This is a genomic window from Actinokineospora sp. NPDC004072, from assembly GCF_053604195.1.
Genome location: NZ_JBSGHB010000002.1, coordinates 1 through 57,523, shown reverse-complemented (window position 1 = coordinate 57,523; position 57,523 = coordinate 1). Strand labels below are relative to the sequence as shown.

The window sequence follows — 57,523 nt, the reverse complement described above, 5'->3', positions numbered from 1 at the left end:
AGCTTGCGGCCGAGCCACTGCACGTTGACCTTCACGCCGGTCTTGTCCTGGAAGCAGCGGATCGCCTTGCTCAGGACCTTGCCCTGCGGCTCGTCCTCGGTCCACATCGACCAGTAGGTGAACTCCTTGCCGGTGGGCTTGGTGCCGACCTCGGGGCACGGCGCGTTGAGGTAGTCGTCGACGCCCGGGAGGGTGAGCGCGGCATCCCCGCCCCCGCCACCCGCCCCGGTGCCCCCGCCGCATCCGGCGAGCGCCAGCACGGCTGCCGCCGCCATGACCGTCAACCTGGTCGAACGCATGATCACCACCTGATCGAGGCGCCGACGGGACGACCGGGGGCCGCCCATCGGCTGCGTATTTGTGCGCAGTTCGTCGTACTCAGAGCATCTTGTCGGCGTACTTCATCCGGCACCCGAGGAGGCGGGCGACGAATTGGTTTATACCACTTCGGATCGGCCGGACCCAGCCTTCCGAATCGGTCGAGAAAGCGGCCGGTAGTGGAAAGTTACAGATGAGCGATCACCCACCTGGCGCTATCCCATGATCGAATCATGGGCATTGATCGCCAGGCAACCGGACAAAGGGGGCGATCCGACGATTCGGCTCGGCAGCAGCCCACGCGCGCGAGGCCCGCACGCGCATTCCACCGGCCGAATCGCCTTGATCGATTCCGCCTGCTATCCGATGGACTCGCCGACGTGGCGCAGCACCTCGGGCATCACCGAGGTCCAGTACTGCGCGGTGTGGCCCTGCCCCGGCGCGAAGAACGACTTCGCCCCGGTGTGGGTGGCCAGCTTCCTGGCCGCGGGGGCCAGCGCGTCGTCCTCGCCGCACCAGATCGCCAGCGGGACGCTCGACGTGCCGGTGAGCGGGTTGGTCTCGGCCCAGCGCTGCTCGTCGATGAGGCCGAACTCGGCCGCGTCGGCCCACTCGGTGAACACCGCGGGGCTCACCATCGCCACCACGGTCGGGCCGGGCTCCTGGGCGTAGGTGTAGGCGGCGACGGCGCCGGTCGACAGGCCCATCACCGCGAACGGCGTCGGCGCGAGGCTGGCCGCCACCAGCCACTCCGGCAGCTCCTCGACCAGCATCTTCTGCGCGTCGGCGGTCCAGCGGCCGCCGTCGACGGCGACCACGGCGAACGGCGGCACCCCGGCGCGGGCGGTCGCGGTGAGCAGCGACGGCAGCCCCAGGTCGATGAACTGCCGCGCGTCCTCGCCCTGGCCGTGCAGGGCCAGGCACACCGGCAGCTCCCCGGCGACGTCGCGCGGGCGCATGATGATCACCTGGACGTCGCCGATGCTCGACCGGTAGACCAGCTCGCTCAGCGACGGCGTGGCCAGGGTCGGCGGGGTGACGGTGAGCTGCGCGGCCGGGGTGATCTCCTGGGCGGGCGCCGGGCGCTTGCCGCAGGCGCCCAGCAGCAGCAACGCCCCGAACCCGAGCGCTCTTCGTCTCGTCAAGTCCACAGTGGTCCTCTCGGCCAACCGACGGGCGGCCGAGTATAGGTCTGCACCATTACGGAGCGGCAGCGCGCAGGTCACGCTCGCCGCAGCCGCAGGAAGTCCGTCACCGCGAACAGCCGGTGCGCCCGCTGGTCCCCGGCCGCGAACAGGCTCCCGACCTGGGCTTCTGCCACGAACTCGGGGTGGGTGACCGGAAAGGACTTCCCGTCGTGCTCGACGACCGCGCCGCCCGCGGCGATCACGTTGCGTACCCAATCGGTCCGGGGGCCGTAAGGGAGCGCGATGACGAGCGCCCCATCGCCGTCGGCCACCATCACCACCGGGGTGCGGTACTCCGCGCCGCTGACCCGGCCCCGGTGGCGCACGACCGAGGCGTAGGCGCCCCGCTGCCCGGCCGTGCGGAGCTGGCGCGGGTTGACCACCCGCCGGTTCATCCGGCGCACGGCGGACTGCACCGGCCGGAACTTGACCCGCATCGCCACCAGGAACAGCACGCCGAGCACCGCGACGGCCCCGACGACCCACCCGAGCACGATCCACATCGGGCTCACGCCTCCTCGACCGCGACGACGACCTTGCCCCGGGCGTGACCTGCCGCGAGATGGGCCACGCCCGCCGCGGTGTCGGCCATCGGCACCACGCGGTCGATCAGCGGCCGCAGCTTGCCCGCCTCGACCAATTCAGACAGCTCGGCGAGGTCGGCGCCGCGCCACTTCGCCACCAGCGGCACCATGCGCTGGCCGACCACCAGGTCCAGCGCCCGCAGCCGCAGCAGCGCGCCCAACGGGCCGAGCCAGGCGTTCTGCCTGCGCCCGTAGGAGGCCAGGTAGGTCGCCCGGGGCAGGAGGACCCGCCGCCACGCCGTGGCCGGGCGGTCGCCGACGTTGTCGAGCACCAGGTCGAAGCTCGGCGACCGCCGGGTCACGTCCTCGGCGGTGTAGTCCACGACGTCATCGGCCCCGAGCGAGCGGACCCGCTCGACGCTGCCCCCGCTGCACACGCCGGTCACGTGCGCGCCCCGCGCCTTGGCGATCTGGACGGCGAAGCTACCGACGCCGCCACCCGCGCCGTGCACGAGGACGCGCTGGCCCTCCTGCACCCCGCGCATGGCCTGCAACGCGGTGATCCCGGCCAGCGGGATGGCGGCGGCCTCTACCGCCTTTAGCCCGGCGGGCCGCGGGCGGATGGCGTCGGGGGTGACGCGCACGTACTCGGCCACCGAGCCCATCACCGGCAGCATCGAGCGCTCGTCGACGCGGCCGTAGACCTCGTCGCCAGGCGCGATCCCGACCACCCCCGCGCCCACCGACTCCACCTGCCCCGCGAAGTCCCCACCGACCCCGCCGACCCGCGGCCGCATGCCGAACTGGACCGGGCGCATCACGTACGGGATGCCGGTCATGATGTGCACGTCGGCGGGGTTGAGCGCCGCCGCGCGCACCCGCACGACCACCTCACCCGCCCGCTCCCCCGGCTTCGGCACGTCCGCCAGCCCCAGCACGTCGGCCCCGCCGTAGCGGTCGAACCTGATCGCCTTCATCCCGCCCCCTCGCGTTGATTCTTACAACGTAAGGCTAGACTTACGCTGTAAGGGCGTCAATGGGCGGGCGGAATCCGGGGTGAGAGTGCGGAGGGGGTCAGCGTTGGGCGCGCGGAACCCGGTCGAGGTCGGGAAGCGGTCAGCCCTGGGGGCGCGGAACCCGGTCGAGAGCGGGGAAGAGGTCAGCGCCGGGCGCGCGGAATGCCGGCCGAGGTCGAGAGGGAACCAACCCTGGGACCACGGAATCCCGGCCGAGATCGGGAAGGGGGCAGCCCTGGGCACGCGGAAACCTGGCCGAGAGCGGGAAGCGGTCAGCCCTGGGCACACGCAATCCCGGCCGAGAGCGGGAAGCGGTCAGCCCTGGGCGCGCGGAACCCGGTCGAGAGCGGGGAAGAGGTCAGCGCCGGGCGCGCGGAATCCCGGCCGAAGTCGAGAAGGAACCAACCCTGGGCACGCGGAATCCCGGCCGAGATTGAGAAGGGGTCAGCCTGGATGCACGGAACCCGGCCCGAGGTTTAGAAGGGGTCAGCTCTGGGTGCGCGGAATCCGGGTCTAGGTCGGGATGGGTCAGCCTTGGGCGCGCAGGCGTTCCAGGCCGTCGAGGATTAGGTCGAGGCCGAACTCGAACTCGGCCTGGTGGTCGCACCAGCCCATGGCCTTGGCCGGGTCGCCGTGGGTGATCTCGGCGACCATTGCGGCCAGGTGGGGGTAGTGGCCTGCCAGTTCCTCCAGGTCGGCCTCGGCCTCGTCGGCGGCGGCTGGGTCGAGGTCGAAGGGCTCCTGGGCGAAACCCAAGGCCCGGCTGCCCAGGGCGTGCAGCGCGCGGTGGGCCAGGTCGTAGGTGAACCCGCCGGCGCGGAAGATCGCCAGGATGCCGTCGTAGTAGCCGATCACGGCCGGGCTGATCGACTGGCGCGTCTCCAGCACGCGCGCCGCCCACGGGTGCCGCAGCAGCACCTCGCGGGCGGTCATGATGCGGGCGCGCATCGCCACCTGCCAGCCGCCCGACGCCCGCTCACCGCCCGCCGCTGGCTCGCTGCCCGCCGTCCTGTCGCCACCCGCCGCCGGTTCGCTGCTCGCCGACCGCTCGCCACCCGCCGCTGGCTCGCTGCTCGCCGCCCGCTCGCCGACCGCCGCTGGCTCGCTGCTCGCCGCCCGCTCGCCGACCGCCGCTGGTTCGCTGTTCGCCGTCCGCTCGCCGACCGCGGCCGGTTCGCTGCTCGCCGCTGGCTCGCCGACCGACGCCCGCTCGCCGCCTGCCGCCCGCTCGCCGACCGGCGCGGGCTCGGCGAGTGCGTCGGCGATTTCGGCCATGATGACCTCGACTAGGCCGTCGAGCAGGGCTTCCTTGTTCGCCACGTGGTGGTACAGCGACATCGCCTCGACGCCGAGGTCGGCGGCGAGGCGGCGCATGGTGAGGGCGGGGATGCCCTCGGCGTCGGCGATCGCCAGCGCGGCGTGCAGCACGCGGTCCCGGCTCAGCGGGACGCGCTCAGCTGTCACTGTCGTCGGACTCGGGCTCCCGCGGCGCCTTGTACGGGTCCGGGTCGCCCGCGGGGGTCGCCCCGGAGGCCAGGGCGGCCACCTCGGCGTCGGCGGCCCTGGCCTGGGCGAGCAGGTCATCGATGCGGCGGGAGTCCTCGGGGATGGTGTCCGCGACGAACTGCAGCGTCGGGGTGAACCGCACCCCGGTCTGCTGGCCCACCTTGCTGCGCAGCACACCGCGGGCGCTGTCGAGCGCCGCCGCCGCGCCCGCCATGTCCGGCTCGGTGTCGATGCGGTCGCCGAGGACGGTGTAGTAGACCGTCGCCTCGCGCAGGTCCGCGGTCACCCGCGCGTCGGTGATGGTCACCCGCGCCAGGCGCGGGTCCTTGACCTCGTGCTCCAGGGCCGAGGCCACGATCTGGGTGATGCGCTTCGCCAACTTGCGCGCGCGGGGTGCGTCGGCCACGACTGCGATCCTTCTCAATCGTCGTCCGGGCCCAGCAGCCGGTGCCGGGCGGACAGGAGTTCGAGTTCGGGGCGGCCCGCGACCAGGCGCTCGCACGCCTCCAGCACCGAGCGGACGTGCCCGGCGTCGGCGGCGGCCACGGCCACCCCGATGACGGCGCGCCGGTGCAGGTCGAGGTGGCCCGCCTCGGCGGCGGAGACCTCGAACCGGCGGCGCAGCTCGGCGATCACGGGCCGCACGGCGGACCGCTTCTGCTTCAACGAGTGGACGTCGCCGAGCAGCACGTCCAGCTCCAGAGCGCCTACATACATGGGTGGGGGGTGGGTCGGACCGGGGGCGTCCTGGCCGGACGCCCCCGGTCGGCTGGCTACGACCGCGGCTTCTCGCGCATCTCGTAGGTCTCGATCACGTCGTCGACCCGCAGGTCGCCGTACGAGCCGAGGGTGAGACCGCACTCGAAGCCCTCGCGGACCTCGGTCACGTCGTCCTTGAACCGCCGCAGCGTGCCGACGGTCAGGTTCTCCTGGATGACGACGTTGTCGCGCAGCAGGCGGGCCTTGGAGTTGCGCCGGATCTCCCCGGACATCACCAGGCAGCCCGCGATCGTGCCGACCTTCGAGGACTTGAAGACCTCGCGGATCTCGGCGCGGCCGAGCGCGACCTCCTCGTAGATCGGCTTGAGCATGCCCTTGAGCGCCTGCTCGATCTCCTCGATCGCCTGGTAGATGACCGAGTAGTACCGCACGTCGATGCCCTCGCGGTTGGCCAGCTCGGTGGCCTTCCCCTCGGCGCGGACGTTGAAGCCGATCACGATGACGTTGTCGGCGATGGCGAGGTTGATGTCGCCCTCGGTGATGCCGCCGACGCCGCGGTGGATGACCCGCAGCTCGACCTCGTCGCCCACGTCGATCTTGGTGAGGGCGTCCTCAAGGGCTTCGACGGTACCGGAGTTGTCGCCCTTGATGATCAGGTTGAGCTGGCTGGTCTCCTTCAGCGCGGAGTCGAGGTCCTCCAGGCTGATGCGCTTGCGCTTCTGCGCGTTCTGCGCCGCCCGGGTGCGGGCCGCGCGCCGCTCGGCGATCTGCCGGGCGATGCGGTCCTCCTCGACCACGAGGAACGTGTCGCCCGCGCCGGGCACCGACGTGAAGCCGATGACCTGGACCGGACGCGACGGGTACGCCTCGGTGACGTCCTCGTTGTGCTCGTCCACCATGCGCCGGACGCGGCCGTAGGCGTCGCCCGCCACGATCGAGTCGCCGACGCGCAGCGTGCCGCGCTGGACCAGCACGGTCGCCACCGGGCCGCGGCCGCGGTCGAGGTGGGCCTCGATCGCCACGCCCTGGGCCTCCATCTCCGGGTTGGCCCGCAGGTCGAGGGTGGCGTCGGCGGTCAGCAGGATCGCCTCCAGCAGGCCGTCGATGTTGATCGCCTGCTTGGCGGAGATGTCGACGAACATGGTGTCGCCGCCGTACTCCTCGGCGATCAGGTTGTAGTCGGTCAGCTGCTGGCGGATCTTCTGCGGGCTCGCGCCCTCCTTGTCGATCTTGTTGACCGCGACCACGATCGGCACGTTCGCCGCCTGGGCGTGGTTGATCGCCTCCACCGTCTGCGGCATGACGCCGTCGTCGGCGGCGACCACGATGACCGCGATGTCGGTCGCCTTCGCGCCGCGGGCACGCATGGCGGTGAACGCCTCGTGACCCGGGGTGTCGATGAAGGTGATCGCCCGCTCGTTGCCGTCGAGCTCGGTGACGACCTGGTAGGCGCCGATGTGCTGGGTGATGCCGCCCGCCTCGCGCTCGTGCACGTTGGAGGAGCGGATCGTGTCCAGCAGCCGGGTCTTGCCGTGGTCGACGTGGCCCATGACGGTCACGACCGGCGGACGCGCCTGCAGGTCCTCCTCGTCACCGGCGTCCTCGCCGTAGGTGATGTCGAAGGAGTCGAGCAGCTCGCGGTCCTCCTCCTCGGGGGAGACGACCTGCACGTTGTAGTTCATCTCCGAGCCGAGCAGCTCCAGGATCTCGTCGGAGACGGACTGCGTCGCGGTGACCATCTCGCCGAGGTGGAACAGCACCTGCACCAGCGAAGCCGGGTTGGCGTTGATCTTGTCGGCGAAGTCGGTCAGCGAGGCGCCGCGGGCCAGCCGGATCGTCTCGCCGCTGCCCTTGGGCAGGCGGACGCCGCCGACGCTGGGCGCCTGCATGTTCTCCATGTACTCCTGGCGCTTCTGCCGCTTCGACTTGCGGCCGCGCTTGGAGGGACCACCGGGGCGGCCGAACGCGCCTGCCGCGCCGCCGCGGCCACCGGGACCACCGCCGCCGGGACGGCCGCGGAACCCGCCGCCGCCACCACCGGCCGGGGCGCCAGCGCCGCCGCCGCCACCACCGGGGCGGAAGCCGCCGCCACCGCCCCCACCGGGACGGAAGCCGCCACCGCCGCCACCGCCGCCGCGGAAGCCGCCGCCACCGCCGCCGGGGCCGCCACGGCCACCCGGGCCGCCACGACCGCCGCCGGGGCCACCGGGACCACCGCGGCCAGCGCCAGCCGGGCGCGGGGGCCGCGGCGGCATCATGCCGGGGTTGGGCCGCGGGGGCATCATGCCCGGGTTCGGGCCACCGGGACGCGGGCCAGCGGGCCGGTCACCGCGCGCGGCGGCCGGACGCTCGCCACCGGGGCGCGGGCCGCGCTCCTGGCGCTCGCCGCCACCGGGACCGGCCGGGCCGGGCCGGGGGCCGGACGGGCGCGGCGCGGGCGCACCGGCGCCGACGCCGAAGGGGTTGTTGCCGGGCCGCGGGGCGCGCGGACCGGGCTTGGGCGACTGCGGACGCGGCGGGACCACGGCCCCACCGGCGCCCGGCTGCTGCGCCGGGGGCTGCTGCTTCGGACCCGGCCGGGGGCCGGGGGCCGGAGCGGGCTTGGCCGGGGCGGCCGGAGCCGACGCCGAGGACGCCGCCGCCGCGGGCCGCTGCTCGCGGGCCGGAGCGGGCTGCTGCTGCTCCGGGCGCGGGCCGGGCTTCACCCCGGGCTTGGGACCGGCGCCCGGCTTCGGGCCGGGGGCGGCCGCGGCCGGGCGCGGGCCCGGTGCGGGTGCCTGCTTGCCCGCAGCCTGCGCGGGAGCCGCCGCGGCGGCCTGCTGCGGCTGCGGGGCCGGGGGCCGGGGGCCGGGCTTGACGCCCGGGCCCGGGCGCGGACCCGGCTTCGCGGCGGGCTTGGCCTCGCCGCCGGAACCGCCCTTGTCGCCCTTGCCCTGGTAGCTGTCGCGCAACCTGCGCGCCACGGGCGCCTCCACGGTGGAGGACGCCGACTTCACGAATTCGCCCATGTCCTTCAGACGGGCGAGAAGATCCTTGCTCGTTACACCGAACTCCTTGGCGAGTTCGTGCACGCGGGCCTTGCCTGCCACTGCTCTCCTCATCTGGTGAGGTCGGCGGGCATAGGTCCCGTCGACCTCGTCCTATCGTCGCGCGTTCATGTCTTCAGCTTCACGGCTGACTCATGACGGGTCGACCTGCTTCCTGTCTTTCCCAGCGGCGCGGGAAGCTCCCGCGCCTGCACGGCCTGCGATCCGGTCGATCGCCGACCGGAGGCCGTCGACGCAGACGGCCCCCTGGACCCGGAAGGCCCTGGGGAACGCGCGCCGCTTCTCGGCCGTGGCCAGACACTCGGGACGGGGGTGTATCCACGCCCCCCTACCGGGCATCCGACGCCGCGGGTCGGGGATGGCCTCCCCGTCCGCGAGCACCACACGCAGCAGTTCCGCGTCCACCGCCCGGACACGGCAACCGACGCAGGTCCGCACCCGCTGGGCTGGACCGGGACGCGCGGAAGCCGGTTCCTGACGATGAACCACGGGAAGTCTATCTCGTTTCGCTCAGTCAGCCGAACCGGATACCGGCCCCGCCTGCGCACCGGCCGCCGCGTCGCTGCGGATGTCGATGCGCCAGCCGGTCAGCCGGGCGGCCAGCCGGGCGTTCTGACCTTCCTTTCCGATGGCCAGCGACAGCTGGTAGTCCGGGACTACCACACGCGCGGTCTTCGCGCGCTCGTCGACCACCGTGACGGATACAACTTTCGCGGGCGACAGGGCATTCCCGACGAAGGTCGCCGGGTCGTCCGACCAGTCGATGATGTCGATCTTCTCGCCCGCCAGCTCGCTCATCACGTTGCGCACCCGCGCGCCCATCGGGCCGATGCAGGCGCCTTTGGCGTTGACCCCGGGCACGGTCGAGCGCACGGCGATCTTGGAGCGGTGCCCGGCCTCGCGGGCCACCGCCGGGATCTCCACGGTGCCGTCGGCGATCTCGGGCACCTCCAGCGCGAAGAGCCTGCGCACCAGGTTCGGGTGGGTGCGGGAGAGGGTGATCTGCGGGCCGCGCGCGGTGCGCGAGACCCCCACGACGTAGCACTTGAGCCGGGCGCCGTGGGCGTAGGACTCCCCCGGCACCTGCTCGACGGCGGGCAGCACGCCCTCGGTGTCGCCCACCTGGACCACGACCATGCCCCGGGAGTTGGCCCGGGTGTCGCGCTGCACCACGCCCGCGACGATCTCGCCCTCCTTGGCGGCGAACTCGCCGTAGGTGCGCTCGTGCTCGGCGTCGCGCAGCCGCTGCAGGATGACCTGGCGGGCGGTGGTCGCCGCGATGCGGCCGAAGCCCTCGGGGGTGTCGTCCCACTCCTCGGCGACCTCGCCGTCGGGGCCGGGGGTGTAGGCCAGCACCCGGACCACGCCGGTGCGCCGATCGATGTCGATGCGGGCGTGCGGCTGGTGGCCGTCGGTGTGCTTGTAGGCGGTGAGCAGGGCGGTCTCGATCGCCTCGATCACCGTCTCGAAGGGGATGTCCTTGTCGCGCTCGATTGCCCGCAGCGCCGCGATGTCGACGTTCACCGCGCGTCCTCCTCCGTCCCGGACGCCCGACCTTCGAGCATCGCCATCTCCGCCACCGGCGGCTGTTTGAACTCCACCTCGACGACCGCCTTGGCCACCTCGGCGTAGCGCACGGTGCGCAGCTCGCCGTCGACCAGCATCTCGACCTCGTCGTCGCCGGACGCGCCGACCCGGCCGGTGAAGGCCGGGCCGTCGTGCGGGGTGACCTTGACCAGCCGCAGCCGGGCCCGCCGCCAGTGCCGGGGGCGGGTCAGCGGGCGGTCGATGCCCGGGGAGGTGACCTCCAGGGTGTAGGGCCCGCCGAGCACCGCGTCGTGCTCGTCGAGCACCGCGGAGACCGCGCGGCTGATCTCGGCGACCTCGTCGAGGCCGACGCCGTCGTCGCCGTCGACCACGACCTTGACCAGCCGCCTGCGGCCCGCCTGCTGCACGTCGAGCTGCTCCAGCTCGAACCCGGCGGCGGCGACGGCCCCTGCGACGACGGGTTCGAGCGACTCGGCAGTGCCGCGTTCTCGCTGGTTGGCCACGTGGACGGCGCCCCCTTGTTCTGGTCGGTGTCGCGGTTGTCGGCCGGTCGGCGGTACCGCGCGCCGACGGTGGTCACATAGCGTATCTCGACCGCGGGATCGAGGCCGCCGCAGGCGATCAACTCGACTCCGCCGTGGGCCGACCCGGCGACCTGGCAGGATGACCCTCCGTGAGGATCACACCCGGCGTCCCCCGGCGGACCGTGCTGGCGGGCCTGGTGCTGGGCGCGGCCGCGGGCTGCACCGACCCCGGCCCCCCGCCCCCGCCCGACCCGCTGGCCGCCCTGGCCGAGCGCGCCCGCGCCGACGCCGCCCTCGCCGCGGCCATCGCCGCGGCCGTGCCGCCGCTGGCCGCCAAGGCGGGCGAGGTGGCCCGGGTGCGCGGCGAGCACGCGAGCGCCCTCAAGGCCGAGGTGGAGCGGGAGCGGCCCCCGGTGTCGACCAGCGCGTCCGCGCCGCCCGCCCCGCCTGCGCCGCCCAAGGACGCCAAGGCAGCGGCGAAGGCGCTGGCCGACGGCGTGGCGGCGGCGCAGCGCCAGGCGGCGGAGCTGGTGCCCGGGCTGCCGCGGTACCGGGCCGGGCTGGTGGGGTCGGTTGCGGCGGCGTGCGCGAGCCTGCGGGAGGTGCTGTGAGCCAGCCGGGGATGCCCCAGGAGTCGGTGGCCGCCGTGCAGGCGGCGCTGGGGGCCGAGCACGCGGCGCTGTGGGTGTACGGGCTGGTCAGCGCGTTCCTGCCCGCGGCCTACGACAAGGCGCTGGCCGATGGTGTCGCTGATCACCGGGATCGGCGGGACGCGGTGGCCGAGCTGCTGGTGGCGGCGGGGGTGACGCCCGCCGCGGCGGAGCCCGCGTACGTGCCGCCGGAGCCGGTGAAGGACGAGAAGTCGGCGGCCAAGCTGGTCGCCACCGCCGAGACGGACGCCACAGTGGCGTGGCGCGCGGTCTTGGAGCGCACCGACGACCGCGCCCTCCGGGAGATCGCCCTGGCCGCCCTGACCGGCTCCTCGGTCCGCGCGACCCGCTGGCGCAAGGCGGCCGGGACCACCCCGGTGGTGACGCCGTTCCCCGGGCAGCCCTGAGTCAGGTCCGGGGCCACTCGATCACGGGGCAGCGGTCCATGACCATGGGCACGCCTGCCGCGGTGACCCGCTCGAAGGCGGCGTGGTCGAGGACGCCGAGCTGGAACCAGACCGCCTTGGCGCCGATGGCCACGGCCTGGTCGGCGACCTCGCCCGCGGCGTCGGAGCGGCGGAAGACGTCCACGCAGTCGACGGGGAAGGGGATGTCGGCGAGGTCGCGGTAGCCGGGCTCGCCGAACACCTCCTCCGCCCGCGGGTGGACGGGCACGATCCGCTTGCCCTGCTGCTGGAGGAACCGGGCGACGCCGTAGGCGGCGCGGCCGGGATTGGCGCCGAGCCCGACGACCGCCCAGGTCCGGCAGTCGCGCAGGATGGCGGCGATGGTGGTCGGGTCGGCCCAGGGGTCGGTCATGGCTGCCACAGTAGGCGCACGGCCGCGCGGCTACGCGGTGAAGAGGCGGCCGTAGCCGGTGACGTCCGCCGTCGTCGTGCCCGCCATGCGGAGGCACTCCCACAGGCACGCCTGGTTGGAGGTGACCACCGGGAGGCCGGTGTCGGCCTCCAGCGGGGCGATCGCGTCCACGCACCGCAGGCCGTTGCCCGCGACGAGCACCCCGTCGGCGTCGGCCGGGACCGCGGTGCGCACCTGGCGGTACACCTCGTCCGGGCGCACCTCCCACTGCGCGCCCGCGTCCCAGGTCGCCCACGGAGGCAGGTCCCGCCAGCCGCGGCCGAGGTCGTAGCGGCGCAGCCCGGCCGGGGGGAAGCCCGCCGCGGCCAGGTAGGCCGCGCCCGCCTCGGCGATCTCGTCCTTGAACCAGGGCGGCAGGAGCACGAACGGGCGGGTGATCCCGACCGCGGCCAGCGCCCGCACGGTCGCGGTGGCCGCGGTGAGCACCGGGATGCCGCCGGTCAGCTCCCCCGCCTCGACGGCGAACCGCCGGTCGAAGTCGACGCCGCCGAGGAAGCTGCTGGTGGTGAAGCACACGCACACCGCGTCCAGCCGCATGCCGCCCAGCACCGCCAGCCCCCGGCGCACGTCGGCGGACTCGGCCACCCGCCGCGCCGGGTCGGTCCCGTAGTCGGCGGTGCCGGGCTTGCGCGGGCTCTCGAAACGGGCGGCGTTGACCGACACCCCGACCGGCGCCATCGCGGCGAACTCGGACTCGGCCACCGGGTCGTGGTCGATGACCAGGATGCCCAGCGCGGCCCGCCAGCCCCAGCTGCGGTTCAGCACGGGCTACTCTCCCGACGCCGCCGGGGCGGGCTGCGGCCGCCGCGGCGCGATCCGGTTCTCGGCCAGCGCCAGCGCGCCGAGGACGACCAGCGTGCCGACCACCATGTTCCAGGTCACGCCCTCGCCCAGGGTCAGCACGCCGATCAGCACGGCGGTGACCGGGACCAGGTAGTTGACCGCGGAGGCGTTGGCCGCGCCGAGATCGCCGATGAGCCGGAAGTAGATGAGGTACGCCAGGCCGGTGCCCACCGCGCCGAGGAGCACGACGCTGAGCACGACGCCCCACCGCAGGTCCGGGGTCTGCCACGGGAAGAACGGGGTGATGACCGCCTGCAGGACGCACGCGCTGACCACCTGCGTGGTCGCCGAGACCAGCGGCGGGATCCCGCGCTGGGCCAGCATCAGCCGCACGTACACCGTCTGGGCGGCGTAGCAGGCGGCCGCGCCGAGCACGGCGAGCTGGCCTGCCAGGGTGCCGCCGCCGTCGTGCCACGGCCCGATCACCAGGACCACGCCGCCGAACCCGACGACGAAGCCCACCGCCTTGCGCCAGGTCGCCCGCTCGGTGCTCAGCGCGACGGTGGCCGCGGCCAGGGTGAGCAGCGGCGTCGCCGCGATGAGCACGCCCGCCATCGCCGCGGTGGTGCGCTGCTCGCCCCAGGCCAGCAGCAGGAACGGGGCGACCATGCCGAGCGTGGCGGTCACCGCGGTGTGCCCCCAGACCGCGGCGCTGCGCGGCAGCCTGGCCCCGGTGACGCGCAGGACGACCACGAGCACGGCGGCGCCGAACAGCACCCGCAGCAGCACCAGCTGCGCCGGGCTCAGACCGCTCACCGCGACCTTGATGAAGGTGTAGCTGGCGCCCCAGATCAGGGCGAGCAGCGCGAACAGCGCGAGGTTGGTGCGGGTCATCGCCGGTCCTCAGACGTGGGTGGGTTCGGGGATGCTGGCCAGGCCCGCGGCGAGCACGTCGTCGGCGAGCGCGTCGTCGGGCAGGGTGCCCGCCAGGTACTTCTGGTAGGCGACGAGGTCGAAGTCGCCGTGCCCGGACAGCCCGAGCAGGATCGCCCGGCTGACGCCCTGCTCGCGGCAGCGCAGCGCCTCGTCGACGGCGCCGCGGATGGCGTGGGTGGACTCCGGGGCGGGCAGGATCCCCTCGGCCCTGGCGAACTGGATGCCCGCCTCGAAGCAGGCGTTCTGGCGCACCGCGACGGCCTCCATCAGCCCGTCCTCCACGGCGCGGCTGACCAGCGGGGAGATGTTGTGGGCGCGCAGCCCGCCCGCGTGGAAGGCCGGGGGCACGAACTTGTGGCCGAGGGTGTGCATGCGCCACAGCGGGGTCAGGCCCTGGGAGTCGGCGTGGTCGTAGGCGATGCGGCCGCGGGTCAGCGTCGGGCAGGCCGCGGGCTCCACGGCGATCAGCCGCACCCGCCTGCCGCCGCGGCGGGCGCGGCGCAGGAACGGGAAGGCCAGCCCGGCCAGGTTGCTGCCGCCGCCCGCCGCGCCGACGACGATGTCGGGGTAGTCGCCCGCCAGCTCCATCTGCAGCAGCGCCTCCTGCCCGATGACGGACTGGTGGGCGCAGACGTGGTTGAGCGCGCTGCCGCGCGCGTAGCCGTAGTCGGGGTTGGCTGCGGCGAACTGCAACGCCTCGGACTTGGCGGTGCCGAGGCTGCCGGGGTGGTCGGGGCGCTCGGCGACGACCGCGCGCCCGGCCGCGGTCTCGGTGCTCGGGCTGGCGGTGCACTCGGCCCCGTAGGTCTCCATGAGCGTGCGCCGGTAGGGCTTCTGCTCGAAGCTCACCTTGACCATGTACACCTTGGCGCGCATGTCGAACAAGGCCGCCGCGAGGGCGATCGCGCTGCCCCACTGCCCGGCCCCGGTCTCCCCGACCAGGCCGTCGCGGCCCGCGAGCTTGTTGTAGTACGCCTGCGGGATCGCGGTGTTGGGCTTGAAGCTGCCGGTTGGCGCGGTGCCCTCGAACTTGTAGTAGATGCGGGCGGGCGTGCCCAGGGCCGCCTCCAGCCTGCGCGCCCGGTACAGCGGGGTGCAGCGCCACTGGGCGTAGAGCCTGCGCACCGGGTCGGGGATCTCGAACTCGTCGGCGGTGCTCAGCTCCTGCTCGGCCAGCGCCGGGGCCATCGACGCGGACAGCGCGGCCGCGGAGAGCGGCTCGCGGGTCACCGGGTCGATGACCGGGGCCAGCTCGCCGATGTCGGCGGCGGGGTTGAGCCAGGTGCGGGGGAGGTCGGACTCGCCCAGCTCGTACTTGATCAGCTCGGTCACGGGAGGGCTCCTCGGTTCACGGGTGCTCGTCGGCCAGCGAGCCCGCGGCCAGCGCGCCGCCGCCGGTGACGAGCCGGGGGTGCGCCGCGCGGATTCCGCCGACCACGGTGCGGTAGGGGAAGTCGCGGTACTCGCCGCGCATCCGCAGGAATTCCATGTGCCTGCGCCCCTCGGTGTCGTAGGGGTGGTACAGGCTGTCCGCGCGCCCGTCGAAGTCCAGCGGGGCGATGCGGTAGAGGGTGCACAGCAGCTTGGGGAAGACCGGGGTGGCCTTGACCCACCGGCCGTCGAGGTGCACCGAGACCAGGCTGTGGAAGCAGAACACGTCCCCGCCGACCAGCTCGCGCAGCCGGGCGGAGGACAGGTGGTTGCGCACGTCGCCGTAGACCAGCCTGCTCGGCACGCCGACCGCGCGCGCGGCGGCGGCGTAGACGATCGACTTGTGGACGCAGAAACCCTTGCCGTGCTTGATGATGCTGCTGGCGCGGAAGGACTCGCGGTCCATGGTCGAGCCGTAGACCTCGTAGTGGATGCCGTCGCGCACGGCGTAGTAGAGGGCGACGGCCCGCTCGGTCGGGGTGGTCGCGCCCGCGGGCAGCGCCTTGGCCACCAGCTCGCGGACCGGTTCGGAGGTGTAGTCGAGGAATTCGGTCTCGGCCAGGTGCTCGGCGGTGGGCGGGGCGGCGAGGTCGGCGTCGAGCAGGTCGGCGCTCATGAGCCCAGCCCCATCATCGCCGCGACGCGCTGCCGCTGGATCTCGGAGGTGCCGGAGTAGATCGTCCCGGCCGCGGCGTCGCGCAGCTGCTTCTCCACGCCGTGCTCGGCGAGGTAGCCGTACCCGCCGAACACCTGGACCGCGGCCAGCGCGGAGGCGACGTTGGCCTCGCTGACCACCAGCTTGGTGATGGCGATGTCGGTGGTGACGTCGGCGTTGGCCGCCAACTTCGCGCCGGTGTCGTAGAGCCACTTGCGGGCGGTCTCCAGCCCGATCCGCATGTCCACGAGCTTGTTGGACACCGACTGGTAGGACCCGATGGGCTTGCCGAACTGCTCGCGCCCGCGGGCGTAGTCCACGCAGGACCGCAGGCGGTGGGCCATCTCGCCCGCGTTGATGACGAAGGAGAGCAGGATCTCCCACTTCATCACGTGGTCGAGCACGAGGAACCCGGCGCCGACCCCGCCGATGGCGTTGGCCCTGGGCACGCGGCAGCCGTCGAAGAACAGCTCGGCCAGCGGGGAGGTGCGCAGCCCCATCTTGGCCACGGGACTGCCCACGTGCAGGCCCGGCGTGCCGCGCTCGACCAGGAACGCGGTGATCGCCCCGGGGCTGCCCGGCTTGCCCGTCCTGGCGTACACCACGTACATCCCGGCCACCGAGCCGTTGCTGACGAACGCCTTGCTGCCGTTGAGCTCGAAGTGGTCGCCGCGGTCGACGGCGGTGGTGCGCATCGCCATCATGTCCGACCCGGCGTCGGGCTCGGTGATGGCGTGCGCGCCAATGGAACTGCCGTCGCACACCGCGGGCAGGTACCTGGCCTTGAGCTCGGCCGAGCCGTAGCGGTGCAGCGCGACGCCGGTGCTGACCAGGTGGGTGGCCACCGAGAAGCTGAACCCGCTGTCGCGGCAGCTCTCCCCCAGGCCCTCCAGCACGTGCATCGTGGTCAGCAGGTCGGCGCCCAGGCCGCCGTGCGCCGGGTCGAACGGCAGGCCGAGCAGCCCGCTGCCCGCCGCCAGCGCCCAGCCCGACCGGGAGAACTCCCCGTCGCGGTCGCGGTCGAGGTGCCCCACCCCGACCTCGGCGCCGATCTCGGCCATGGCCGCGCGCAGCGAGCGCTGCTCGTCGGTCCACTCGATCACCACTGCCCCCGTCAGTACTCGGAGAACTCGTCGGAGTCCAGCTTGTGCCGCTCGTCCCCGCGCAGCGGCGGGGAGAACACCGAGACCAGCTCCAGGTCGCGGCCTTCGTCGGCGATGAGGAAATGGGCGTCGTTGCGGTCCAGGGCGTACAGCACGCCCGGTTCCAGCCGGTACACCAGCCCGTCGGGGGTCTGCACCTCCCCGGAGCCCGCGATGCAGTAGCACGCCTCCAGGTGCCTGCGGTACTGCAACCGCGACTTGCTGCCCGCCCGGACCACGGTGTGGCAGACGGTGAAGCCCATCCGGTCGTCGGCGACCAGGAACCGGTAGCTGAGGCCGTTGCCCCAGTCGACGCGCTTGACCTGGGAACGCGCGCGCACGATCATCCGGCACGCTCCCCCACGACCGCGGCGGACTCGACGAAGGCGGCGACGGCGGCCACCGAGCGGAACTGGTCGGGGGTCAGCGGCAGCTCGGCCACCGGGATGGCGAAGCGCTCGCCGACCCAGGCGATCAGCCGCAGCAGCCCCAGGCTGTCCACGACGCCGCTGTCGAGCAGGTCGAAGTCGTCGGCGATGTCCCCCGGTCGGACGTCCGGGGCGAACTCGGCGACCACGAAGCCCGCCACCAGGCCCTTGATCTCAGCCAGACGCGACACGGGCACGCCCTCCTTCCCTCGTTCCGGCGAGCAGGCAGGCGCGGTCGACCTTCCCGGTCGCGGTGCGCGGCAGCGGCTCGGCGGTGATGGCCACGGTGGACGGAACGGCCGTGCGGGGCAGCCGTTCCGCGCAGTGCGAACGCAGGTGCAAGCTGTTGGCGGTGCGGTCGGGGCGCAGCCGGACGACCGCGTGCAGGCGGTGGCCTGCGACCTCGTCGGGCAGGCCGAGCACCACGGCCTCGGCCACGGCGGGGTGGGCGGCCAGGACGTGCTCGACCGCGGCGAGATCGGTGCGCACGCCCCGCACCTTGACCTGGTGGTCGGCGCGGCCCGCCAGGCGCAGCAGGCCGTCGGCGCCGCGCTCGACGAGGTCGCCGGTGCGGAACAGCGGCGGGTCGCCGTCGGTCCAGGCGCGGGCGGTCAGCTCGGGGTCGAGGTAGCGGCCGGACTGGAACGGGGTGGCGACCCACAGCTCGCCGCGGCCGGGTCCGGTGAGGACGGTCCCGTCGGCGACGACCACCGCCCGCACGCCCGGGATGGGCCTGCCGATGGGCGTCGGCGCGTCCGCGGCCGGGTCGATGTCGTGGACGAAGCTGTCGTTGGTCTCGGTGCAGCCGTAGACGTTGCGCAGCCGGGCGGCGGGGAACAGCGCGGGCAGGCGCGCGGCCAGGCCGGGCGGCATGGCCTCCCCGGTGACCAGCACCTCCCGCACGTGCGGGAAGGGCCGGTCGGCGGCGTCGGCGACGAGCCGGAAGAACAGCGGCACCGCCTGGACGACCTCGACGCGGGCGCCTGCCAGGCATTCGACCAGGTGGCGGCCGTCGAGCGCGCGGTCGGGGTCGACCAGCACGACGCAGCCGCCCGCGGCGAGGGTCGTCCACACGTCGAGCAGGCTCAGGTCGAAGTGCAGCGGGGCGTAGGACAGCACGGGCGTGCCCGGCCGGATGCCGAACTCCGCCGCGGCCCACGCGGTGAACGCGGCCACCGCGGCCTTCGGCAGCGGCACGGCCTTGGGCACGCCGGTCGAGCCCGAGGTGGTCAGGATCGGCCCGACGCCCGCCAGGTCTGGGCAGGCGGCGGGATCGAGGCGCTCGACGCCCGTCCCGGGGCGCAGGAGCGCGTGGCAGCCCGCGCGTTCCAGCAGCGCGGACGTGGCGCGTGCGCCGAGTTCGGTCGAGGGCAGCAGGAATGGTCGGCCGTCGGCCATGCACGCGGCGATCGCGGCGATGGTCGCCGGTGCTTTGCGCCCCACCACCGCGACCGGCGCGCCCGGGGGCAGGCGCAGCGCCACGAGCTCGGCCCGGGCTCGCCCGGCCAGCTCGGCCAGGGCGCGGCGGGTGGTGGTCCGGCCATTCCCGGATAAGGCGGGGTCGTCGGATTCGTCCACCAGCGGAAGACCAGCTGAAATTGCCGGCATGGGTCCCCTCAGAAATGTCCACGAGTGTGCGCCGGAAAAGCTGGCAACGGTGTTTCGGCCGAATTACAGCGGCATGAACAACCGGTTGCTTGATGAGACGTTAGCCACGGCATTTAGCGGTGGCAAACCCCCATTCGAGTGAGCGGAGTCGACGACCCGGCGGGGGCGGTGGCGCGGTTACCAGCCGGTATCTCGCCCTGCGCCTGCCCTGGCGCTACGACATCCGGGTATCGATATGGGCCATCCGAGAACGCCGTGACCGCAATTTAATAAACCGCCGCCCGCGGGGGCCGTTAACTGTTTTGAACCTTTCGCAGCAAGGCCCGGTGATCCGCTCTTTCAGTCCTTCGTGAACGCCAAACCGAGGCGCACGGCGTCGGCGCTGACCTCGGTGAGGAACTTGTCCTGCTGGGCGGTGCGGTCGCCGGACGGGGCCCAGTCGGATTCCACGATGATCACGTGGGCCTTGTTGCGCTGGGAGTAGTAGCCGCCCTTGCCGAGGGACCGCAGGCCCTCGATGCTGACGAAATCGGCGCGCAGCGGGTCGTTGACGTTGCCGGTGTTGTCGGTCTTGGCGAGGTCGTAGAGCTGCTGGGCCTGGTCCTCGCTGGGCAGCTCCACGACGGCGACCCAGGTGTAGACGGTCTCGTCCTGGCCGGGCGGCTTGCTGGTGTAGAGCGCGCGGGTCAGGTCGACGCAGGGGTGCTCGCGCAGGAACCGCTGCACCTGGCCGTAGGCGTTCTCGCCGCAGTCGGTGTCGACCTTCGGCTCGGGCATGTCCGGGTGCGCGGCGAACTCGAAGCGGCCTGCAGGGGCCTCGGTGCTGGGGCCGGGGTCGGTCACCGGGCCCGGCTCCGGCGAGTCGCCCTGCAGGTAGGCCCAGACGACACCGGAGATCACCGCGATGGCGACCAACCCGGCGATCCGCATCGCCCACACCGCCGCCGGGTTGGCGGGGCGCTGCGGGGGCGGCGGCTCCTCGAAGCGGAACGGCTCGTCGCGCCGGGGCTCCTGCACGCGCGGGATCCACTCCGTGGCCCCGGCGTTGCCGTGCGGGGGCCGCTGCGGCGGCCAGGGGGGCGGGGGGCCGGGGCGCTGGGGAGCGGACACGGGCAACCACGGTAATCGGTGTTGACCACCGGTGTCAGACCGACTCGGAAATTTGTCCGTTTCCCCTGGTCAGCGCCTCGACCGCGAGGTCGAGGTCGTTCTGGTCGGAGTAGAGGTGGAAGGCCAGCCGGGCCCGGCCCGCCCGGGTCGCGCAGCGGATGCCCGCCGCCGCGAGGCGCTCGGCGACGCCCTCGCCCGCGATGGAGACGAACGCCGAGCCGCGCGGGGGCAGGCCGATGGCGGCGAGCAGCGCGTCGGCCAGGCCCACGGCGTGGTCGCGGACGGCGGTCAGGTCCAGGCCCGCCAGCCAGGGCAGCGCGGCGGCGGCGCCGACCTGGGCCAGCCAGCCGGGCGAGAGGTCGTAGGCGCGGGCGTCGGGGGCCAGGCGCAGCGGCAGGTCGTAGACGGTGCGCCACGGGTCGTCCCCGGCGTACCAGCCCGCGGCGACGGGCAGCGTCCAGTCGGCGGCCTCCGGGCGCACGGCCAGCCACGCCGAGCCGCGCGGGGCCAGCAGCCACTTGTAGCCCGCGCCGACCACCCAGTCCGCCCAGTCCAGGGCGTGCGGGAACCAGCCGAGGGACTGGGAGACGTCCAGCAGCACGCGGGTGCCGCTGGCCCGCAGGCCGTCGAGGTCGACCAGGGCGCCGGTGGCCGACTGGACCACGGAGACGGCCACCAGGTCGAAGTCCGCGGCGCGCTCGGGCAGCCGCGCCAGCGGGGCCGCGGTGACGGTCACCCCGCGCCCGGCCTGGGCGGCGAACGGGAAGGTCACGCTGGTGAACTCGCCCTCGGCGACCAGCACCCGCGTGCCGTCGGGCACGCCCGCGGCGACCTGGGCGACCAGCGGCGAGACCCCCGACCCGCTGGCCACCCGCGCGACCGGCACGCCGACCAGCTCGGCGAAGGCCGCCCTGGCCTGGCGCACGGCGGCGTCGTAGTCGGGGGCGTCGGCCTGCCCGGCCGCCCACGCGGCCAGCGCCGAGCCGACCGCGGCGACCGTGGTCGCGGTCGGGATGCCGAGGGACGCGGTGTTGAGGTAACCGACCGGGACGTCGAACTGCTCTCCGAAAGCGCTGCGCACCCCATCCACCCTAGGCTGGGCGGGTGCGTAGCGAGGAAATCGAGATCCGCACCGGCGGGTCCGAGGTGGTGCGCGACCTGACCGCCGAGTGCGCCCGGTTCGTCGACGGCGAGGGCGACGGCCTGCTGCACGTCTGGGTCCCGCACGCCACCGCGGGCCTGGCGGTGATCGAGACCGGCGCGGGCAGCGACGACGACCTGCTGGCCGCCCTGCGCGACCTGCTGCCCGCCGACGGCCGGTGGCGGCACCGGCACGGCTCGCCCGGCCACGGCCGCGACCACGTGCTGCCCGCGCTGCTGCCGCCCTACGCCACGGTCCCGGTGCTCGGCGGGCGGCTGGCGCTGGGCACCTGGCAGTCGATCTGCCTGGTCGACACCAACGTCGACAACCCGGTGCGCAAGGTCCGGCTGAGCTACTTGGCGGGCTGACGCCGCGGCAGGGCCAGCGCGACCAGCCCGACGACGGCGATCGAGCCCAGGACGACCACGCCCTGGAGCACGTCCGGGGCGTCCGGGGTGCCCTGCAGGAGGCTGCGCAGCCCCTCGGCGGCGAAGCGGAACGGCGTCCACGACCAGAGCAGCGCGCGGTAAACCGGGTCGAGCAGCTCCGGGACGGTGCCCGCGACGGCCGGGGCGATCAGGTAGAGCGGGCCGAGGACGGCCATCGCGCGGATGCCCAGCAGCCGCAGCAGCGCGCCCTGCGCGGCGGCGAAGGCGACGCCGATCAGCAGCAGGTACCCCAGGACGTCCCAGCCCAGCGGCAACGCGGAATCCCAGAGCGAGACCAGGCCGACGACCGCGCCGCCCGCGACCACCGCGACACCGCCGACGAGGGCCAGCCGGTGCCCCGCGGTCGGCTCGACGCCGCGGCGGCGGGCCAGCAGGACCAGCGCGGCGGCCGCGGCCAGGCCGCCGACCCAGATCAGCGCGCTGGCCGCGAGCGGCACGGTCCGCGCTGCCGGGCCTGCGGGGTGGAGCGACTCGACGGTGAAGGGCACGCCCATCGCCTGGGCCGCACCCGTCAGCACCTGCTGGGCGGCCTGGGCACCCGCGGGGTTGATCGCGCCCGAGACGACGACTTTGGCGGGCTGGCCGAGTTCGAGGACGCCGTAGACCTCCTTGTCGTGGAGCAGGGTGCGGGCTTGCTGCGGGTCGGCGACCGTCCAGCGGACGGCCTCGCCCCCGTGCTGGGCGACCTGCTGGGCGCCGGGGCCGGTGACGGCCAGCGGCAGGGCGTCGGGCTGGCTGGTGGCTTGGACGCCGAAGGTGAGCAGGCCCAGCACGGCGGCGACGACCCCGCTGAGCAGGGCCAGCAGGGCTACCAGGCGGTGCGCGGTCATGGTTCCCCCTCGTTGTTTCATCAAGTGTTGAATTACGGTAGCGCGCGGTCACCGGATAAATCAACACCCGTTGAATCCCGGTCGTGCCACGATGGGTGCCGTGACCGACCCCCGACACCCCGGCCCCGACCTGCTCGTGCTCTGGGACATCGACCTGACGCTGGTGGACTACAGCGGCATCGGCCGCGACTGGTACGGCCAGGCGATGAGCGCCGCCCACGGCCAGCCCATCCGGCACGTGCCGACCTTCCCCGGCCGCACCGAGCGCGCGATCGCCACGGAGCTGCTGGAGGCGCACGGGATCGAGGTGACCGAGGACGCCCTCCAAGCCCTCTTCACCCAGCTCATCGCCATCGCCGACGCCGCCCGCCCCGACCTGCCCACCCTCGGCCGCGCCCTGCCCGGCGCCGCCGCCCTGCTCGCCGCCCTCGCCGAGCAGCCGGGCGTCGTGCAGTCCCTCGTGACCGGCAACCTGCCGGAGCTGGCCGCCTGCAAGCTGGAGGCCTTCGACCTCCACCACCACCTCGACTTCGAGATCGGCGGCTACGGCGCCCACTCCCCCGACCGCCACGACCTGGTGGCCGCCGCGATGAAGGCCGCCGCCGAGAAGTACGCCACCTCCTTCGAACCCGGCCGCGTCGTCGTCATCGGCGACACCCCGCACGACATCGCCGCCGCCCTCCACCACGGCGCCATCGGCGTCGGCGTGGCGACTGGGCGGTCGACGGTCGAGGAGCTGAAGGACAGCGGCGCCCACCTGGTCTTGGAGGACCTCTCCGACACCCCGGTCGTCCTGGCCGCCTTGGTCAACGCCGCCCGCTGATCACCTGGCTGACGGGGTTCCCCGGATCGCTGGCACGGCAGTGCCAGGGGTCGAACCCTTGTCAAGGGAGGGCCGGGGCTGTGGACAACCCGGGGCTAGGCAGGAAGGCGAACGGGTGGGCCTGCGCGACGGCTGGCCCACCCGTTGCGAGGGGTCAGGGGCGGGCGAGGGCCACCAAGGTCGGCACGACCTCGGCCACCGGGACGTCCTCGCGGGTGCCGGTGGCGCGGTCCTTGACCTCGATGACGCCGTTGGCCAAGCCTCGGCCGACGACGACGATCGTGGGGACGCCGATCAGCTCCGCGTCGGCGAACTTCACGCCGGGAGAGGCCGGGCGGTCGTCGAAGAGGACGTCCAGGCCTGCCGCGGACAGGTCGGCGGCGAGCTGCTCGGCGGCGGCGCGCTGGGTCTCGTCCTTGCCCGCCACCGCGAGGTGGACGTCGAAGGGCGAGACGTTGCGGGGCCAGATCAGGCCGCGGTCGTCGTGGCTCTGCTCGGCGATGACCGCGACCAGGCGGGAGACGCCGATGCCGTAGGAGCCCATCGTGATGCGGATGGGCTTGCCGTCCTTGCCGAGGGCGTCGAGGCCGAAGGCGTCGGCGTACTTGCGGCCGAGCTGGAAGATGTGGCCGATCTCGATGCCGCGCGCCGCCTCCAGCGTGCCCACGCCGTCGGGGGCCGGGTCACCCGCGCGGACCTCGGCGGCCTCGATCGTGCCGTCGGGGGTGAAGTCGCGGCCCGCGACCAGGTCCACGACGTGGTGGTCGACCTTGTCCGCGCCGCTGACCCACGCCGTGCCGGTGACCACGCGGGGGTCGACCAGGTAGCGGACGCCGTTGTCCAGCAGGGCGCGCGGGCCGATGTAGCCCTTGACCAGGAACGGGTGCTTGGCGAAGTCGGCGTCGTCGAGCATGGCGAACTCCGCGGGGGACAGCGCCGCCTCCAGCCGCTTGGGGTCGACCTCGCGGTCGCCGGGCACGCCGATGGCCAGCAGCTCCCACTCGGCCGCGCCCGGCTGCCTGGTCTTGACCAGCACGTTCTTGAGCGTGTCGGCCGCGGTGAAGGTCCGGCCGAGGTCGGCGGCGTTGAGGAAGTCGACCAGCGTCTCGATGGTCGGCGTGTCGGGGGTGTGGTGCACCTGCGCCTCGGGCAGGCCCGCCAGCGGAATCGCCGGAGGCGCGGGGGTGACCACGGCCTCGACGTTGGCCGCGTAGTCCGACGCGGTGCTGCGGACGAAGGTGTCCTCGCCGGTCGGCGCCTCGGCCAGGAACTCCTCCGACGCCGAGCCGCCCATCGCCCCCGAGGTGGCCTTGACGATCACGTAGTCGAGGCCGAGCCGGTCGAAGATCTTGATGTAGGCGGCGCGGTGGGCCTGGTAGCTGGCCGCCAGGCCCTCGTCGTCGAGGTCGAAGGAGTAGGAGTCCTTCATCAGGAACTCGCGGCCGCGCAGGATGCCCGCGCGGGGGCGCGCCTCGTCGCGGTACTTCGTCTGGATCTGGTAGAGCGTGACCGGGAAGTCCTTGTACGAGGTGTACTCGCCCTTCACCGTGAGGGTGAACAGCTCCTCGTGCGTCGGGCCGAGCAGGTAGTCCGCGCCCTTGCGGTCCTTGAGCCGGAAGAGGTTCGGGCCGTACTCGGTCCAGCGGTTGGTCGCCTCGTAGGGCTCGCGGGGCAGCAGCGCCGGGAACTGGATCTCCTGGGCGCCCATCGCGTCCATCTCCTCGCGGACGATGGCCTCGACCTTGCGCAGCACGCGCATGCCCAGCGGCAGCCAGGAGTAGCCGCCCGGGGCGACCCTGCGGACGTACCCGGCGCGGACCAGCAGCTTGTGGCTGGGCACCTCGGCGTCCGCCGGGTCCTCGCGCAGGGTGCGCAGGAACAGCGACGACATCCTGGTGATCACGGCAATGGCTCCTCGGCGAATCGCGTTGTGCCTGGCAGCGTAGTGAGGCCGCCACCGGGTGCGCATTCGGGTTAGAGCACGCGCTCCTCGGTGATGATCGCGCTGACCAGGTCGCGCGGGGTCACGTCGAAGGCGTAGTTCAGCGCCCGGGTGCCCGCGGGCGCGACGGCGACCCCCGCGAAGGCGGTCACCTCGGCGTCGGCGCGGACCTCGATCGGCACGTCCGCCCCGGTGGCCGTGGCCATGTCCACAGTGGATTCCGGGGCGGCGACGACGAACGGCACGCCCGCCCGGTGCGCGGCCAGGGCCAGCGGGTACGTGCCCACCTTGTTCACCACGTCGCCGTTGGCCGCGATCCGGTCGGCCCCGACGACCACGGCGTGCACCAGGCCGTTGGCGATCACCGACGGCCCGGCGGAGTCGGCGACCAGGGTGTGCTCGGCGCCCATCTCGGCCAGCTCCCAGACCGTCAGCCGCGCGCCCTGCAGCAGCGGCCGGGTCTCGTCGGCGTAGACGTGCCCCAGCGCGCCGCGCTCGCGCAGCGCCCGGACCACCCCGAGGGCGGTCCCCCACTCGACGCAGGCCAGCGCGCCCGCGTTGCAGTGGGTGTGGATGTTGAGCGGGCCGGGCAGGCGGCTGAGCAGCCAGTCCGCGCCCCTGGCCCCCAGCGCGCGGGCGGCGGCGATGTCGTCGTCGCGGATCTTGAGCGCGGCGGCGAGCACGGCCTGCGGGCCGGCGTCGACGTGCCGCATCACCTGGTCGACGCCCCAGGCGAGGTTGACCGCCGTCGGCCGGGCCGCCCGCAGGCGGGCCGCGGCGGCGGGCACGTCGTCGGCGGTGACCGCGGCCAGCGCCACGCCGAGGGCGCCCGCCACGCCGAGGGCGGGGGCGCCGCGCACCGCCAGGACGCGGATGGCGTCGACCAGCTCGTCGACGGTCCGCAGGTCGAGGTGGACGACGTCGTGCGGGAGCCGGGTCTGGTCGAGCGCCACGATCCGGTCACCGGCCCAATCCAAGGTGCGCACGGCTCCATAGTGTCGGCCCGGTTGGCTACGGTCGAGCGCATGAGCATGGAGATTGGCGGCGTGACGATCGACTGCGCCGACCCGCGCAAGCTGGCCGAGTTCTGGACCGAGGCGCTCGGCTACGAGATCGGCATGGACCACGAGGGCGAGTTCGTCTTCCTCAAGCCGCGCGGGGCCGCGGAGGGCGAGGCCGCCTACCTGGGCCTGCAGCGCGTCGCCGAGCCGAAGCCGGGCAAGAACCGGGTCCACCTGGACTTCCACGCCGACGACCGCAGGGCCGAGGTCGAACGGCTGGTCGCCCTGGGCGCGACCGAGCTGGGCGAGCACACCGTGCCCGGTCTGACGTGGACGGTGCTGGCCGACCCGGAGGGCAACGAGTTCTGCGTGGCCACCCACGACAGCTGATTTACCCTGTCCGGGTGCTCGTGCTGCTCCCCCCGTCGGAGACCAAGGCCGACGGCGGCTCCGGCGCGCCCCTGGACCTGGCCGCCCTGTCCTTCCCCGAGCTGAACCCGGTCCGCGACCGCCTGGTGACCGCCCTGGCCGGGCTGGACCCGGCGGTGGCGATGGGCGCGCTCGGGCTCTCCGAGCGCCAGGCCGACGAGGTCGAGCGCAACGCCCGGTTGCGCTCGGCCCCGACCATGCCCGCGATCCGGCGCTACACCGGCGTGCTCTACGACGCGCTGGACTACGGGTCCTTCACGCGCGGCCAGCGCGCCCGGGCAGGCCGTCGGCTGGCGGTGGCCTCGGCGCTGTTCGGCGTCGTGCGCGCCGACGACCCCATCCCGGCCTACCGGCTCTCCGGCGGCACGGTGCTGCCCGGGGTCGGCGGGCTGCGCGGGGTGTGGCGGGCGGACCTGGAGAAGACGCTGTCGAGCGCCGACGAGCTGGTCATCGACCTGCGCTCGGGGCCGTACGCCGCGCTCGCCGCGGTGCCGCACGCGATCGCGGTGAAGGTCGTCACGGCTGACGGGTTGGCCGTCAGCCACTTCAACAAGGCGCACAAGGGCAGGCTGGCCGCCGCCCTGGCGTGCGCGCCGCGCGAGCCGTCGACGGTGCGCGGGGTGGTCTCCATCGCCAAGGCGGCCGGGCTGCGGCTGGTCCCGGCCGGGCGCGGGGCGCTGGAGCTGGTGGTGGAGTAATTCGGTTGCCCGGGTCTTCCCGGCCCGGGCAGACTGCCGCACGAACCCGGTGGGAGCCGCTGGGTGGAGCAGAGGAGGTGCCGTCATGGGTAATGCCGCCCGGGTGGTCGAGGCGCCGACCCGTCCACCAGCCCCACCTCGCTGAGCATCCTTCGCGGTGGGGCTTCCCAAACCACGCTTTGGAGAACCCACCAGTGCGAGAGCACGACTTCGCCGCTGCCTACGAGGCAGCGGATGACTACCCAACCCCCCGCCCGCAGCGCATGCGCAAGCGGCGGTTCGACGACGAGATCCAGCCCACCCGCACCGGCAGGCTGACCGAGGCCGAGAAGGCCCGGCTGGCCCGCGTCCGCGAGGACGCCGGACCGCAGCTGCCCGACGGCGCGGACCGCTGGTCGACCTGGCTGGACGCCGAGCAGGGCCCGCACCCGCGGCCGTCCTGGCTGGTCACCGACGGCGGGGCCGCCGACACCGACCTCGGCGTGCTCAAGACCGGCAAGGAGGCCGACGTCTTCCTGCTCGAACGGGCCGCGCCCGACGGCCCGTCCTGCCTGCTGGCGGCCAAGCGCTACCGCAGCAGCGAGCACCGGATGTTCCACCGCGACGCCGGGTACCTCGAAGGCAGGCGGATGCGCCGCTCCCGCGAGATGCGGGCGATGGCCAACCGCAGCTCCTTCGGGCGCAACCTGATCGCCGAGCAGTGGGCCGTGGCGGAGTTCGCCGCGCTGTCGCGGCTGTGGTCGGTCGGCGCCCCGGTGCCGTACCCGGTCCAGCGCGACGGGACCGAGCTGCTGCTGGAGTTCCTCGGCGACGCCGAGGGGCAGGCCGCGCCGCGGCTGGCCCAGCTGCGGCCGGAGCCCGACGCCGCCGCCGAGCTGTGGGAGCAGCTCGTCGCGGCGCTGGAGCTGATGGCCGCCCAGGGCCTGACGCACGGCGACCTGTCGCCGTACAACCTCCTGGTGCACGAGGGCCACATCGTGCTGATCGACCTGCCGCAGGTCGTCGACGTCGTGGCCAACCCGGCCGGGGTCACCTACCTGACCCGGGATGTGAGTTCGGTCGCAGCCTGGTTCCGCTCGCGCGGCGTGCCGGATGCGCTGGTCGACCCGCAGATCGTGGTCGAGCGGCTGTTGGCCGCGGCCGGGATCGGGTAGAGTCCTGCGGCGCCCGCGGCGAGCGCGTCCGACCTGGTCGGGTAGGCTTGACCGAGGACCACGAGCGGCGGGCGCCGCTCCCTGCCCGGCCACACCGGCCGCGCAGCGAAACCCCTGCCGCGGATCGCGGCCCGACGACAGTGACCATTGGCGCGACGACCGCGCCGGGCCCGTCCGTGTTCTCCGGCGAAAGCCAAGGAGTCCTGACGCGACGTGCCACACGTCCCGAGAGGACCCCGTGCTCAACCCCGATCAGACCTTCGCGTCCCTTGGCCTGCCCACCGAACTGGTGGCCGCCCTGGCCGACGCGGGCATCAACACCCCGTTCCCCGTGCAGACCGCCACCATCCCCGACGCCCTCGCCGGGCGCGACGTGCTGGGCCGGGCCCGCACCGGCTCCGGCAAGACCCTCGCGTTCGGCCTGCCGCTGCTGACCCGACTCGCCGAGGGCGCGCCCGCACGGGCCAAGCGGCCCCGGGCGCTGGTGCTGGTGCCGACCCGCGAGCTGGCCCTGCAGGTGGTCGACGCGCTGACCCCGCTGGCCCGGCCGCTGGGCCTGTGGTGCCGCTCCGCCGTGGGCGGGATGTCCTTCGTCAAGCAGGTCGAGGCCCTGCGCCGCGGGGTCGACCTGCTGGTCGCCACCCCCGGCAGGCTCTCCGACCACATCCGGCAGGGCACCTGCGAGCTCGGCGACATCGCGCACGTGGCGATCGACGAGGCCGACCAGATGGCCGACATGGGCTTCCTGCCCCAGGTCCGGGAGATCCTGGACCTGGTCGACCGCTCGGCGCAGGTGCTGCTGTTCTCCGCGACCCTCGACGGCGACGTCGACACGCTGGTCAAGTCGTACCTGACCGACCCGGTGACCCACTCGGTCGTCTCCGACGACAGCGACGTGGCCGCGATGGAGCACCACCTGCTGTTCGTGTCCAAGCAGGACAAGCCCGACGTGGTGGCCGAGATGGCCGCGCGCGAGGGCCGCACGATCATGTTCGTCCGCACCAAGCACCACGTCGACCGGCTGGCCGACAAGCTGCGCTCGGTCGGGGTGTCCGCCGGTGCGCTGCACGGCGGCAAGACCCAGGGCGCCCGCAACCGCGTGCTGAGCCGCTTCCGCGACGGCGCCCTGCCGGTCCTGGTGGCCACGGACGTCGCCGCGCGCGGCATCCACGTCGACGGCGTGGACCTGGTCGTCCACGTCGACCCGCCCGCGGACTCCAAGGACTACCTGCACCGCGCGGGCCGCACGGCGCGCGCGGGCGAGTCGGGCACCGTCGTCACGGTGGTCACCCACGACCAGCGCCGCACGGTGCTGCGGCTGACCGACCGCGCGGGCGTCTCCCCGAGCACGGCGAAGGTCCGCCCCGGCGACGCGGAGCTGATCCGCATCACCGGCGCCCGCACCCCGTCCGGCGAACCCCTGGGCCCCGACATCGCCCCGGCCACCCCGCGCCGCGGCGACCGCCCCCGCTTCGACGACCGCCCCCGCCGCCGCCCCGACGGCGACCGCCCCCGCCGCTTCGACCGCGACGGCGGCCGCCCCCGCCGCTTCGACCGCGACGGCGGCCGCTTCAGCGGTGAGGGAGGCCGCTTCGGCGGTGAAGGCAACCGCTTCGGTGGTGAAGGCAACCGCTTCGGCGGTGAGGGAGGCCGCTTCGGCGGTGAGGGCACCGGCCACCGCCGCAGCGACGGCGACACCTCCGGCCCCCGCCGCTTCGACCGCGACCGCCGCGACCGCCCGAACTGGTTCTCCGGCGACGACCGCCCCCGCCGCGACAACCGCTTCGACCCCAGCACCGGCGACCGCCCCGACAACAGCGACCGCCCGCGCTTCGACCGCGGCCCGAGCGACCGCCCCCGCCGCTTCGACAACGGCGACAAGCCCCGCTTCGACCGCGACGACCGCTCCACCGACGGCGACCGGCCCCGCCGCTTCGACCGCGACGACCGGTCCGGCGGCGGCGACCACCCCCGCCGCTCGGACAACGGCGACAAGCCGCGCTTCGACCGGGACAACCGATCCGGTGACGGCGACCGGCCCCGCCGGTTCGACAACGGCGACAAGCCGCGGTTCGACGGCGACAAGCCCCGCTTCGACGGCGGCCGCCCGCGGTTCGACGGTGACCGCCGTTTCGGTGACGACCGGCCGCGCCGGTTCGACCGGGATGAGCGGCCGCGGCGGTTCGGGGACAGCGGTCCGTCGGGTCGTCCGCGTCGGTTCGACGACCGCGGCGCCAGCGACCGCCCCCGCCGCTTCGACGGGGACGACCGCCCCCGCCACGACACCGGCGGCTTCCACGGCAAGCCCACCCGCGGCGACGACAACCGCCACGACGACCGGCCCCGCAAGCCCCGCCACAGCCAGTCCCGCCACGACCGCCCGGCCGACCCCCAGCACCCCGCCCGCCGCACCCCCCGCGGCTGGCGCGAGGGCGACCGCCGGTCGAAGACCAAGCGCTACTGACCCACCCGCGACGAAGGGGCCTGCCGCACCGCGGCAGGCCCCTTCCGCATACCCAGCCCCCCACCGCCACAACACCGACTCCCACCCACGCCGCCGCACCGCGGCAGGCCCCTTCCACATTTCCAGCCCCCACCGCCACAACACCGACTCCCACCCACGCCGCCGCACCGCGGCAGGCCCCTTCCGCAACCCCCACCGCCACAACCCCAGCTCCCACCTACGCCCCCGCTGAGCCACACCCCTCCCGCACGGCACGCGATACTCGGATCCCGCGCGGCACCGGGATGTTGCCCCTCCCCGCTCGGACATCGGCGGCGTCTCGAGGTGGGTCGGCCGCGCCGCAGCGGCACCGCGAACCAGCCCGCCGAGTGGGCCAGCAGGTGGACGGCCTGCGGCCCAGCATCGAGGGCACCGGAGCTAGGGCGGCCGAGCGGCAGCGGGCGGCGGCGCGAGCACGCTGGCGGCGCGGCAACGACTGCCTGCGGCAGGGGCGGGTCGGCCGCGGGCGTGAGCGGTGCCGCACGCTGGCGGCGCGGCAACGACTATCTGCGGCAGGAGCGGGTCGACCGCGGGCGTGAGCGGCGCCGCACGCCCGCGGCGCGGCAACGACTACCTGCGGCAGGAGCGGGTCGACCGCGGTGCGCTTGTGGCTGGGGCCGGGTCGCCTGAGGGCTGCGGCAGGAAGTGATCCGGTCTACTCGGTGGGGCCTGCCAGGTGCTCGGCCAGCGCGGCCACCGGGCCGATCACGGTCACCGCGGGTGGCCGGATTCCCGCTGCCACCACATCTTCCGCCACCTTGTCCAAAGTAGACCGAAGGACGCGCTCCGTGCGCATGGTGCCCTCCTGGATCACGGCGACCGGGGTGTCGGGGGCTCGGCCGTTGCGGATGAGGGAGATGGCGAAGAGGGGGAGCTTCTCCACGCCCATCATCAGCACGATGGTGCCGCGCAGGCGGCCCAGGGCGGGCCAGTCGGTGAGGGAGGTGGGGTCGTCGGGGGAGACGTGGCCGGAGACGACTACGACTTCGTGGGCGACGCCGCGGTGGGTGACCGGGACGCCGGCCAGGGCGGGGACGGCGAAGGCTGAGGTGACGCCGGGGACGACCGTGACCGGCACGCCTGCCTCGGCCAGCGCGAGCAGTTCCTCGAACCCGCGGCCGAAGACGTAGTTGTCCCCGCCCTTGAGCCGCACCACGAACTTGCCCGCCCGCGCGTGCGCGATCAGGGCGTCGTTGATCGCCTGCTGGGTGGCCGCCCGGCCGTACGGGATCTTGGCGGCGTCGATGACCTCGACGTGCGGGGGAAGTTCGTCGAGCAGGTCGCGGGGGCCGAGGCGGTCGGCCACGACCACGTCGGCCTTGGCCAGCAGCCTGCGCCCGCGCACGGTGATCAGCTCCGGGTCGCCAGGGCCGCCGCCGACGAGCGCCACCCCGGCGGGCTGCGCGGCCGCGCCGTCGTCGATGGCGCCCGTCCGCAGGGCCGCCAGCAGGCCGTCGCGCACCGCGGCCGACCGCGCGTGCTCCCCGCCTGCGAGCACCCCGACCAGCAACCCCTCGTACGAGCCGGTCGCGGGCGTCACCGCCGAGCCCTCCGACCCGGCGTCCGCCCGCACGCAGAAGATGCGCGCCTTCTCGGCCGCCGCCGAGACCGCCGCGTTGACCTCGGGGTCGGAGGTGCAGGTCAGCACGTACCAGGCCGCGTCGAGGTCGCCCGGGGCGTAGCGCCGGGGCACCCAGGTGATCTCCCCCGCGTCCGCGAGGGCCTGCACCGCCGGGGTCACCGACGGGGAGATGACCTCCACCCGCGCGCCCGCCGCGATGAGCTTGGGGAGCCTGCGCTGGGCCACGGTCCCGCCGCCGACCACGACCACGCGCCTGCCCGCGAGGTCGAGCCCGACCAGGTAGTGCTGTTCCGCCATGCCGGTAAGCATGCCGGTGGGCAGCGCCCGGGAGCAGCGCGGCACGGGTCAGTGTGACGGAGCAGGCACCGCCAGCCGGTAGCCGACGCCGCGCACCGACTCCACGTGGACCCCCGGCGCGGTCGTGCGCAGCGACCGGCGCAGCCGCTTGATCGCCGAGACGACCGCCTGGCTGTCGCCGACGTACGTGCGGCCCCAGACGTGCTGGGTGAGGTCGGCGAAGGACCAGACCCGCCCGGGCTCGCCGGCCAGGGCGACCAGCAGGTCGAAGTCGCGCGCCGACAGCGGCAGCGGCGTGCCCGCCCAGGTCGCCTCGCGCAGGGCCGCGTCCAGCCGCAGCTTCCCGCACTCCACGACCCGGTGCACGCGGCCCTCGATGGCCGAGCGCAGGGCGCGGGTGTCCGGGACGTAGAGCAGGGCGACCCCGCCGCCGCCCGCCGCGGCGATCGCGGCGAGCTGGTCCGCGGTCGTGCCGACGCAGACCACCAGGGGTAACTCGGAGCCGTCGAGCGATCGGAGAACTGCCACCTCGCCACCCCCAGTGCCGACTGAACGTGAGTCCCTCACAACAACCGTCGCTCGGGCCGGCATTCCGTTACAAAGATCAGGGCCGCGCGACCGCGAATCGACCCGATACCGCCCGTGATCGCGCCTTCACCGCACCCGCGATATCCGGCAGCGTCGAGGGAACCGGCAGTCATCGCACGGCTACCGGAGGTAGACGCGCGCTACCCCCTGCAGCGCGCGGGATGGGAGCTACCCGCTTTGTCTCCACGACCCCACCGCGTCCGCGGGCGGGCATGGCTGGCCGCGGTCACCACCGCGCTCACCGCGTCCGCGCTGCTGACGACACCGGCGCTCGCCGCCCCGACCGACGACAAGATCGAGCCGCAGCTGCTGCAGGCGCTCGACGCCAAGGACAGCACGGACTTCTGGGTGCTCTTCGGCGAGCAGGCCGACCTGGCCCCCGCCAGCAAGATCACCGACTGGACCGCGCGCGGGCAGGCCGTGCTCGACGCCCTGCGCGGCACCGCCGACCGGAGCCAGGCGGCGGTGCGCGCCGACCTCGACGCAGGCAAGGTCGACTACGACTCCTACTTCATCGCCAACGCCCTGCACGTCAAGGGCGGCTCGCAGGCGCTGGCCGAGTCGCTGGCCAAGCGCACCGAGGTCAAGGAGATCCTGGCCCCGCGCACCTACAAGCTGCCGGAGCTGACCCCCGGCGAGGTGCAGGCGCGGGTCAACGCCGTGGAGTGGGGCGTGGCCGCGATCAACGCCGACGACGCCTGGGCCGACTTCGGCACCCGGGGCGAGGGCATCGTGGTCGCCAACATCGACTCCGGCGTGCAGTTCGACCACCCCGCCCTGGTCGGCAAGTACCGGGGCAACAACGGCGGGGACTTCGACCACCAGTACAACTGGTTCGACCCGAGCGGGGTCTGCCCGACCGACGCGCCGTGCGACAACAACGGCCACGGCACCCACACGATGGGCACGATGGTCGGCGGCGAGGGCGCCAACCAGATCGGCGTGGCGCCCGGGGCCCGGTGGATCGCGGCCAAGGGCTGCGAGTCCAGCGGCTGCTCGGAGTCGGCGCTGCTGGCCTCCGGCCAGTGGGTGCTGGCCCCGACCGACCTCGCGGGCCAGAACCCGCGGCCGGACCTGCGCCCGCACATCGTCAACAACTCGTGGGGCTCGTCCAACGGCGCGGCGATCGACCCGTGGTACAAGGCCACGGTGCAGGCGTGGCGGGCGGCGGGCATCTTCCCGTCGTTCTCCAACGGCAACTCCGGGCCGGGCTGCAACACCGCGGGCTCGCCGGGGGACAACCTGGAGTCCTACGCCTCCGGCGCGTTCGACATCGACGGCGACATCGCCTCCTTCTCCAGCCGGGGCCCCGGGGAGAACGGCGAGATCCGGCCGCACCTGGCCGCGCCCGGCGTGGACGTGCGCAGCTCGCTGCCGGACAACGACTACGGCACCGCGAGCGGCACCTCGATGGCCGCACCGCACACCTCGGCCACCGTCGCGCTGATGTGGTCGGCGGCCCCGACGCTGGTCGGCGACATCACCCGCACCGCCGAGCTGCTCGACGACACCGCCGTCGACGTCAACGACCTGACCTGCGGCGGCACCGCCGACGACAACAACGTCTTCGGCGAGGGCAAGCTCGACGCGCACGCCGCGGTCGACCGCTCCCCGCGGGGCCCGGTCGGCACGCTGACCGGCGCGGTGACCGACTCGGCCACCGGCGACCCGGTCGCGGGCGCGAGCGTCACCCTGACCGGCCCGAGCAACCGCACCCTGTCGACCGGCCCCGACGGCGCCTACACCTCGACGCTGCCGGTCGGCGACTACTCGGTCGCCGCGACCGCGTTCGGCTACGCGCAGGCCACCGGGACGGCCACGGTCACCGAGGCGCAGACGGTCACCGTCAACCTCGCGCTGGCCCCGGTCCCCCGCGCCGCCGTCTCCGGCGTGGTCCGCAGCGCTGGCGGCGCGGCCGTGGCGAACGCGACCGTGCAGATCCTGGGCACGCCGCTGGCCCCGGTGACCACCAACGCCGAGGGCGCGTACTCGATCGCGGGCGTCCCGCACGGCACCTACCAGGTCCGGGCCACCGCGGGCGGCTGCAACGACCCGCGGCAGGTGGAGCTGGTCGTGGACGGCGCCGAGGCGCTGGACTTCGAGCTGCCCGCGCGCGGGGACTCCTTCGGCCACCACTGCGTGCTGGCCCCGTCGTCCTACGTGGAGGGCGACACGCCGCTGGCGCTGACCGGCGACGACGCGGCGGCCAGCGTCGACCTGCCGTTCGACTTCTTCTACTACGGCAGCAACTACCGCCAGGCGCACGTGAGCAGCAACGGGCACGTGAACTTCCAGTCCCGCAGCACCGCCTACAGCAACGTCGCCATCCCGGCGTCGGGCGCGCCGAACGCGGCGATCTACCCGTTCTGGGACGACCTGCTCCTCGACGGCCAGAGCCAGGTGCTCACCAAGGCCGCTGGCACCGCGCCGAACCGCGCGTTCACCGTGGAATGGCGCAACGCCACGCTGTACCAGCAGACGACGACGCGGCTGGACATCTCGCTGACGCTGTCGGAGAACGGCGAGATCGCCATGAGCTACCGCAACCTCGACGCGGACAACCCGCGCGAGACCGGCAACTCGGCGACGGTCGGCATCGAGAACGCGACCGGCACGGTGGCGCTCCAGTACTCGCTCAACACGTCGTCGCTGTCCAACGACACCACGATCCGGTTCGTGCCGCCCGTGTCCGGCAAGGTCACCGGCGAGATCACCGACGCCAACGACCGCGGCGCGATCGCGGGCGCGACGGTCAAGGTGCTCAACGGGACGTCCACCGTGGCCACCACGACCACGGGCGAGGACGGCCGGTACGCGCTGCGCCTGCTGGCGGGCGACTACCGCATCGAGGTGTCGGCCCAGCACTACGTCGCCGCCGCGGAGACCGTGGCCGTCGACGGCGACGAGTCGGCCAACTTCGCCCTGCGCACCCCGGCCGCGCGGCTGACCGGCGGCCCGCTGACCTTCCTCGGCGAGGCGGGCCAGCTGCGCAGCGGCACCGTGTCCCTGGCCAGCACCAGCGACCTCACGCTGGACTACCGGCTGACCAGCGGCGCGTCCTGGCTGTGGGCGGTGCCGGGGGCGTCGGCGGTGAAGCCGGGGGCCACCCAGGCGATCACCGTGCGGGTGGACCCGGTCGGCCTGACCCCGGGCGTGCACGAGAGCGCCGTGACGCTGACGACCAACGCGGGCCGCACCCCGACGCTGACCATCCCGGTCAAGCTCGTGGTCCCGGCCTACCGCACGGGTCTGGACGTGGGCGGCGGCGGGCTGACCGACCGCAACGCCGACGTCTGGGTGGGCGACCAGGCGTGGACGCCCGGCGGCTTCGGCTACCTCAGCGCGGGCCCGGTGGTGCGCAGCACCAAGGCGATCGCGGGCACCGATGACGACGCGCTGTTCCAGACCCAGCGGGAGAGCGCGGGCGGCTACCGGTTCGACAACCTGCCCGCGGGCACCTACCAGGTCGAGCTGGGCTTCGCCGAGCTGCGGGCGGGCTTCGGCCCCGACCGCCGCGTGTTCGACGTGTCGGTCAACGGGACCAAGGTGCTGCCGCGCTACGACATCGCGGCCGGCGTCGGCACCCTGACCGCGGACACCCACGAGTTCTGGGTGACCGTGCCCGAGGGCGGATCGATCACCGTCGAGCTGGCCGCGCTGCGCGGCAAGTCCGTCCCGGTGATCAACACCCTGCGGGTGACCCACCGGCCGGACCGCGCCAGCTAGTCCCGGCTGCGGCCCCCGACCCCACCGGGTCGGGGGCCGCTCCGCGTCAGCCCGCCGCCCGCCACAGGCCGTCGATGCCCTCCAGGCCGGAGCGGGCGTCGATGTAGAGCAGGGCGTGCAGGACCATCGTCCACGGCGAGACGGCGGTGGCCACGACGATCGCCGCCAGCGCCTCGGCCAGCGCGGAGCCGTCGCTGATCGCGGCGAACACCGCCAGCGTCGGCGCGCGCAGCACGACCCCGACGACACCGGCGATCAGCGCCACCACGAACACCCGCCACCAGCCGCCCGTGCCCTCGTGCACCAGGGTCAGCGAGCGGCGCATCGCGGCCACCGGGTTCAGCCGCTCGACGACGGCGGCCGAGGGGGCGAGCATCAGCGCGACGCTGGTGTAGAGCACGGCCAGCAGCACCGGCAGGCTCAGCAGCATGCCCAGCGGGCCGAGCCGGGTGGCGAGCAGGCCGAGCGCGCCGAGCCCGCCGACGACCAGCCCGGTCAGCACGGTCACGCCGAGGAGGCCGGGCAGCGCGGGAGAGCCTGCGCGCAGGGCGCCTGCGGCGGTCGTGGTGTGGCCGAAGACCGCGCGCGGGACGACGGTGTTGACCACGGCGGCCAGCAGGATGCCGATCAGGCCGCCGGTGGCGACGCGGATCAGGTTCTCCGCCAGCGGGCCGGGGTCGGCCGCGGTCACCGCGACCCAGGCGGCGACCTCGGAGGCGACCGCGACGACCAGGCCGGCGCCGAGCAGTGCGCCGGGGTTGCGGCGCAGCGCGTCGACCGAGCCCCGCAGCAGGTCGGGGATGGTCAGCGGGCGCAGCGGGACGATGCCCAGGCGCACCTCGGTCATGGCTACAGGTGCCCGCCGACGAACTTCAGCGCCTCGGGCAGGACCTTCTTCCAGTACGCGGCGTCGTGCCCGCCCGCCGCCCAGTGGCCCTTGGCGCCGACCTGGCTGGCGAAGTCCTTGGCGGTCTGCAGGAACGCCTGGTCCTCGGTGCCGCACCAGACGCCGACGGCGACGTTGTTGAACTCCCGGGTGTGCCGCAGCGGCTCCTTGGCCTCCCACTGGGCGCGGTTCTCGTAGTCGTTGGTCTGCTGGGCGTAGGACCAGTCCTCGTACAGCGTCGGGCTGATCGCGGCGACGACCTCGATGCCGGTGCTCTTGCGCGCGTGGTTGAGCGCGCCCATCGCGCCCTCGCCGACGCCGACCGCGGCGAACGGGGTGGTGGCCAGGTCGTGGTAGCTCAGCCAGCCGGGCAGGTCCTCCTCCAGCATCCGCATGGGCTCGTCGTCCTTGTTGCCGACCCAGTTGCCGCCGTCGACCGCGGCGATCGCGAACGGCACGGTGTTGTAGCGCACCAGCTCGGTCAGCAGGTCGGGGACGCCGAGGTCGAGGAAGGAGCGGGCCCCGCCGACCTTGTCGTGCAGCGCGACGCAGACCGGGATCGGGCCGGGCGGGACGCCCTCGGGCCGGATCAGCACCAGGTCGACCTCGCGGTACCGGCCCGCGGCGAGCTTGCGGTCGGTGGTCACCGGCTGGGCCGTGGACGTCGGCGGCTTGGTCAGGGCCAGCTCGTTGCGCGGGTCGACGTCCGGGCCCTGGCTCTGGCACCCGCTGATCAGCCCCGCCCCCACCCCGAGCCCACCCAACAGGGCGGCCCGGCGCGACAGCCGGACGTTTCGCACAGTGTTCACTAGTTCTCCGCTCGTCACGGACGCCTCGGGCGATCTTATGGGGCCACGCCCCGAGGTGGACCAGTACCGCGGGCAAACCTCACTAATCGAGAGCGCTCCCGCGCGGGGCCGCCACACAGAACGCGCGTCCTTGCCCGAAGATCGAACAAATGCCTGCCGATGGCGCAAGGCGTTGGTTCATCCGACGTCATCGGCGGCAGATCTGGCGCCCTGCACCAGGAATGCCGATTGTGCCGGATGCAGGGCGGTTCCCCCGTCCGGCCCAGCGGCGATGGGTGCGGCGGCGAGCTGCCAGCCGCCGACGTCGTAGCTCGCGCTCGTGAGGGTGGGCGCCCATGTTGCCAAGTGGTCTAGTTGGGAGACCACCACGATGACCGCGGCATCACCCACCCCACCCTCGCTCCCCCTTGCCCAACCCACCAACCACTCCGCCCGTCCGACTGGCCACTCCGCCTGAACCGACCGCCACCCCATCCGACCTGATGACTCAGATGTTCCGACCATCTCGAATTTCGTTTCAGATGATCTGGCCACATCAACGCGCGGTTCAGATGTTCACATCATCTCGATTGCATCCTCAGATGATCTGATCATCTGAACGTACCGATCTGATGTTCGCGGGCTCCTGATTCCGTGCTGCCCGTCTTGTCTGGTCGGCAAGAAGGCGACTCGCCACAACAACGAAACCGCTCAGGACCGGGCCGACGCGACTCCATCGCCGCCGCGATTCGTTGCCAGCGGGTGGTCGCTGGCGGCTGGTCGCTGGCGGCTGGTCGGGGCCTGCTGCTCGGGCCTCCTGGTCGCTGGCGGCTGGTCGCCGGGCTGCTCGTCGGCGCCTGCTACCCGGAACCTGCTGGTCGGGGCCTGCTGGTCGCTGGCGGCTGGTCGCTGTTAGGTCGGCCGGTGGGCTCAGATGGTCAGATCATCTGGATGAGCGTTTCAGATGGTCTCGTCATCTGAAAGTGGGGACGAGATGGTCTGATCATCTGAAGGGGGCTCAGGGCTTCTTGGTGGTGCGCTTGGCGGTTGTGCGAGTTGAGCGCTTGGGCTGGGTGCGGGTGGGTTTGGTGGGGCGCTGGGGTGGGGTGGAGAGGTCGGACTCGGGAGTGTGGGTGGCGGATGTGAAGGTGGGCGCCGGCACCGCGGTGGAGGCTGGCGAGGGGTGGAGGCTTGGCTGGGCGAGGGTGTCTGTGGTGGGAGCGCCCGTGGGGGTGTGGGCGGTTGCTGCGCCGCGCGCGGTCCGGTCTGCTGCGCTGCGAGCGACCGAGTTCGCCGCACTGGACGCAGGCGAGTTCGCTGCACTGGAGGTAGGCGAGATTGTCATGCTGCGGGCGGGCGAGTTCGCCGCGCTGGAGGCGGGCGAGTTTGTCGCGCTGGGGGCGGGCAGGCTGGTCTCGCTGTAGGCGGTGGAACCCGCCGCGCTGGGCGCAGGCAGGTTTGGCGCGCTGGGGGCAGTTGCGGCGCTGGGGGTGTGCAGGTTTGCCGTGGTGCGGGAGGTGGATTTTGTGTAGGCGGTTGCGGTGGCGTAGGTGCGGCGCTTGGTGGAGGTGGTGACCGGATCGGGGATGTGCGGGGTCGCTGCGGGGTGGGGGGTAGCAACGGAGTGGGTGGTGGCTGAGTGGGTGGTGGCTGAGTCGGTTGTGGCGGCGTGTGCCGCGCTGCGCCTGGGAGCCGCGTCGAGGGGGGTGTGGGCGGTGGCTTCGGCTCGGCGTTCGGACCAGGTTTTGCGGGGTTCGTCGGTGGGGCGGCGCCAGGAGCGGGCCGTCCAGCGGGGGGTGGGGTCGTCGGGGGTGGGGCGGGGTTTGCCGGTGGGGCGGAGGGTGTCGCCGATGAGGAACAGGGTTGTGCGCCAGAGGTTGTGCTTCTTGACCTCGGCCACGAGGTCGCCGACGGTGGTGTGGACGGTGGTCTCGTCGGGCCTGCTGATCTTGTCGGCGACGATGGCTGGGGTGGTGTCGGCGACGCCTGCTGCGCGCAGGGCCTCGACCAGGTCGGCGGTGCGGGCGGCCGGGGCGCGGACGGCGAGGGTGCGGTCGGGGGCGGCCAAGGCGCGGAGTTCGGTGAAGTCCGTGTCGACCACCGTGATCGACAGCGAGTCGACCGCGCCTGCTTCGACCAGCGGCGTCCCCGCGGCCGCGGAGATCGGGGAGACGCCGGGGACGACCTCGACGTCCAAGCCCAGGCGGGTGCACAGGTCCAACTGCTCGCGCAGGCGCGGGGACAGGGCCGGGTCGCCGTTGACCACGCGGACCGCCGTGCCGCGCCTGCTGGCCAGCCTGCGGTAGTGCTCGGCGATCTCGTCCGGGCCGAGGCGGGCGCAATCGATCAACTCGGCGTCGGCGCGGGTGTGCTCGCGCAGCCAGAGCGGGTCGGTGGTGCCGGAGGCGTACAGCACGAGGTCCGCTTCGGCGATCCGCTTGGCCCCGCGCAGGGTCAGCAGGTCGACCGCGCCCGGTCCGGCTCCCACGAAACTCACCGTGCCACGCATGCACCGACCGTATCGTTCCGCACACGCGCGACCCGGACGCGGGTCCGGCGTCGCCGCGGTGCGACACTCGCGGACGTGAGCGACACGGTGTTCGACTGGCTCGACGCGCACGCCGACGACCGGCGCAAGGCCGGGCTGAGCAGGCAGCTGCGCCCGCGCACGCCCGACAGCGGCGTGCTCGACCTCGCGGGCAACGACTACCTGGGCCTGGCGCGCGACAAGCGGGTCACCGGCGCCGCCGCGGCGGCCGCGCTGCGCTGGGGCGCGGGGTCGACCGGCTCGCGGCTGGTCACCGGCAGCACCGAGCTGCACGCGGAGCTGGAGTACGAGCTGGCCCGCTTCTGCGGCACGCAGGCCGCGCTGGTGTTCTCCTCCGGGTTCGCCGCCAACCTGGGCGCGGTGACGGCGCTGTCCGGCCGCAACTGCGCGATCGTCACCGACTCGGCCATCCACGCCTCGCTGATCGACGGCTGCAGGCTCTCCCGCGCCGAGATCGCCGTCGTCGGGCACAAGGACCCCGCCGCGGCCGAGCGCGCGCTTGCCACCCGCCGCACCGAGCGCGCGGTCGTGGTCACCGACACCGTGTTCTCCGTCGACGGCGACCTCGCCCCGCTGCCCGAACTGGTCGCCGCCTGCCGCGCCCACAACGCCGCCCTGATCGCCGACGACGCCCACGGCCTCGGCGTCCTCGGCGACGGCGGCCGCGGCGCGGTGCACGCCGCCGGTCTCGCGGGAGCGCCCGACGTCGTCACCACGATCACGCTGTCCAAGTCCCTCGGCGCCCAGGGCGGCGCGGTGCTCGGCCCGCGCCGGGTGATCCGCCACCTGGTCGACAACGCCCGCAGCTTCATCTTCGACACCGGCCTGGCCCCCGCCAGCGCCGCGGCCGCCCTGGCCGCGCTGACCGTCCTCAAGGACGAGCCGGACCGCCCCACCCGCGTCCGGGCGGTCGCCACCGAGCTGGCCACCCGCCTGCGCGCCGCGGGCCTGCACGCCAGCGAGCCCGAAGCCGCCGTGGTCTCGGTGCGCGCGCCCTCCCCCGACGCCGCGGTGCAGTGGGCGGACGCCTGCCGCTCAGCGGGCGTCTGGGTCGGCTGCTTCCGGCCCCCGTCGGTCCCCGACCAGATCTCGCGCCTGCGCCTGACCGCCCGGGCCGACCTCACCGACGCCGACGTCGACCGCGCGGTCGACGTCATCACCGCGCACGCCCCTCGCTGACTAGCGGCGCATGGTGATGTGCGGGATGCCGTCCTCCAAATAGGACTCGCCTTCGGGGACGTAGCCGAAGCGGGCGTAGAGCGGTTGGGCTTGGACCTGGGAGTTGAGGACGCTCTCGCGGGAGCCGATGCGGTCCAGGGCCGCGGTCATCAGCTTGGCGGCGACGCCGGTGCCGCGGGCGGTTGCGGCGGTGCAGACCCGGCCCACGCGGACCACGTCGCCTTCATCGAGGAGGCGCAGGCAGCCGAGGACCTCGGCGCCGGGACGCCACCAGATGTGCGTCGTGGTGGCGAGGAGGTCGCGGCCGTCGAGCTCCGGGTAGGGGCACTCCTGCTCGACCACGAAGACGTCCACGCGGAGGCGGAGCAGGTCGTAGAGGTCGACGGCGGTCAGGGACGGGCCTGCGGCGGTGTGGAGCACGCCGCTGGTGTATCACGGCGCGGGGGTCGGGTCCTGGTCGGCCGGGGCGATGGCGGCGGCGATGTCGGCGGCGTAGGTGGAGACGCGGGTGTAGACGCCGGGGTAGCCCGCCTCGGCGCAGCCCTCGCCCCAGGAGGCGATGCCGACCAGGGTGTCCTCGACGATCAGCGGGCCGCCGGAGTCGCCCTGGCAGGTGTCGACGCCGCCCTCGGGAAGGCCCGCGCAGACCATCGAATCGGGGGCGAAGGCGGAGTAGGCGGCGGCGCAGTCGTCGTCGGCGTAGATCGGGACCTGGGCCTTGAGGAGGTACTGGGAGGACTCGCCGCCGGATGAGGTGCGGCCCCAGCCGAGGATCGTCGCCGTGCTGCCCGCGGCGTACAGGGCGGTCGAGTCGGCGCCCGCGAAGGGCAGCAGGCGGTAGGGCAGCGGCGCGGACAGGGTGAGGACGGCGACGTCGGCGCCCGCGGTGACGTCCTGGTAGTCCGGGTGCATCCACGCCTCGGCGACCGTGCGCACCTCGCCGCTGGTGGTGAGCTTGTCCTCCCGGCCGCCGACGACCTGGATGTCGGCGACGGCGAACGGCTCCAGGCAGTGCGCAGCCGTGACGACCTTGTCCGGCGCGACCAGCGTGCCGCCGCAGTACTGGTGGCCGGTCTGGTCGGCGAGGTAGACGACGTAGGGGTGCTCGGCGATGGGCGCCCGGCTCCCGCCGACGATGTCCTCGCGCGCGTCGGCGACGAACTGCGCGAACATCGCGGCGACGACGGCGAGCGCGGCGGCGACGCCGAGGATCCGGCGGCTCTTTCCGCCCATGGCTGCTCTCCTGTCGGGATCGACGACTTTGCGTGCCCTTCGGGACACGCTATGTCAACGCGCGTGCCCGTTGGTAGCGACGGCATGTCGCTCGAAAGGGTGGATCTTGCGGCATGCTGATCCCGTGCGCCCCCACCGCCTCGCCGCCGCCGCGCTCGTGCTGACCGCGCTGGCAGGCTGCACGACACCGGCTGAGCAGCGGGCAATGCGCTCCTCCGCGCCGGTCGCGTCGACCACCACGACGCGGACAACGACGTCGGTGACGACGACGACCACTACCGAGCAGCCGAAACCGTTGTGGGTGGTGGGCTCGCGGCCGCTGCCGCTGCGACCGGACGGGTTCGGCCAAGTCCTGCCCACGCCGCCGGTGCTGGCGAACCGTTCACTGCCGACGGTTGACGCCTTGCCGCCGCCGCGGGGATCGACGTATGCGTCGACGATCTCGGCTGTGCCTGCGGAGGTGCTGGAACGCAGCACGTGGCAGCCGGAATGCCCGGTGGCGGCGGCAGACCTGCGCTACCTGACGATGACGTTCTGGGGATTCGACGGACGCCACCACACCGGCGAGATGATCGTGCACGCGCGGGTGGCGAAGGGGGTGACGGACGTCTTCGCCCGCCTGCACGCCATCCGCTTCCCGATCGAGGAGATGCGGGTGACGGCGCGACCGGAACTGGACCTGCACCCCACCGGCGACGGCAACAACACGACGTCGTTCGTGTGCAGGCCCGCGGTGGGGTTGAAGACGTGGTCGGCGCATGCGTCGGGGTTGGCGATCGATGTGAATCCGTTCTGCAATCCGTATGTGCGGGGGGATTTGGTGCTGCCGGAGTTGGCGTCGTCCTACGTGGACCGGGGGTGGCGGCGGCCGGGGATGGTGTTCCGGGGGGATGAGGTGGTGCGGGCTTTCCGGGGGATCGGGTGGTCGTGGGGCGGGGACTGGACGAGCCCGGTGGACATCCAGCACTTCACGGCCACAGGCCGCTGAACGGCTGGCCGCTCCGGCGGCGAAGGCCGGTCGTTGGGTGGGCGGCGGGGCGGGGCTGGAGCCTTCGAAGCTCTTGTTAGAAGGTTCGAGTCCTGGCGGGGGTGCTGAGGCAGGGTGGGGTGGGCACTGGGCGGGCGGCGGGTTGGGACGGCGCAGGCGTGTGAGGGTGCCGGGCGCGTGCGGGACGGCAGGCGCAGTTTGGGAACGGCGCAGGCACGCGGGGCTGGTGGGGTCGTACTGGCGGTCGCGGGCTGGAGCCAGCGGAAGCGCTCGAGGATGGCGGGCGCGCCACGGGCGCGGGTTGGAGACGACGCAGGCGCGTGAGGACGGTGGGCGCGTGCAGCAGTCGCGAGCTGGGAGCGCGGGGGATGGCGGGGGCGTGCTGTGGGTGCGGATTGTGGGCGGCGCAGGCGCGTGCGGGTGCCGGGCGCGTGAAGGAGCCGGGTGCGTGCGGGTGCCGGGGGTGTACGGGACGGCAGGCGCAGGTTGGGACGGCGCAGGCGCGGGGGGTGGTGGGGGCCGCACTGCGGCCGCGGGCTGGAGATGGCGGAGGCTGGCGGGGGCGGCGGGGCGGTAGGGGCGTGCAGCGGTGGCGGGTTGGGAACGGCGGGACGCGCGGGGGATGGCAGGCGCGCGGTGGGCGTGAGTTGGAGACGGCGGAAACGCGCTAGGACGGTGGGCGCGGGCTGCGGTCGTGGGATGGAGATGGCGCAGGCGCGTGGGGGTGGTGGGGGCCTGCTGTGGGCGCGAGTTGGGGACGGGTAGGTGGGTGGGGATGGTCATTGGCTCGGGGCGGGGATGGTGGTGATTGGCTCGGGGCGGGGTGGAGGGGGCGGATACTTGGGTGCTGGTTGGTGATTGAGGAGGGACGTTCGTGGTCAAGTCGATTGCGTTGTTTGGGGCGGCTGCGGTGGCGGAGATTGGTGGGGCTTGGTTGGTGTGGCAGGGAGTTCGGGAGGGGCGGGGGTGGTTGTGGGTGTTGGGTGGGGTGCTGGCGCTGGGGGCTTACGGGTTTGCGGCGACGCTTCAGGACGAGGTGCACTTCGGGCGGGTGTTGGCGGCGTATGGGGGTGTGTTCGTGGCGGGGTCGTTGGCTTGGGGGATGGTGGTGGACGGGTTCCGGCCGGACTGGTGGGACATCGCGGGGGCCGTGGTGTGCTTGATCGGGGTTGGGTTGATCATGTACGCGCCTCGGGGGTGAGGGCTCGCCGCGGGGGTGGGGTACGTCGGGTGCCTCGGGTCGCGTCGTGGGGCGGTGCTTGGTGGGGGCTGACTGCCGGGAACGAGGCAGTCGGAGACCGTATCCGCCCAAGCCGCGGTGCGGGGCTGCCGCGGTGCGGGACTGCGGGACGGCGAGGCACCCGCACTGCGGGGGGCGCGGGGCAGCGGGCTACCGCACTGGTGCGACTGCGAAGCCGCCGGGGCGGCCGCACTGCGGGGCTGCGGGGCTGCGGGGCTGCGGGGCTGCGGGGCTGCGGGGCTGCGGGGCTGCGGGGCTGCGGGGCTGCGGGGCTGCGGGGCAAAGCTAGTCGTTGGGCTCTCGCCGTGGGTGGGGCATTCGTCAGGCGGTTAGGCGAGGGACGTAGTCGGGTGGTGGGGTGGGGTGGTTGGTGGGGTGGGGTGGTTGGTGGGGTGGGGCCGCCGGGCGCCGCGGGGGCGGCGCTGGCGGCGGGGTGGGTGGGTTAGTTGTCGTGGGGGGCGCGGGTGGTGGGGGTGAATTTGCTGAAGACCTTGCCTGCGGCGCCTGAGACTGCGGTGCCTACGTCGTTGAGGAGTTTGACCAAGGGGTCGGTGGAGGTGGACATGGTGTCCTTGTAGGACTTGGCTGCGGAGCGGAGGTCTTCGGTGAAGGTGGGGGTGGTGGTGTCGTCTTCGCGGCGTTGGTAGGTGCCGGTGAGGATTTCGCGGTAGTCCTCGCTGGCGGCCCAGCGCTGGAGTTGGGCGGCGCGGACCACGGCGAAGGGGTGGCCCGTCGTTTCGACGTTGCGGAGCTTGTGGATGCTGTCGCGGATGTCCTCGACGTTCTCGTACTCGCTCGCCTGCTGGAGGAAGGACGGGATGTCGATCTGGGTGAGGTCGGTGCCGCCCGCGAGGTAGACGTGGGTGCGCAGGGCGGCGGTCGGGTCCTGGCCGCAGAGCAGGCCCGCGCGGTCGCAGGTCAGCTCCGCCTTGCGGAACCACTCGCGCAGGGCGGCGATCACCGCGCGCAGGCCGAGGGCGCCCATCGGCACGAAGGCCATCGTCTGCTGCAGGCTCAGCAGGCGGATCAGCAGCGTGCGCAGGACCGCGTGGCCGGAGAGCACGTGGCCCATCTCGTGCCCCAGCACGAACCGCAGGCTCTCGGTGTCCATCGCCTCGACCAGGCCCGTGGTCAGCACGATGAACGGCTCGTCGATGCCCACCGTGAGCGCCTGGGCCCGGGGGTCGCGGGAGACGAACACGTTGGGCACGCGGTCGAGGTCGAGCGTCTCGGCGCACTCCAGGCGCAGCTGGTTGATCTTGGGGTACTGCTTGTCCCCCACCCGGATCGACGAGGCCAGCGCCATCAGCCGCTCGCCGCGCTCGGGGAACAGGCCCGCGACGCCGCGCAGCACGTCGCCGACCCCCGGCACGGCCCGCAGGGCGGCCATCGCCCCCCGGTCGGCCGGGTGCTCGTAGGCCCGGGGGCTGATCCGCGGGAAGCGGACCCTGGTGGAGCGCGACACCTCGTCGGCGCCCTGGTTGTCCTCGGTCATGGTGGTCCTCCTCGTCTGGCACCCACAGTAGGCGGATTCGCCGGACCGGGTGGCGAGTTGTCCACAACCCAGCCGGAGCGCCTGGACGCACCTAGATTCCAACCATGACCGACCCCGCCATGTCCGCGTTGCTGGCGTTCATCGGCGGCACGGTGCTGGCCGTGCTGCTGGTCGTGCCCTACATCGCCTGGAGCTACCGCAAACGCGGCGAGTTCGGGCTCGGCCACGCCGTCCTCGCCTTCGGCCTGCTCGTCTACGCGCTGGCCCTGTGGACCTACACGCTGCTGCCCGTCCCGGACACCACGCCGGAGTGGTGCGCCCGGAACGCGGTCCGGGTGGCGCAGCTGGACCCGCTGCGCTTCATCGCCGACTTCCGCGAGGAGCGCATCGGCAGCGGCATCAGCGCGACGCTGCGCAACCCCGCGCTCCAGCAGGTGGTGTTCAACGTGGCGCTGTTCGTGCCGCTGGGCATGTTCGGCAGGCACCTGTTCCACCGCAACCTGCTCACCGTCGTCATCATCGGCGCGCTGACCTCGCTGTTCATCGAGTTCACCCAGCTCACCGCCGTCTGGGGCCTGTTCGCCTGCCCGTACCGGCTGTTCGATGTGGACGATCTGATCGCCAACACCCTCGGCGCGGCGATCGGCTTCGCCCTGGCCCCGCTGCTGCGGCTGGTCCCCGGCCAGCGGGTGGACGCCGAGCCCGGGGAGCCGCGGCCGGTCACCGCGTGGCGGCGGCTGCTCGGCATGGCCGTCGACGTGGTGGCGGTGACGCTGCTCGGCGGCCTGCTGACGGTCGCGGTCAACGCGGTGTGGATCTACGGCCTCGACGCCACCCCGCCCGACCTGGGCTGGCTGCTCAGCTACGTGGTGCCGGTCGGCCTGCTGCTGCTGATCACCCCGCTGGCGGGCAACGGCGGCACCTTCGGCCAGCGGGTCGTGCTGCTCAACCCCGTCGGCCCGGACGGGCGCAAGCCCGCGGTGTGGCGGATGCTGGTCCGGTTCCTGGTCGGCTCCGGCGGCTACTTCATCCTCGAAGCCGTCGGCCTCGGCGCGGCCTCGATCATCCTGCTGCTGGTCAGCGCCATCGCGGTCTGGCCGACCCGCGGGCACCGCGGCCTCTCCGGCGCGGCCGCGGGCCTGCGGCTGGTCGACACGCGCGCCGGGGGCGCCGGGACTAGCCTGGTCGCCGAAGATCGCAAGCCCGTCCCGGAGGATTCCCCATGAGCCTCGACCGCCCGGTCGCGCCCGACCCGTACGAGCTGCTGCCGAAGGCAGGCGCCTTCACCGTGACCTCGACCGACGTCCGCGACGGCGAGCTGCTGGCGGCCAGGCACGTGCACCCCTCGGCAGGCGGGGAGAACGTGTCGCCGCAGCTGGCGTGGAGCGGCGCGCCGGAGGGCACGCGCAGCTTCGTGGTCACCTGCTTCGACCCGGACGCGCCGATCCCCGGCGGCTTCTGGCACTGGGTCGCGGTCAACCTGCCCGCCGACTGCACGGAGCTGCCCGCAGGCGCGGGCAAGGACGACGACTCCCTGCCCGGAGCCGCCTTCCACGTCCGCAACGACATGTCCTCCCGCGACTACGCGGGCGCCGCGCCGCCGCAGGGCGACCAGGACCACCGGTACTACTTCGTCGTGCACGCCGTGGACGTGGACAAGCTCGACGTGGACGAGAACGCCAGCGCCGCGGTCGTGAGCTTCAACCTGGCCTTCCACACGCTCGCGCGCGCGATCATCGCCCCGGTCTACCGGCACTGACCCTGGGGAATGCCGGGGCCGGGCGCCGGGGTTGGATGGGGATGTGCGCCACTTCGACCTGGTGATCGTCGGGACCGGCTCCGGCAACTCCCTCCTCGACCCCCGCTTCGCCGACTGGCGGGTCGCGCTCGTCGAGCGCGGCCGCTTCGGCGGCACCTGCCTGAACGCGGGCTGCATCCCCACCAAGATGTACGTCCACCCCGCCGACCTGGCCGCCTCCCCGGAGCACGCGGCCCGGCTCGGCGTCGACCTGACGCTGGACGGGGTGCGCTGGCCGGAGATCCGCGACCGCATCTTCGGCCGCATCGACCCGATCGCCGAGGGCGGCGAGCAGTACCGGCGCGAGCACCCGGACAACGCCAACGTCACCGTGTTCTCCGGGACCGCGCGGTTCACCGGCGAGCGCAGGCTCGCGGTCGGCGACGAGGAGTTCACCGCCGACCGGGTCGTGCTGGCCGCGGGCAGCAGGCCGATGGCGCCCGCGGTCCCCGGCCTGGCCGAGGTGCCCTTCCACACCAGCGACACGATCATGCGCCTGCCCGCCCCGCCGCGGCGGCTGGCGATCCTCGGCGGCGGGTTCATCGCCGCGGAGTTCGCGCACGTCTTCTCCGCCTTCGGGACGGAGGTGACCGTGGTCGTGCGCTCCGACGCGCTGCTGCGGCGCGAGGACCGCGACATCAGCATGCAGTTCACCAAGCTGGCGGCCCAGCGCTGGGACGTGCGGCTGGGCCGGGAGACCGAGCGCGTCGAGCGCCTCGGCGACGGCGTGCGCCTGCACCTGGACGACGGCTCGGCGGTGGACGCGGACGCGCTGCTGGTCGCCATCGGCCGCACGCCCAACACCGACCTGCTCAACACCACCGCGGGCGGGGTCGAGCTGAGCCCGTACGGCTACGTCATGGTCGACGCCCAGCAGCGCACGACCGCCGACGGCGTGTGGGCGCTGGGCGACATCTCCTCGCCCTGGCAGCTCAAGCACGTGGCCAACCACGAGGCGCGGGTGGTCCAGCACAACCTGCTGCACCCGGAGGACCCGATCGAGTCCGACCACCGGTTCGTGCCGCACGCGGTGTTCACCTCGCCGCAGATCGCCGCGGTGGGGCTGACCGAGCAGGAGGCGGTCGAGCGCGGGGTGCCGCACGTGACGGCGACGCAGGCGTACTCGGGCATCGCCTACGGGTGGGCGATGGAGGACACCACCGGCTTCGCCAAGCTCCTCGCCGACCCGGAGACCGGCCTGCTGCTGGGCGCGCACATCATCGGCCCGCAGGCCGCGACGGTCATCCAGCCGGTCATCCAGGCGATGAGCTTCGGCCTCGACGCCCGGCGGATGGCGCGCGGTCAGTACTGGATCCACCCGGCCATGCCCGAGGTCATCGAGAACGCGCTGCTGAGCCTGCCCCTGCCCTGAGCTGGATCTTTGCCCACTCCGTGCTTGCGCCGGGAGCGGGCATGGCACTCTGGACTCCCGCCACCCGGAAGTGGTTGCCGGGTGGCAAACGCATTGAGGGAAGGGATTGGTGTCGTGCCGCTGGCCACTACCCGCCGGACCGGCCTGGTCGACCAGGTGATCGAGCAGATGCGGTCGGCCATCGCGACCGCGGAGTGGAAGGTCGGCGAACGCATCCCGACCGAACCGGAACTGGTCAACGCCCTGGGCGTGGGCCGCAACACCGTCCGCGAGGCCGTCCGCGCCCTCGCCCACGCCGGGCTGCTGGAGGTCCGCCAGGGCGACGGGACGTTCGTCCGCGCCACCAGCGAGTTCTCCGGGGCGCTGCGCAGGCTCGTCGGGTCGGAGCTGCGCGAGGTGCTGCAGGTCCGCCGGATCCTGGAGGTCGAGGGCGCCCGCCTCGCCGCGGTGAACCGCACCGAGGACGAGCTGCGCGAGCTGACCGCCGTGCTCAGCGCGCGGGAGAAGTCGATGGAGGCGCAGGACTTCGCCGTGGGCATCGAAAAGGATGCCGAATTCCACGGCGCGGTGATGCGCTGCTCGCACAATACGCTGCTGACGGAGCTGTACCAGGGATTGACGGAGGTCGTGCGGGCTTCGGTGGCCACCACCGTGCGCGAAGCCCCGCACAAGGCGAATGTCGACCACCGGGGATTGCTCCAGGCCATCACCGACCGCGACCCGGACCGGGCCGCGAGCGAGGCGGGCGGCTTCCTGGACGAGCTGCTGGCCGAGCTGGACCGGGGCTGAGCCGCAGACCTCACGGCGCCCCCGGCGGCAGGACGGGCATGCCCGCGGGCGCACCCCCGCTGAGCAGGGCGCGGATGGCCGCCGTGTCCAGATGCTCGGCCACCAGGTCGGCGAGGAGGTCGACCTGGGCGGCGCGGGCCGCGGCGAAGGACACCGCGCCCGGGGTGAAGCGCCTGCCCGCCAACCGGGCTGCCCAGCGCAGGGCTTCCCGGCGCACGCCGTCGTTCTCCAGCAGCCCGTGCCAATGCGTGCCCAGAACCGAACCTGAAATAGCGCCCTCCGCCATTCCGTCCGCGGTGACCAGCGGGGTTTCGGAATTCCACCGGACGCGACCGTGGTGGATCTCGTACCCGGTCGCGGGGTGTCCGAAAGCGGTGCCGGATGGGCGGGACAACGTCTTCTCGGCGGCGAATTCCACCTCCACGTCCAGCAGCCCGAGCCCGGGCACCGCGCCCGCGTCGGACTCCACGGTGTCGACGATGAGCCTGCCGAGCATCTGGAAGCCGCCGCAGATCCCGATGACCGGCTTGCCCTGCGCGGCGTGGGCGGCGACGGCGTCGGCCAGCCCGCGGGAGCGCAGCCAGGCCAGGTCGGCCACGGTCGACTTCGAGCCCGGGACGACGACCAGATCGGCGTCGGCGACCCCCATCGGCGTGGTCACGAAGCGCACGGAGACGCCCGGTTCGCAGGCCAGCGCCTCGACGTCGGTGGCGTTGGAGATCCGCGGCAGCCGGATGACCGCCACCCGCAGCCAGTCCGGCCCGACCGGCTCGACCGGGCGCCCGACCACGCCGTCGGCGCGGTAGGACAGGGAGTCCTCGGCGTCGAGCCACAGCTCCTCGCGCCAGGGGAGCACGCCCAGCACGTCCCGGCCGGTCAGCGCGCGGAGCTGGCGCAGGCCCGGCGCCAGCAGCGCCGGGTCGCCGCGGAACTTGTTGATCACGAACCCGGCGACGAGCGCCTGGTCGGCGGCGTCGAGCAGGGCCAGCGTGCCGTACAGGTGGGCGAACACCCCGCCGCGGTCGATGTCGCCCACCACGACCACCGGCAGCCGCGCGGCCCTGGCCAGGCCCATGTTGGCGATGTCGGTCGCGCGCAGGTTGATCTCCGTCGGCGAGCCCGCCCCCTCGCACACCACCACGTCGTACTCCGCCCGCAGCGACTCCAGGGCGGCCAGCACGACCTCCATCAGCTCCGCCTTGCGGCCCCGGTACGACTGCGCCGAGACCGTCCCCACCGGCTTGCCCAGCACGACCACCTGCGACGAGCGGTCCGACCCCGGCTTGAGCAGCACCGGGTTGAACCGCACCGACGGCTCCACCCCGCACGCGAACGCCTGGAACGCCTGCGCCCGTCCGATCTCACCGCCGTCGAGCGTGACGAACGAGTTGTTCGACATGTTCTGCGCCTTGAAGGGCGCCACGCGCACCCCCGAACGGGCCAGCCAGCGGCACAGGCCCGCGACGAGCACGCTCTTGCCCGCGTCCGACGTCGTCCCCGCGACCAGCAGCGCCCCGGACATCCACCCCATCCTCTCCCCGGCTGTCGGCCGGGACTGCCATCATCGCCCCCATGCCCATCACCGCCGTCCTGGTGCACAGCCCGTTCCTCGGCCCGGCCAGCCTGCGCCCGCTGGCCGACGCGCTGGCCGCGCTCGGGCACCCGGCGGTGCTGCCCGACCTGCGGCCCAGCGTGGTCACCCCGCCGGTGCACCAGCGGCTCATCGGCGCCTTCGCCGACGTGATGTCCGACGCGCTGCCGCTGGGCCCGGTCGCCCTCGTCGGGCACAGCGGGGCCGGGCCGCTGCTGCCCGCATTCGCCGAGCAGATCGACGACGCTGGCGGGCAGGTCAGCGGCCTGGTCTACCTCGACGCCGGGCTGCCGACCCCCGGGCTGAGCTGGCGCGAGACCGTCCCGGCCGAGCTGTACGCGAAGTTCCGCGCGATCAGCCCGGACGGGCTGCTGCCGCGCTGGCCCGCCTGGTTCCCCGACTTCCCGGTCGACCCGGAGATCGCCGAGGAAGCCCCGGAGGTGCCGATCGCCTTCCTCAAGGAGCCGCGCCCCAGCGTCGACTGGGACGGCCCCTCCGGCTACGTGCGGGTCTCCCCCGCCTACGCCGACGACCTCGCCGACGCCCAGGCCCGCGGCTGGCCCACCCGCTCCCTCGACCTGGACCACCTCGCGCCCGCGACCCACCCGGGGCCGACCGCGGCCGCGGTCCTGGAGGTCCTGCTGGCTACGGCAGGGTGAGGATCTCCGCGCCGGACTCGGTCACCACGATCGTGTGCTCGAACTGGGCGGTCCAGCTCTTGTCCTTGGTGGTGACCGTCCAGTCGTCGGACCAGATGTCGTAGTCGATGCCGCCGAGGGTGATCATCGGCTCGATGGTGAAGGTCATGCCGACCTCCAGCTCGGTGGTGACGCTGGGCTCCTCGTAGTGCAGGATCACCAGGCCGCTGTGGAACGCCTCGCCGATGCCGTGGCCGGTGAAGTCGCGCACCACCCCGTAGCCGAAGCGCTTGGCGTAGCTCTCGATCACCCGCCCGATGACGTTGAGCGCCCGGCCCGGCCGGACGGCCTTGATCGCGCGCATCGTCACCTCGTGCGTGCGCTCGACCAGCAGCCGGGCCTCCTCGCTCACCTCGCCCGCGAAGAAGGTGGCGTTCGTGTCGCCGTGCACGCCGCCGATGAACGCGGTGACGTCGATGTTGACGATGTCGCCGTCCTCGATCACCGTCGAGTCCGGGATGCCGTGGCAGATCACCTCGTTGAGCGACACGCAGCACGACTTCGGGAACCGGCGGTAGCCCAGCGTCGAGGGGTAGGCGCCGTGGTCGATGAGGAACTCGTGCACCACCGCGTCGATGTCGTCGGTGGTCGCGCCCGGTTTGACGGCCTCGCCGCCCACGGCCAGCGCCTGCGCGGCGAGCCGGCCTGCGACCCGCATCGCCTCGATGGTCTCCGGCGTCTGCACGTAGGAGCCGGTGTAGCGCTTGGGCGCGGGCTTGTCCACGTACTCCGGCCGCGGGATCGCGGGGGGCACGGGGCGGCGCGGCGACTGCACGCCGGGGGTCAACGGGGCACGAACGGACATGCCCACCACCTTAATCAGCCCAGGCCATCCAGGAATCGCCCACTGGCAGCGACCGCGGGACCGGAGGTCCCCGCATCGGTGACCAGGACCGCGAACGCCACGTCGCCCTGGTAGCCCACGAACCACCCGTGCGAGCGAGTCCCGTCGCCGAATTGGGCGGTTCCGGTCTTGCCGTGCGTGTTCGGGAACCGGTTGAGCGCGGTCGCCGTGCCGCCGGTCACCACTTCGCGCATCATCTGCCGAATCGGGCCCAGCACCGCGGCGGGCACCGGTTCGGGGGTCATGTTCGCCTGGGTGGTGGTCCCGTCCATCAGCGTCGGCGGGGTCAGCCGACCGGACACGACGCTGGCGGTGACCACGGCCATGCCGAACGGGCTGGCGACGACCTTGCCCTGGCCGAAGCCGTCCTCGGCGCGCTCGACCACGTCGTCGGCGGGCGGGACCGAGCCGGTGATGGTGGTGATGCCCGGCACGACGAAGTCCACGCCCAGGCCCAGCCGGGCGGCCATGTCGGTCAGCGTCGACGGCTGCATCTTCACCGCGAGGTCGGCGAAGGTGGTGTTGCAGGAGAACGCGAACGCCGAGCGCAGCGGCACCGTGCCCTTGTCGAACCGGTCGCTGTTGGGCACGACCCGGCCGTTGATGGTGGTGGTCGGGGGGCAGGGCAGCGGGGTCTCCGCGGTGGCCATGCCGGAGTCGAGCGCCGCCGCCGCGGTCACGATCTTGAACGTCGAGCCCGGCGGGTAGCGGCCCATCAGCGCCATCGGGCCCTGCTTGTCGGCCGCCGGGTTCTGCGCGACCGCCAGGACCTGGCCGGTGGAGGGCTGGATGGCCACCAGCATGGCGGGCTTCTGCTCGGCGGCCAGCGCCCGCTCGGCGGCGCGCTGCAGCTTCACGCTGAGCACGGTGCGCACGGCGTCGGCGGGCTTGGCCTCCTCGACGTGCAGCTCGGTCACCTCGGCGCCGTTGGTGTCCACGGTGTGCACGCGCCATCCCGACTTGCCCTCGACGACCTGCTCCACCTGCGCGCGGATGGCGGGCACCAGGGCGGGCGCGAAGGACTTGTCCGGGGCCAGCAGCCGGGTGGTGCTGGTGAACCGCACGCCCGGCAGGTCGTAGATCGCCGAGCGCACCTTCTGGTAGTCGGTCTCGCGCAGGACGACGACGGTGTAGGTGGCGGCCTCGGCGGCGCCGTCGAGGATCGACTGCTTGGTGATGGCCCGGTCGATGCCCGACAGCGCGCGGGCCAGGCTCGCGGCCACCGCGTCCGGGTTGTCGGCCTTGGCCTTCTCGAACAGCACCGAGATCACCCGGACCGGGGACAGCAGGGCCGTCCCGTCCCGGTCGAGCACCGGGGCCAGCGGCGACTCCAGGGTCTCCACGGCCAGCGACTGGCCGGTGGACAGCTTCGGGTGCAGCACGCTGGGCGCCCAGTGCACCTTCCAGGCGTCGTCGCCGCGGCGCAGCTCGAAGCCGGAGTCGTAGGTCCAGTTGCGGCCCTTGCCCAGGTCCCAGGTGATGGTGAAGCGCGCGTCGCCCACGTCGCCGTCGCCGCGCTCGGCCACCTCCACCACCGAGGCGCGCACCGCCTCGGGCTTGAGCCGGTCGCGGGCCTGGTCCAGCAGCGCCTTGGCCGACTCGGGCGAGTCGGTGTGCGACGCGGCGGTCGTGCTGTCCCCGCCCGCGATCGCGGCCAGGAACTGCGCGGCGACCTCGCGCGGCCCGGAGTCCCCGCCGAAGAGCGTGCACGCGGTCAGCGGCAGGACGGCGACCAGGGCGGCGGCCAACGCGGCCGGACGGCGGAGTGAGCGCACGTCCCGCAGTATGCCCGACCCTAGAACAGCACGGTCGCGTACTGCCCGACCTGCACGAACCCGATCCGGTCGTACACCGCCCGGGCCGGGGCGTTGTAGGAGTTGACGTACAGGCTCGCCGTGCGGCCGAGGCCCTCGACCAGCCTGCGGACCACCGCGGCGGTGCCGGTCGCGCCGTAGCCGCGGCCGCGCTTGTCCGGGTGCACCCACACGCCCTGGATCTGGCCGACCGCGCGCGACATCGACCCGATCTCGGCCTTGTAGACGACCTCGCCGTTCTCGAAGCGGGCGAACGCCCGGCCGGTGGCGATCAGCTCGGCCACCCGGGCCCGGTAGCCCGCGCCGCCGTCGCCGACGCGCGGGTCGACCCCGACCTCCTCGATGAACATGGCCACCGCGGCGGGCAGGTACCGGTCCAGCTCGTCGGGGCGCACCTGGCGCACCTTGCTGTCCGGTTTGACCCGGGTGGGGCCGTTCATGGCCAGCAGCGGCTGGTCCTCGCGCACGTCGCGGGCCGGCCCCCACTCCGGAGCCAGCTCCTCCCACATGCCCATGACCTGCTCGGCAGGCCCGACCAGCGACGAGCACAGCCTGCGCCTGCGGATGGCCCGCTCGGCGAAGGCGCGCACGGCCGATGGCCGCCCGGCCAGCGGCACCAGGTTGGGCCCGGCGAAGCACAGCGAGTCCAGCTTGCTGCCCGCGCGGATGCCGCACCCCCACAGCTCCCCGCCGAGCCGCCACGGATCAACCCCCGCCGCCTCCACCCGGGAGGCGACCATGCAGGACGCGATCTGATCGGCGGCCAGCACGGCCCTGACCGCCTGATTGTCCCGCTCGTCGAGCAGTCGAGCTCCCGCGAGGCGCAACATTCTTCAAGCGTGCCAGATTCACCCGGTTCGCGGGGAATGGCAATCGGGGAGAATCGATCAGGACACGGATACGGTAGGGGCCTCGCCCGGCTCCATCGTCTCGGCTAGCCGCATGGCCTCCTCGATCAGGGTCTCCACGATCTGGTGCTCGGGGACGGTTTTGATGACCTGGCCCTTGACGAAGATCTGGCCTTTGCCGTTGCCGGAGGCGACGCCGAGGTCGGCTTCGCGGGCTTCGCCGGGTCCGTTGACCAC

The 57,523-nt window shown here is 73.5% G+C and carries 54 protein-coding genes and 1 pseudogene (1 of these 55 cut by a window edge); 17 read left to right on the top strand and 38 right to left on the bottom strand.

Going from position 1 to position 57,523, the window contains the following annotated elements:
- From ACWEPX_RS02585 to rimP, 11 genes are all read right to left on the bottom strand, one after another.
- Positions 1–299 carry the 5' portion of an ABC transporter substrate-binding protein gene (locus tag ACWEPX_RS02585; protein WP_451895317.1) on the bottom strand. 1,105 nt of this gene lie to the left of the window's left edge, so 299 of the gene's 1,404 nt are visible here — the first part of the coding sequence; its start codon is at positions 297–299; its stop codon lies off the left edge, out of view.
- A gap of 378 nt (positions 300–677) precedes the next feature.
- Positions 678–1,463 carry a hypothetical protein gene (locus ACWEPX_RS02580; RefSeq protein WP_451895316.1) on the bottom strand — a complete coding sequence of 262 codons (786 nt, stop codon included), beginning with the start codon at positions 1,461–1,463 and terminating at the stop codon, positions 678–680.
- Between the two features lie 77 nt (positions 1,464–1,540).
- Positions 1,541–2,008: a nitroreductase family deazaflavin-dependent oxidoreductase gene (locus ACWEPX_RS02575; protein ID WP_451895721.1), complete on the bottom strand. Its 468-nt coding sequence runs from the start codon at positions 2,006–2,008 to the stop codon at positions 1,541–1,543.
- 5 nt (positions 2,009–2,013) lie between these two features.
- Complete coding sequence (locus ACWEPX_RS02570; protein ID WP_451895315.1) at positions 2,014–3,006, bottom strand: NAD(P)-dependent alcohol dehydrogenase; 993 nt, start codon at positions 3,004–3,006, stop codon at positions 2,014–2,016.
- 567 nt (positions 3,007–3,573) lie between these two features.
- The gene (locus tag ACWEPX_RS02565; RefSeq protein WP_451895314.1) at positions 3,574–4,509 is read right to left on the bottom strand and encodes a TetR/AcrR family transcriptional regulator C-terminal domain-containing protein; all 936 of its coding nucleotides are present in this window, start codon (positions 4,507–4,509) and stop codon (positions 3,574–3,576) included.
- Complete coding sequence (gene rbfA, locus ACWEPX_RS02560; RefSeq protein WP_451895313.1) at positions 4,499–4,957, bottom strand: 30S ribosome-binding factor RbfA; 459 nt, start codon at positions 4,955–4,957, stop codon at positions 4,499–4,501. The genes ACWEPX_RS02565 and rbfA overlap by 11 nt, the downstream gene beginning before the upstream one ends.
- A gap of 14 nt (positions 4,958–4,971) precedes the next feature.
- A complete protein-coding gene (locus ACWEPX_RS02555; protein ID WP_451895312.1) occupies positions 4,972–5,268 on the bottom strand; it encodes a DUF503 domain-containing protein in 297 nt (98 codons plus the stop codon).
- A gap of 56 nt (positions 5,269–5,324) precedes the next feature.
- Positions 5,325–8,360 carry a translation initiation factor IF-2 gene (infB, locus tag ACWEPX_RS02550; RefSeq protein ID WP_451895720.1) on the bottom strand — a complete coding sequence of 1,012 codons (3,036 nt, stop codon included), beginning with the start codon at positions 8,358–8,360 and terminating at the stop codon, positions 5,325–5,327.
- A gap of 90 nt (positions 8,361–8,450) precedes the next feature.
- Complete coding sequence (locus ACWEPX_RS02545; RefSeq protein WP_451895719.1) at positions 8,451–8,699, bottom strand: YlxR family protein; 249 nt, start codon at positions 8,697–8,699, stop codon at positions 8,451–8,453.
- A 129-nt stretch (positions 8,700–8,828) separates the two neighbouring features.
- Positions 8,829–9,842, bottom strand: a complete 1,014-nt coding sequence (gene nusA / locus ACWEPX_RS02540; protein WP_451895311.1) for a transcription termination factor NusA — start codon at positions 9,840–9,842, stop codon at positions 8,829–8,831.
- Positions 9,839–10,369, bottom strand: coding sequence for a ribosome maturation factor RimP (rimP, locus tag ACWEPX_RS02535; protein WP_451895310.1), 531 nt, complete (start codon positions 10,367–10,369; stop codon positions 9,839–9,841). The genes nusA and rimP overlap by 4 nt, the downstream gene beginning before the upstream one ends.
- Before the next feature lie 170 nt (positions 10,370–10,539).
- Here rimP and ACWEPX_RS02530 point away from each other — a divergent pair, with 170 nt between their 5' ends.
- Positions 10,540–11,001, top strand: a complete 462-nt coding sequence (locus ACWEPX_RS02530; protein ID WP_451895309.1) for a hypothetical protein — start codon at positions 10,540–10,542, stop codon at positions 10,999–11,001.
- On the top strand, positions 10,998–11,447 hold the full coding sequence (locus tag ACWEPX_RS02525; protein ID WP_451895308.1) for a ferritin-like domain-containing protein: 450 nt from the start codon (positions 10,998–11,000) through the stop codon (positions 11,445–11,447). The genes ACWEPX_RS02530 and ACWEPX_RS02525 overlap by 4 nt, the downstream gene beginning before the upstream one ends.
- A 1-nt stretch (position 11,448) precedes the next feature.
- On the opposite strand, the gene ACWEPX_RS02520 is transcribed toward ACWEPX_RS02525, so the two are convergent.
- The 11 genes from ACWEPX_RS02520 to ACWEPX_RS02470 form a co-directional block, all read right to left on the bottom strand.
- A complete protein-coding gene (locus ACWEPX_RS02520; RefSeq protein ID WP_451895307.1) occupies positions 11,449–11,859 on the bottom strand; it encodes a CoA-binding protein in 411 nt (136 codons plus the stop codon).
- A gap of 30 nt (positions 11,860–11,889) precedes the next feature.
- Positions 11,890–12,684: a maleate cis-trans isomerase family protein gene (locus ACWEPX_RS02515; protein WP_451895306.1), complete on the bottom strand. Its 795-nt coding sequence runs from the start codon at positions 12,682–12,684 to the stop codon at positions 11,890–11,892.
- A 3-nt stretch (positions 12,685–12,687) separates the two neighbouring features.
- Positions 12,688–13,596 carry a DMT family transporter gene (locus tag ACWEPX_RS02510; RefSeq protein WP_451895305.1) on the bottom strand — a complete coding sequence of 303 codons (909 nt, stop codon included), beginning with the start codon at positions 13,594–13,596 and terminating at the stop codon, positions 12,688–12,690.
- 9 nt (positions 13,597–13,605) lie between these two features.
- A complete protein-coding gene (locus ACWEPX_RS02505) occupies positions 13,606–14,970 on the bottom strand; it encodes a TrpB-like pyridoxal phosphate-dependent enzyme (protein ID WP_451895304.1) in 1,365 nt (454 codons plus the stop codon).
- A 16-nt stretch (positions 14,971–14,986) separates the two neighbouring features.
- Positions 14,987–15,685 (bottom strand): transglutaminase-like domain-containing protein, encoded by a 699-nt coding sequence (locus tag ACWEPX_RS02500; RefSeq protein ID WP_451895303.1) that lies wholly within the window; start codon positions 15,683–15,685, stop codon positions 14,987–14,989.
- Entirely contained in the window at positions 15,682–16,827 is a 1,146-nt protein-coding gene (locus ACWEPX_RS02495) for an acyl-CoA dehydrogenase family protein (protein ID WP_451895302.1), read from the bottom strand. The genes ACWEPX_RS02500 and ACWEPX_RS02495 overlap by 4 nt, the downstream gene beginning before the upstream one ends.
- Before the next feature lie 11 nt (positions 16,828–16,838).
- Positions 16,839–17,213, bottom strand: a complete 375-nt coding sequence (locus tag ACWEPX_RS02490) for an ectoine synthase (protein ID WP_451895301.1) — start codon at positions 17,211–17,213, stop codon at positions 16,839–16,841.
- Positions 17,210–17,485, bottom strand: a complete 276-nt coding sequence (locus tag ACWEPX_RS02485; protein ID WP_451895300.1) for a phosphopantetheine-binding protein — start codon at positions 17,483–17,485, stop codon at positions 17,210–17,212. The genes ACWEPX_RS02490 and ACWEPX_RS02485 overlap by 4 nt, the downstream gene beginning before the upstream one ends.
- Positions 17,469–18,872, bottom strand: coding sequence for an AMP-binding protein (locus tag ACWEPX_RS02480; RefSeq protein WP_451895299.1), 1,404 nt, complete (start codon positions 18,870–18,872; stop codon positions 17,469–17,471). Before ACWEPX_RS02480 ends, ACWEPX_RS02485 begins: the two co-directional genes overlap by 17 nt.
- A 369-nt stretch (positions 18,873–19,241) precedes the next feature.
- The gene (locus ACWEPX_RS02475) at positions 19,242–20,012 is read right to left on the bottom strand and encodes a hypothetical protein (protein ID WP_451895298.1); all 771 of its coding nucleotides are present in this window, start codon (positions 20,010–20,012) and stop codon (positions 19,242–19,244) included.
- A gap of 34 nt (positions 20,013–20,046) precedes the next feature.
- The gene (locus tag ACWEPX_RS02470) at positions 20,047–21,093 is read right to left on the bottom strand and encodes an aminotransferase class V-fold PLP-dependent enzyme (protein ID WP_451895297.1); all 1,047 of its coding nucleotides are present in this window, start codon (positions 21,091–21,093) and stop codon (positions 20,047–20,049) included.
- 23 nt (positions 21,094–21,116) lie between these two features.
- Here ACWEPX_RS02470 and ACWEPX_RS02465 point away from each other — a divergent pair, with 23 nt between their 5' ends.
- Positions 21,117–21,521, top strand: a complete 405-nt coding sequence (locus ACWEPX_RS02465) for a YjbQ family protein (protein WP_451895296.1) — start codon at positions 21,117–21,119, stop codon at positions 21,519–21,521.
- Here the strand turns inward: ACWEPX_RS02465 and ACWEPX_RS02460 are convergent.
- Entirely contained in the window at positions 21,506–22,432 is a 927-nt protein-coding gene (locus ACWEPX_RS02460) for an ABC transporter permease (protein WP_451895295.1), read from the bottom strand. The genes ACWEPX_RS02465 and ACWEPX_RS02460 overlap by 16 nt on opposite strands.
- Before the next feature lie 91 nt (positions 22,433–22,523).
- Between ACWEPX_RS02460 and ACWEPX_RS02455 the strand changes: the two genes are divergently transcribed.
- Positions 22,524–23,255, top strand: coding sequence for an HAD family hydrolase (locus ACWEPX_RS02455; RefSeq protein WP_451895294.1), 732 nt, complete (start codon positions 22,524–22,526; stop codon positions 23,253–23,255).
- Between the two features lie 154 nt (positions 23,256–23,409).
- Here ACWEPX_RS02455 and ACWEPX_RS02450 read toward each other — a convergent pair whose 3' ends face one another.
- Complete coding sequence (locus tag ACWEPX_RS02450) at positions 23,410–25,158, bottom strand: proline--tRNA ligase (RefSeq protein WP_451895293.1); 1,749 nt, start codon at positions 25,156–25,158, stop codon at positions 23,410–23,412.
- A gap of 71 nt (positions 25,159–25,229) precedes the next feature.
- Positions 25,230–26,183: an S-methyl-5-thioribose-1-phosphate isomerase gene (gene mtnA, locus ACWEPX_RS02445; RefSeq protein WP_451895292.1), complete on the bottom strand. Its 954-nt coding sequence runs from the start codon at positions 26,181–26,183 to the stop codon at positions 25,230–25,232.
- Between the two features lie 39 nt (positions 26,184–26,222).
- On the opposite strand from mtnA, the gene ACWEPX_RS02440 reads away from it, so the two are divergent.
- The 4 genes and pseudogenes from ACWEPX_RS02440 to ACWEPX_RS02425 all read left to right on the top strand — a co-directional run.
- A complete protein-coding gene (locus tag ACWEPX_RS02440; RefSeq protein WP_451895291.1) occupies positions 26,223–26,588 on the top strand; it encodes a VOC family protein in 366 nt (121 codons plus the stop codon).
- Positions 26,589–26,602: 14 nt separating this feature from the next.
- Entirely contained in the window at positions 26,603–27,325 is a 723-nt protein-coding gene (locus ACWEPX_RS02435) for a YaaA family protein (RefSeq protein WP_451895290.1), read from the top strand.
- Positions 27,326–27,519: 194 nt separating this feature from the next.
- Positions 27,520–28,479 carry a serine protein kinase RIO gene (locus ACWEPX_RS02430; RefSeq protein WP_451895289.1) on the top strand — a complete coding sequence of 320 codons (960 nt, stop codon included), beginning with the start codon at positions 27,520–27,522 and terminating at the stop codon, positions 28,477–28,479.
- Between the two features lie 238 nt (positions 28,480–28,717).
- Positions 28,718–30,202: pseudogene (locus ACWEPX_RS02425) on the top strand (DEAD/DEAH box helicase); the annotation flags it as partial.
- Positions 30,203–31,637: 1,435 nt separating this feature from the next.
- On the opposite strand, the gene cobA reads toward ACWEPX_RS02425, so the two are convergent.
- Together cobA and ACWEPX_RS02415 are read right to left on the bottom strand one after the other, a co-directional pair.
- Positions 31,638–32,861, bottom strand: coding sequence for a uroporphyrinogen-III C-methyltransferase (gene cobA / locus ACWEPX_RS02420; protein ID WP_451895288.1), 1,224 nt, complete (start codon positions 32,859–32,861; stop codon positions 31,638–31,640).
- A 48-nt stretch (positions 32,862–32,909) separates the two neighbouring features.
- Positions 32,910–33,389 (bottom strand): winged helix-turn-helix domain-containing protein, encoded by a 480-nt coding sequence (locus ACWEPX_RS02415; protein ID WP_451895287.1) that lies wholly within the window; start codon positions 33,387–33,389, stop codon positions 32,910–32,912.
- 237 nt (positions 33,390–33,626) lie between these two features.
- Between ACWEPX_RS02415 and ACWEPX_RS02410 the strand changes: the two genes are divergently transcribed.
- The gene (locus ACWEPX_RS02410) at positions 33,627–37,175 is read left to right on the top strand and encodes a carboxypeptidase regulatory-like domain-containing protein (protein WP_451895286.1); all 3,549 of its coding nucleotides are present in this window, start codon (positions 33,627–33,629) and stop codon (positions 37,173–37,175) included.
- A gap of 46 nt (positions 37,176–37,221) precedes the next feature.
- Here the strand turns inward: ACWEPX_RS02410 and ACWEPX_RS02405 are convergent, their stop codons facing one another.
- The 3 genes from ACWEPX_RS02405 to ACWEPX_RS02395 all read right to left on the bottom strand — a co-directional run bounded on the left by ACWEPX_RS02405 (position 37,222) and on the right by ACWEPX_RS02395 (position 41,337).
- Positions 37,222–38,022, bottom strand: a complete 801-nt coding sequence (locus ACWEPX_RS02405) for a hypothetical protein (RefSeq protein ID WP_451895285.1) — start codon at positions 38,020–38,022, stop codon at positions 37,222–37,224.
- A 2-nt stretch (positions 38,023–38,024) separates the two neighbouring features.
- Positions 38,025–38,870, bottom strand: a complete 846-nt coding sequence (locus ACWEPX_RS02400; RefSeq protein WP_451895284.1) for an alpha/beta hydrolase — start codon at positions 38,868–38,870, stop codon at positions 38,025–38,027.
- A 997-nt stretch (positions 38,871–39,867) separates the two neighbouring features.
- Positions 39,868–41,337, bottom strand: coding sequence for an SAM-dependent methyltransferase (locus ACWEPX_RS02395; protein WP_451895283.1), 1,470 nt, complete (start codon positions 41,335–41,337; stop codon positions 39,868–39,870).
- A 96-nt stretch (positions 41,338–41,433) separates the two neighbouring features.
- On the opposite strand from ACWEPX_RS02395, the gene ACWEPX_RS02390 reads away from it, so the two are divergent.
- On the top strand, positions 41,434–42,576 hold the full coding sequence (locus ACWEPX_RS02390; protein ID WP_451895282.1) for an 8-amino-7-oxononanoate synthase: 1,143 nt from the start codon (positions 41,434–41,436) through the stop codon (positions 42,574–42,576).
- Here the strand turns inward: ACWEPX_RS02390 and ACWEPX_RS02385 are convergent, their stop codons facing one another.
- Together ACWEPX_RS02385 and ACWEPX_RS02380 are read right to left on the bottom strand one after the other, a co-directional pair.
- Positions 42,577–42,996, bottom strand: a complete 420-nt coding sequence (locus ACWEPX_RS02385; protein WP_451895281.1) for a GNAT family N-acetyltransferase — start codon at positions 42,994–42,996, stop codon at positions 42,577–42,579. It abuts the gene before it with no gap.
- A 12-nt stretch (positions 42,997–43,008) separates the two neighbouring features.
- Complete coding sequence (locus tag ACWEPX_RS02380) at positions 43,009–43,809, bottom strand: S1 family peptidase (RefSeq protein ID WP_451895280.1); 801 nt, start codon at positions 43,807–43,809, stop codon at positions 43,009–43,011.
- Between the two features lie 157 nt (positions 43,810–43,966).
- Here ACWEPX_RS02380 and ACWEPX_RS02375 point away from each other — a divergent pair, with 157 nt between their 5' ends.
- Entirely contained in the window at positions 43,967–44,797 is an 831-nt protein-coding gene (locus ACWEPX_RS02375; protein WP_451895279.1) for a M15 family metallopeptidase, read from the top strand.
- A gap of 874 nt (positions 44,798–45,671) precedes the next feature.
- Positions 45,672–45,998, top strand: coding sequence for a YnfA family protein (locus tag ACWEPX_RS02370; RefSeq protein WP_451895278.1), 327 nt, complete (start codon positions 45,672–45,674; stop codon positions 45,996–45,998).
- Between the two features lie 481 nt (positions 45,999–46,479).
- On the opposite strand, the gene ACWEPX_RS02365 is transcribed toward ACWEPX_RS02370, so the two are convergent.
- Positions 46,480–47,532: a M48 family metallopeptidase gene (locus ACWEPX_RS02365; protein ID WP_451895277.1), complete on the bottom strand. Its 1,053-nt coding sequence runs from the start codon at positions 47,530–47,532 to the stop codon at positions 46,480–46,482.
- 104 nt (positions 47,533–47,636) lie between these two features.
- On the opposite strand from ACWEPX_RS02365, the gene ACWEPX_RS02360 reads away from it, so the two are divergent.
- From ACWEPX_RS02360 to ACWEPX_RS02345, 4 genes are all read left to right on the top strand, one after another.
- The gene (locus ACWEPX_RS02360) at positions 47,637–48,758 is read left to right on the top strand and encodes a VanZ family protein (RefSeq protein ID WP_451895276.1); all 1,122 of its coding nucleotides are present in this window, start codon (positions 47,637–47,639) and stop codon (positions 48,756–48,758) included.
- Positions 48,755–49,291 (top strand): YbhB/YbcL family Raf kinase inhibitor-like protein, encoded by a 537-nt coding sequence (locus ACWEPX_RS02355; protein ID WP_451895275.1) that lies wholly within the window; start codon positions 48,755–48,757, stop codon positions 49,289–49,291. Before ACWEPX_RS02360 ends, ACWEPX_RS02355 begins: the two co-directional genes overlap by 4 nt.
- A gap of 43 nt (positions 49,292–49,334) precedes the next feature.
- Entirely contained in the window at positions 49,335–50,702 is a 1,368-nt protein-coding gene (locus tag ACWEPX_RS02350; protein ID WP_451895274.1) for a mycothione reductase, read from the top strand.
- 114 nt (positions 50,703–50,816) lie between these two features.
- On the top strand, positions 50,817–51,491 hold the full coding sequence (locus ACWEPX_RS02345; RefSeq protein WP_451895273.1) for a FadR/GntR family transcriptional regulator: 675 nt from the start codon (positions 50,817–50,819) through the stop codon (positions 51,489–51,491).
- A gap of 10 nt (positions 51,492–51,501) precedes the next feature.
- Here the strand turns inward: ACWEPX_RS02345 and ACWEPX_RS02340 are convergent, their stop codons facing one another.
- Complete coding sequence (locus ACWEPX_RS02340; protein ID WP_451895272.1) at positions 51,502–53,013, bottom strand: cobyric acid synthase; 1,512 nt, start codon at positions 53,011–53,013, stop codon at positions 51,502–51,504.
- A 50-nt stretch (positions 53,014–53,063) separates the two neighbouring features.
- On the opposite strand from ACWEPX_RS02340, the gene ACWEPX_RS02335 reads away from it, so the two are divergent.
- Positions 53,064–53,741 (top strand): alpha/beta fold hydrolase, encoded by a 678-nt coding sequence (locus ACWEPX_RS02335; protein WP_451895271.1) that lies wholly within the window; start codon positions 53,064–53,066, stop codon positions 53,739–53,741.
- Here the strand turns inward: ACWEPX_RS02335 and map are convergent.
- The 4 genes from map to ACWEPX_RS02315 all read right to left on the bottom strand — a co-directional run.
- Positions 53,728–54,585 (bottom strand): type I methionyl aminopeptidase, encoded by an 858-nt coding sequence (map, locus tag ACWEPX_RS02330; RefSeq protein ID WP_451895270.1) that lies wholly within the window; start codon positions 54,583–54,585, stop codon positions 53,728–53,730. The genes ACWEPX_RS02335 and map overlap by 14 nt on opposite strands.
- Before the next feature lie 14 nt (positions 54,586–54,599).
- A complete protein-coding gene (locus ACWEPX_RS02325) occupies positions 54,600–56,399 on the bottom strand; it encodes a penicillin-binding transpeptidase domain-containing protein (protein WP_451895269.1) in 1,800 nt (599 codons plus the stop codon).
- A 20-nt stretch (positions 56,400–56,419) separates the two neighbouring features.
- On the bottom strand, positions 56,420–57,268 hold the full coding sequence (locus ACWEPX_RS02320; protein ID WP_451895268.1) for a GNAT family N-acetyltransferase: 849 nt from the start codon (positions 57,266–57,268) through the stop codon (positions 56,420–56,422).
- A gap of 57 nt (positions 57,269–57,325) precedes the next feature.
- Positions 57,326–57,523, bottom strand: a 198-nt coding sequence (locus tag ACWEPX_RS02315; RefSeq protein ID WP_451895267.1) for a flavodoxin-dependent (E)-4-hydroxy-3-methylbut-2-enyl-diphosphate synthase, incomplete at its 5' end; no start/stop codon positions are given.

Excerpts from the sequence above, each read along its gene's own strand:
- ACWEPX_RS02405 (WP_451895285.1), bottom strand. The coding sequence starts at position 38,022 with ATGACCGAGGTGCGCCTGGGCATCGTCCCGCTGCGCCCGCTGACCATC.
- map (WP_451895270.1), bottom strand. The coding sequence starts at position 54,585 with ATGTCCGTTCGTGCCCCGTTGACCCCCGGCGTGCAGTCGCCGCGCCGC.
- ACWEPX_RS02520 (WP_451895307.1), bottom strand. The coding sequence starts at position 11,859 with ATGACCGACCCCTGGGCCGACCCGACCACCATCGCCGCCATCCTGCGC.
- ACWEPX_RS02380 (WP_451895280.1), bottom strand. The coding sequence starts at position 43,809 with ATGGGCGGAAAGAGCCGCCGGATCCTCGGCGTCGCCGCCGCGCTCGCC.
- ACWEPX_RS02500 (WP_451895303.1), bottom strand. The coding sequence starts at position 15,685 with ATGAGCGCCGACCTGCTCGACGCCGACCTCGCCGCCCCGCCCACCGCC.
- ACWEPX_RS02355 (WP_451895275.1), top strand. The coding sequence starts at position 48,755 with ATGAGCCTCGACCGCCCGGTCGCGCCCGACCCGTACGAGCTGCTGCCG.
- ACWEPX_RS02335 (WP_451895271.1), top strand. The coding sequence starts at position 53,064 with ATGCCCATCACCGCCGTCCTGGTGCACAGCCCGTTCCTCGGCCCGGCC.
- ACWEPX_RS02440 (WP_451895291.1), top strand. The coding sequence starts at position 26,223 with ATGAGCATGGAGATTGGCGGCGTGACGATCGACTGCGCCGACCCGCGC.
- ACWEPX_RS02360 (WP_451895276.1), top strand. The coding sequence starts at position 47,637 with ATGACCGACCCCGCCATGTCCGCGTTGCTGGCGTTCATCGGCGGCACG.
- cobA (WP_451895288.1), bottom strand. The coding sequence starts at position 32,861 with ATGGCGGAACAGCACTACCTGGTCGGGCTCGACCTCGCGGGCAGGCGC.
- ACWEPX_RS02365 (WP_451895277.1), bottom strand. The coding sequence starts at position 47,532 with ATGACCGAGGACAACCAGGGCGCCGACGAGGTGTCGCGCTCCACCAGG.
- ACWEPX_RS02455 (WP_451895294.1), top strand. The coding sequence starts at position 22,524 with ATGGGTGCCGTGACCGACCCCCGACACCCCGGCCCCGACCTGCTCGTG.
- ACWEPX_RS02460 (WP_451895295.1), bottom strand. The coding sequence starts at position 22,432 with ATGACCGCGCACCGCCTGGTAGCCCTGCTGGCCCTGCTCAGCGGGGTC.
- ACWEPX_RS02570 (WP_451895315.1), bottom strand. The coding sequence starts at position 3,006 with ATGAAGGCGATCAGGTTCGACCGCTACGGCGGGGCCGACGTGCTGGGG.
- ACWEPX_RS02510 (WP_451895305.1), bottom strand. The coding sequence starts at position 13,596 with ATGACCCGCACCAACCTCGCGCTGTTCGCGCTGCTCGCCCTGATCTGG.
- ACWEPX_RS02340 (WP_451895272.1), bottom strand. The coding sequence starts at position 53,013 with ATGTCCGGGGCGCTGCTGGTCGCGGGGACGACGTCGGACGCGGGCAAG.
- ACWEPX_RS02575 (WP_451895721.1), bottom strand. The coding sequence starts at position 2,008 with ATGTGGATCGTGCTCGGGTGGGTCGTCGGGGCCGTCGCGGTGCTCGGC.
- ACWEPX_RS02555 (WP_451895312.1), bottom strand. The coding sequence starts at position 5,268 with ATGTATGTAGGCGCTCTGGAGCTGGACGTGCTGCTCGGCGACGTCCAC.
- ACWEPX_RS02490 (WP_451895301.1), bottom strand. The coding sequence starts at position 17,213 with ATGATCGTGCGCGCGCGTTCCCAGGTCAAGCGCGTCGACTGGGGCAAC.
- ACWEPX_RS02320 (WP_451895268.1), bottom strand. The coding sequence starts at position 57,268 with ATGTTGCGCCTCGCGGGAGCTCGACTGCTCGACGAGCGGGACAATCAG.